The sequence below is a fragment of the Paenibacillus sp. PCH8 genome (assembly GCF_002968835.1).
Classification (GTDB): domain Bacteria; phylum Bacillota; class Bacilli; order Paenibacillales; family Paenibacillaceae; genus Paenibacillus.
In genome coordinates this window covers 115,343-158,692 of sequence record NZ_PKQK01000008.1, presented here as the reverse complement: position 1 = coordinate 158,692, position 43,350 = coordinate 115,343, and the positions used below count along the sequence as shown (strand labels likewise).

At 39.2% G+C, this 43,350-nt stretch carries 38 protein-coding genes (1 of these 38 running past the window's edge); 12 read left to right on the top strand and 26 right to left on the bottom strand.

The features are described from left to right. From C0Q44_RS30550 to C0Q44_RS28560, 21 genes are all read right to left on the bottom strand, one after another. A partial coding sequence (locus tag C0Q44_RS30550; RefSeq protein ID WP_219845205.1) for a hypothetical protein occupies positions 1–239 on the bottom strand: 239 nt, incomplete at its 3' end. Next, on the bottom strand, positions 209–856 hold the full coding sequence (locus C0Q44_RS28655; protein WP_105410545.1) for a hypothetical protein: 648 nt from the start codon (positions 854–856) through the stop codon (positions 209–211). The genes C0Q44_RS28655 and C0Q44_RS30550, both read right to left, overlap by 31 nt. Positions 857–866: 10 nt before the next feature. Continuing rightward, entirely contained in the window at positions 867–1,439 is a 573-nt protein-coding gene (locus C0Q44_RS28650; protein WP_105410400.1) for a hypothetical protein, read from the bottom strand. Between the two features lie 98 nt (positions 1,440–1,537). Continuing rightward, positions 1,538–2,542 carry a WxL protein peptidoglycan domain-containing protein gene (locus C0Q44_RS28645; RefSeq protein WP_181151201.1) on the bottom strand — a complete coding sequence of 335 codons (1,005 nt, stop codon included), beginning with the start codon at positions 2,540–2,542 and terminating at the stop codon, positions 1,538–1,540. 168 nt (positions 2,543–2,710) lie between these two features. Continuing rightward, complete coding sequence (locus C0Q44_RS28640; RefSeq protein WP_219845204.1) at positions 2,711–6,037, bottom strand: DUF5704 domain-containing protein; 3,327 nt, start codon at positions 6,035–6,037, stop codon at positions 2,711–2,713. Positions 6,038–6,053: 16 nt separating this feature from the next. Further along, positions 6,054–7,001: a stalk domain-containing protein gene (locus tag C0Q44_RS28635; protein ID WP_105410544.1), complete on the bottom strand. Its 948-nt coding sequence runs from the start codon at positions 6,999–7,001 to the stop codon at positions 6,054–6,056. Positions 7,002–7,312: 311 nt separating this feature from the next. Next, a complete protein-coding gene (locus tag C0Q44_RS28630) occupies positions 7,313–8,299 on the bottom strand; it encodes a hypothetical protein (protein ID WP_105410543.1) in 987 nt (328 codons plus the stop codon). Then, the gene (locus C0Q44_RS28625) at positions 8,286–8,837 is read right to left on the bottom strand and encodes a hypothetical protein (RefSeq protein WP_105410542.1); all 552 of its coding nucleotides are present in this window, start codon (positions 8,835–8,837) and stop codon (positions 8,286–8,288) included. The genes C0Q44_RS28630 and C0Q44_RS28625 overlap by 14 nt, the downstream gene beginning before the upstream one ends. 14 nt (positions 8,838–8,851) lie before the next feature. Further along, on the bottom strand, positions 8,852–9,184 hold the full coding sequence (locus C0Q44_RS28620; protein ID WP_181151215.1) for a hypothetical protein: 333 nt from the start codon (positions 9,182–9,184) through the stop codon (positions 8,852–8,854). Positions 9,185–9,297: 113 nt separating this feature from the next. Then, entirely contained in the window at positions 9,298–9,753 is a 456-nt protein-coding gene (locus C0Q44_RS28615; protein WP_105410540.1) for an ABC transporter permease, read from the bottom strand. A 141-nt stretch (positions 9,754–9,894) separates the two neighbouring features. Beyond that, the gene (locus C0Q44_RS28610; protein WP_105410539.1) at positions 9,895–11,940 is read right to left on the bottom strand and encodes a hypothetical protein; all 2,046 of its coding nucleotides are present in this window, start codon (positions 11,938–11,940) and stop codon (positions 9,895–9,897) included. Then, entirely contained in the window at positions 11,931–13,799 is a 1,869-nt protein-coding gene (locus tag C0Q44_RS28605; protein ID WP_105410538.1) for a P-loop NTPase family protein, read from the bottom strand. The genes C0Q44_RS28610 and C0Q44_RS28605 overlap by 10 nt, the downstream gene beginning before the upstream one ends. A gap of 4 nt (positions 13,800–13,803) precedes the next feature. Continuing rightward, positions 13,804–14,643 (bottom strand): CpaE/TadZ family protein, encoded by an 840-nt coding sequence (locus C0Q44_RS28600; protein WP_105410537.1) that lies wholly within the window; start codon positions 14,641–14,643, stop codon positions 13,804–13,806. A gap of 4 nt (positions 14,644–14,647) precedes the next feature. Beyond that, on the bottom strand, positions 14,648–15,325 hold the full coding sequence (locus C0Q44_RS28595; RefSeq protein WP_105410536.1) for a hypothetical protein: 678 nt from the start codon (positions 15,323–15,325) through the stop codon (positions 14,648–14,650). Next, the gene (locus C0Q44_RS28590) at positions 15,322–16,302 is read right to left on the bottom strand and encodes an SAF domain-containing protein (protein WP_105410535.1); all 981 of its coding nucleotides are present in this window, start codon (positions 16,300–16,302) and stop codon (positions 15,322–15,324) included. Before C0Q44_RS28590 ends, C0Q44_RS28595 begins: the two co-directional genes overlap by 4 nt. 50 nt (positions 16,303–16,352) lie before the next feature. Next, on the bottom strand, positions 16,353–17,126 hold the full coding sequence (locus tag C0Q44_RS28585) for a GGDEF domain-containing protein (RefSeq protein ID WP_181151214.1): 774 nt from the start codon (positions 17,124–17,126) through the stop codon (positions 16,353–16,355). A gap of 295 nt (positions 17,127–17,421) precedes the next feature. Beyond that, positions 17,422–18,804, bottom strand: coding sequence for a hypothetical protein (locus C0Q44_RS28580; RefSeq protein WP_105410533.1), 1,383 nt, complete (start codon positions 18,802–18,804; stop codon positions 17,422–17,424). Next, positions 18,804–19,706 (bottom strand): replication-relaxation family protein, encoded by a 903-nt coding sequence (locus C0Q44_RS28575; RefSeq protein ID WP_105410532.1) that lies wholly within the window; start codon positions 19,704–19,706, stop codon positions 18,804–18,806. Before C0Q44_RS28575 ends, C0Q44_RS28580 begins: the two co-directional genes overlap by 1 nt. Before the next feature lie 13 nt (positions 19,707–19,719). Then, positions 19,720–20,577, bottom strand: a complete 858-nt coding sequence (locus C0Q44_RS28570; RefSeq protein ID WP_105410531.1) for a hypothetical protein — start codon at positions 20,575–20,577, stop codon at positions 19,720–19,722. Beyond that, the gene (locus C0Q44_RS28565; RefSeq protein WP_181151213.1) at positions 20,570–20,896 is read right to left on the bottom strand and encodes a hypothetical protein; all 327 of its coding nucleotides are present in this window, start codon (positions 20,894–20,896) and stop codon (positions 20,570–20,572) included. Before C0Q44_RS28565 ends, C0Q44_RS28570 begins: the two co-directional genes overlap by 8 nt. Before the next feature lie 248 nt (positions 20,897–21,144). Then, positions 21,145–21,771, bottom strand: a complete 627-nt coding sequence (locus tag C0Q44_RS28560; protein ID WP_105410529.1) for a hypothetical protein — start codon at positions 21,769–21,771, stop codon at positions 21,145–21,147. Positions 21,772–22,028: 257 nt separating this feature from the next. Between C0Q44_RS28560 and C0Q44_RS28555 the strand changes: the two genes are divergently transcribed. Together C0Q44_RS28555 and C0Q44_RS28545 are read left to right on the top strand one after the other, a co-directional pair. Beyond that, positions 22,029–22,661: a LytTR family transcriptional regulator DNA-binding domain-containing protein gene (locus C0Q44_RS28555; protein WP_105410528.1), complete on the top strand. Its 633-nt coding sequence runs from the start codon at positions 22,029–22,031 to the stop codon at positions 22,659–22,661. 813 nt (positions 22,662–23,474) lie between these two features. Next, positions 23,475–23,798 (top strand): hypothetical protein, encoded by a 324-nt coding sequence (locus C0Q44_RS28545; RefSeq protein WP_105410526.1) that lies wholly within the window; start codon positions 23,475–23,477, stop codon positions 23,796–23,798. 12 nt (positions 23,799–23,810) lie between these two features. On the opposite strand, the gene C0Q44_RS28540 is transcribed toward C0Q44_RS28545, so the two are convergent. The 5 genes from C0Q44_RS28540 to C0Q44_RS28520 all read right to left on the bottom strand — a co-directional run bounded on the left by C0Q44_RS28540 (position 23,811) and on the right by C0Q44_RS28520 (position 31,123). Further along, positions 23,811–24,299: a hypothetical protein gene (locus tag C0Q44_RS28540; RefSeq protein ID WP_105410525.1), complete on the bottom strand. Its 489-nt coding sequence runs from the start codon at positions 24,297–24,299 to the stop codon at positions 23,811–23,813. A gap of 14 nt (positions 24,300–24,313) precedes the next feature. Beyond that, the gene (locus C0Q44_RS28535) at positions 24,314–26,248 is read right to left on the bottom strand and encodes a type IV secretory system conjugative DNA transfer family protein (protein ID WP_105410524.1); all 1,935 of its coding nucleotides are present in this window, start codon (positions 26,246–26,248) and stop codon (positions 24,314–24,316) included. 152 nt (positions 26,249–26,400) lie between these two features. Beyond that, a complete protein-coding gene (locus C0Q44_RS28530) occupies positions 26,401–27,405 on the bottom strand; it encodes a hypothetical protein (RefSeq protein ID WP_258166604.1) in 1,005 nt (334 codons plus the stop codon). 1,958 nt (positions 27,406–29,363) lie between these two features. After that, positions 29,364–29,732 (bottom strand): hypothetical protein, encoded by a 369-nt coding sequence (locus C0Q44_RS28525; RefSeq protein WP_105410523.1) that lies wholly within the window; start codon positions 29,730–29,732, stop codon positions 29,364–29,366. A 41-nt stretch (positions 29,733–29,773) separates the two neighbouring features. Then, the gene (locus C0Q44_RS28520) at positions 29,774–31,123 is read right to left on the bottom strand and encodes an acetate and sugar kinases/Hsc70/actin family protein (RefSeq protein WP_181151212.1); all 1,350 of its coding nucleotides are present in this window, start codon (positions 31,121–31,123) and stop codon (positions 29,774–29,776) included. 696 nt (positions 31,124–31,819) lie between these two features. Between C0Q44_RS28520 and C0Q44_RS28515 the strand changes: the two genes are divergently transcribed. From C0Q44_RS28515 to C0Q44_RS28470, 10 genes are all read left to right on the top strand, one after another. Continuing rightward, positions 31,820–32,650, top strand: a complete 831-nt coding sequence (locus C0Q44_RS28515) for a replication-relaxation family protein (protein ID WP_258166603.1) — start codon at positions 31,820–31,822, stop codon at positions 32,648–32,650. A gap of 342 nt (positions 32,651–32,992) precedes the next feature. Further along, positions 32,993–33,382: a hypothetical protein gene (locus C0Q44_RS28510; protein ID WP_105410521.1), complete on the top strand. Its 390-nt coding sequence runs from the start codon at positions 32,993–32,995 to the stop codon at positions 33,380–33,382. Positions 33,383–33,404: 22 nt separating this feature from the next. Continuing rightward, the gene (locus C0Q44_RS28505) at positions 33,405–34,499 is read left to right on the top strand and encodes a conjugal transfer protein (protein ID WP_105410520.1); all 1,095 of its coding nucleotides are present in this window, start codon (positions 33,405–33,407) and stop codon (positions 34,497–34,499) included. An 18-nt stretch (positions 34,500–34,517) separates the two neighbouring features. Beyond that, positions 34,518–34,814: a hypothetical protein gene (locus C0Q44_RS28500; protein ID WP_105410519.1), complete on the top strand. Its 297-nt coding sequence runs from the start codon at positions 34,518–34,520 to the stop codon at positions 34,812–34,814. A 23-nt stretch (positions 34,815–34,837) separates the two neighbouring features. After that, positions 34,838–35,230: a TcpE family conjugal transfer membrane protein gene (locus C0Q44_RS28495; RefSeq protein WP_105410518.1), complete on the top strand. Its 393-nt coding sequence runs from the start codon at positions 34,838–34,840 to the stop codon at positions 35,228–35,230. 33 nt (positions 35,231–35,263) lie between these two features. Next, positions 35,264–37,933 (top strand): ATP-binding protein, encoded by a 2,670-nt coding sequence (locus C0Q44_RS28490; RefSeq protein WP_105410517.1) that lies wholly within the window; start codon positions 35,264–35,266, stop codon positions 37,931–37,933. Then, positions 37,866–40,607 (top strand): CD3337/EF1877 family mobilome membrane protein, encoded by a 2,742-nt coding sequence (locus C0Q44_RS28485; RefSeq protein ID WP_374955165.1) that lies wholly within the window; start codon positions 37,866–37,868, stop codon positions 40,605–40,607. Before C0Q44_RS28490 ends, C0Q44_RS28485 begins: the two co-directional genes overlap by 68 nt. A gap of 180 nt (positions 40,608–40,787) precedes the next feature. Continuing rightward, positions 40,788–42,422, top strand: coding sequence for a glucosaminidase domain-containing protein (locus tag C0Q44_RS28480; RefSeq protein ID WP_258166601.1), 1,635 nt, complete (start codon positions 40,788–40,790; stop codon positions 42,420–42,422). Further along, a complete protein-coding gene (locus C0Q44_RS28475) occupies positions 42,422–42,844 on the top strand; it encodes a hypothetical protein (protein ID WP_105410515.1) in 423 nt (140 codons plus the stop codon). Before C0Q44_RS28480 ends, C0Q44_RS28475 begins: the two co-directional genes overlap by 1 nt. Positions 42,845–43,234: 390 nt before the next feature. Beyond that, positions 43,235–43,350: the 5' end (the start) of a hypothetical protein gene (locus C0Q44_RS28470; RefSeq protein WP_105410514.1), read on the top strand. The gene runs 1,042 nt beyond the window's last position; only the first 116 of its 1,158 coding nucleotides appear in the window; its start codon is at positions 43,235–43,237; its stop codon lies beyond the right edge, outside the window.

Sequence of the window (43,350 nt, the reverse complement as noted above, 5' to 3'; positions counted from 1 at the left end):
AAAGAATACTTCTTACCATTGATAGAAAAAACTCTACGCTCAAAGAAAGTATTTGCACCATCGTAACCTGTAGTTCTACGATATTCTTGAGAAAATACTCGATCTTCTAAATATTCCATATTAAAAGCATCACTCGTAGTAAAAGACGGAAACATATTTACTTTTACTGGTTTAGCATCAGTATAACTATTAAGTCCAAAAGCCTGACCTACAAGATACACTTGATTTTTTGATACCAAAAGCACACCTTCATAATTTGAATTGTTTGAACTGGGATTAGCCCACCTAGAAAGAAAATCTTTTCTATCCCAGTAATTGGTTCTCCAGTGTCTGGGTCGACAACTTCTGTTGGGATAGATTTAGATTGTTTGTATCCTATACCTAACTCCCCTGAACTCCCGTTTCCAAGAGCAGTAACAGAACCATCTTTTTTCAGAATAAAAATAGTTCTGTATCCTCTTACGTAATCCTTTACACCTGTCTCAACTAAAACCGTATCCACATAGAAATCGTCAGATTCATTAATGTACGAAACAAGGGTTTTTGCTCCTGGTGGAGTGTAACCATTCTGCATTTGGACATTTCTTGCACCCACAGGTGACTCTGCGACATTCTGATAACGCTGTACTCCATAAGTTTTCCCACTATCCATTGTTAGCATAAACGCTGAAGCATTATCCCAAGAGTTCCAGTATAAACTGTGACTCGTGATCTTATTGATTTTATCGAATGTGGCCGCCTGGGCTTTGGATTCCATGTTACTAAGTGGCACACCAAGAATTAATGCTAAAGCTAGAGTAAAGATCAAACTTCTTTTCCATCCGATCTTAATTTTTCGTTTATTGTTTGATTCCATAGTGCCCTCCTTAAATTCCTGATGTAGCAGTCGTTGTGAATTTCGATTTATACGTTCCAGAAATGACACCACTCTCTTTGCCATCTGCAGTTTTAATTACTCTCGGCAGAGAAAGTGTGTAATTCAGCTCAAAATCATATGCTCCCTGTCCTGTACTCACATCTGCCGAATAGAGTACAGTTGGCTGATGCGATAGTACCTGCTCTTTTGCTAGACTTCCGCCCTGGCTGAAATCAAGCGGGATCCCTGAAATGGTATTCTTGAGAGTTGCGGTTACCTGGACTGCATCGATGGGAATATAAAATTCTTTCCCGTCGATTGTTGTCACAAAGTCTGTAGCTGCCTGACTCACTGTCCATCCACCACCATTACCTCTATCATCAATAGCGCGAGATGTAACCACTGCCTGAGATTTTTGTTGTAGCCGAACAGATAGCGTAATATCCGTAAAATTCATTTTTGACTGACTTACCATGAAATTACCACCGGTCACCTGTACTTCTTTTTCCATGTCCTCTGCTGCAGCCACGCTCGGCATAGCAAGGGCTAAAGCTAAAATTGCGGCAAACCAGAATCGTTTCATTCATTCACATCCCTTTTTTTTATTTTTGAACATACCTTCGAACAATGTAACGATCACATGTAAACCACCTCCCTTCTTGAAAGAAAATACGCTACACGCTAAGCCTGTGGTGTTTGGAGGGTTTGCCGCCTAACTTGTTGCCGATCCTGCTCGTCCTCTTTCTTTTTTCTTCTTAAAATTAGGAATAACAACAAGAAGAACGTTCCAAAAATTAGAATAAGCACGAAGGCTCCAGCAACAATGGCCCATGGATGATTTTGCAGCCAATCTATAATTCCACCACGTCCTTGCAGGAGACCTGCATTACTCAGACTATCCTGTGCAAGTTTTGCATCTGCTTCAGTAATCGTGAAATTAAAGGTTCTGGATACCTTCTTCCCGTTGAAGTTGGTTTCGAAGTACGCACTATACTCCCCTGGCCATAGGATCTGATCTTTAACGTGATAGACCATGTCTGCTGTCTTACCTGCGTAGATAGATTTTTCTTCAGCGGCTGCATCGTAGGACTGGCTAAAGATCCCTTTGCCGTTTGCATCACGGATCATGATAAGTCCACTTGGCCTTTGCAAGATGTTCCCTGTATTGGCCAACTTGATGGTGAGCTGCGAATAACCATTGCTTATGTAACTGTGCTTGAAGTCATCAATGCTCATGTCTTGCACAGCAGCCTGTTTGTCCTTCTCCAGTACGATCTGGACCCCGATGCGTGGGATACGCTCGATCAGCAATACCGCTTTGTCCTGGACCTGGGATGGACTCGCTTCTTCAGCAGGAATTTGTTCAGCTACAATGCCTCCCACATATTCCCCCGGATCCAGATCCTTGGGCACTTTTACGGTATAAACGTATTTCAGCTTTTCAAGTGGTTTTAACCGGACTTTCTGTGCTTTGGATGGGGCTATCCATGCGCCCACGGAAGTATTCTTCTCCCCCTTCAGCATGTAGCTCTTTCCACCGTTGACCATAGGAGCTGCATCTGCCGGGTAGATCCATAGATCGATCGGCTTCTTAACAAGATTCTTCAGGTAAAATGTGTATTGTTTCGTTTCCCCACCGGTCACCTCGTCACGGTAATACCCGCTTGATTGTTCAATTTCTTTCACCGGCGAGAGTAAAAAATCAACGTCCGATGCAGCATTTACCTGTGTTTGAAGTGTGAATATCCAAAAAAAAGCGAAAAAAAATAAAGGTAAGCTTATTTTCAAAAAAAATCTCATTTTTAATCTCCCTCCTTAAAAAAAGAACGGGGCAGTGATACAGCCCCGTGAATATTAGTGTGGTGCTTGTGCGCTAAAGTCATCTCGGCTGGATTTATCAGCGTTGTAGAACATGACATCTCCATCCTTAACGTTGTATCTCTTCATAAATGAGTCCAGAATTGAATTCTGGTACCCTTCCAATTTCCACTGGTTCATCAATGGTGCATGAATGTATTGCAAATGCGGATCATTGACTTTCCCGTTCTGGATGGACTCGATATCAAAATTCACGACGATATATCCGTCTTTCAAGAAGATAGGTGATTTATCAGTGAGTCCGCCATTTGTACGGCCGTATTCAGCCAGATTTGTTCCAGCCGGGACGACATATGGAGCTGCTGGTATGCTGTACTCACCGTACCACTGCTGTATCGATGCATTTGCACGTTCCGGCGTAACAGAAGCATTACTTGGTATGTCCTTTGATCCGATCAGCGTCTTGAGCTGTTCCGGAAGAATGAGCTTATCGTACCCACCGACAGGCGTTTTTAGCTTAGTGTATTTCAGTACGTAGTTCCTCATAAACTCTTCTCGATCGACCCCAACTTTCTCGATTGTCGTCAAGTGCTGATCGTATTTCCAGTACCCTGAATTCTTCATGTCTCCCAGCGGAACATTCCGTAGTCGCTCATTTAAAACGACATAACGCTGGACTGTATCCTCTTCAGATCCAATTTTCACAAATGGTTTCTCATTAGTTTTGTAATACAAGTCAACTGGTATTGGTGTACCACCGCCCTTACTTACATATGTAAATGTCGGAGTTATACGAATTCCATCTTGTTTACTGAACATATTCCCCTTCGTTTTGAAGTCAAACTTGAAGTGGTATCCAGTTTTTACTGAGACATTGCTCATACCCGTTAATGGGTTACTACCCGGACGTATCGGCAATGTGTACTGCGCCAGGTTACCGCGGGGATCTCCATCAATACCATTCTGTCCTACCCAGTAGGAAGCCCCGCTCGGATCTTTACTGCCGGCGAATGTCCGGAACACTCTTTCCCAGTTGTAGTCCGCGATATCCGTGACATGAAAATCATATAACCGTCCAATGACTTCCACAGAAACCTCGTCTACTGCTGCGTGATTGGCCAGATCCAAGTTTGCGTCTGACTGCCAGTTATATCCCTCCGGAGCATTTTCAGCGATATTCCGGAAGTACACTTGGTAGTCACCTTCATCTACCCATACAGGCAGATAGAACTCAGTATCCAGTTGATTCACCGGTATGTCGATCCAAGTGTTAGCCGGGATAAATTGATTTCGACTGCCAGTATAGACATCGAACATGAATCGCACTTGTTTAGTCCGGAAATATTTGGCATAATCCCGATTTCCGTATCCAGGATACTGACTAACATCCAGGTGTTGTCCAGACGTTGGGATCCGGACGGTAAACGGTCTCTCCAGAATCAATGCTGATCGGCTCATATTAGGCTTCGTTTTCTGGTTGTGCGGCTGATCATCCGACACGGCAGAGTAGTTCACAACAGGCGTATGGACGGTTACGGTGTTAATGCCGTGGATATCGTATTCAAGTTCCTCCTCTTCGGCATCGATGCTACCTTCGGCCAGGATGTAATTGATTTTTCCTTTGCTGGTTGTATCCTTCTTGTTGACTTTTTCAGTAGGTATATAGTTGTACGGGCTGTACAGCACGTCTTTTCCGATATGCACTGGAGCTGGTATTTGACCAGGCTGCGGACCCTCCTTCGCTGTGCGCTGCTTATTCATAATAGTTTGGCCCTTGAATATCAGGGAATCGTTCTCGACTTGCACATCCGGAACAGCAGCTTCGGCTACTGCCTGTAGATTTTCTTCATCCATAGACGGTCTGCTTGTTCCCCCCGGCTTCGTTCGAGATGGTCCAGGAACGATACCCGGATCTGGAGCAGGGTAAATATCACCGATGGTGTCGGCCGTAAAGTCTGGTGGCGTATAGCCTTCAGGCGTGATCACGATTTGTTCACCGCTAAGAGCGTAGTTCTCAAGCGTAGCTTCCATGATGTTATATACACCCAGTTCAGCAATTGTCCAGTACGAGTATGGACGAATGACAGTGTACTCCGGTCTCCGCTCATCTGGTTCAGATCTCGGAATATCATAGACCGTAGATGTTTGACCATTAGGCGAAGTAACCGTTCTGGGATCCATCCATGTTAAGGTCCATTTTTGCAAGACGGTAACCTTGTATTCGCATGTGCCGGTCATCTGCACAAATTTGTTCTGGAACAAATAATCTCGACTGAAGACATTTCCGTACAAGCTTTCCGATGTCGGAATACCCTTCAGCACATCGAACATCTCACTTCCGCGCTGATCGGCTTTAATCATGGCTGTGACGACCGGATCCATGTACTTGCCATCTATGGTGCGCCCTGGAGCCGGTTGGGTACAAGTTGGTCCTCCAGGTGGTGGTGGATCTCCTTTAAGCTTGTAGTAGAAGTACACGTAATAGTTCGGATACTGGCCATTGTATACAAACTGTCCTGGATCTCCCGACTTTCGAGATAAGCTCGAAGGATCTCCTTGTGTACTTTTCTTGTGACCCTCATACGTGTACTTCTCACTAGGAGCGGTATGGGTGAAGTTGTATGACTTATCCTTCTCCAGCTTCACTTCCTTGTTGGCAAATCCGTCTACACCATCAAGGCTTTGGCCAGTTGTGGTCCAGTATTTTACCACAGCTTTGCCTTCTTCCGGTTCCAGCTCAATAGTGAACAGGGTTGGGAAGAAATAGCGATAGCCTTCGACATTTGGGTGAAAGACTTTTTTGTTCTCTATTTCTTCCTCAAGTCTTCTATCGACTGCTTGTGCCCTGGCTAATAATACTCCATCTTTAACGATAACTTCTTTCCGTGCAGAGTTCGTACCTTTTCCTAATACCGGTGTATTATCATAGTTATCATAGTTTCTGCTTGATGTTGCATCATTATAATATTGCTGGGGCTTTTCAGCTAATTCTCCACCACGCGAAGTTTTGAAAATTTTGTCTGCTGTAGGGCCCCCGTCAAAATTAAAAGGTTTAACTGTGATATTTTTGACTCTTCGACCAGAGGCAAATGTAAACTGGTAGGTTCCACCATCTACAACGCTAACTTTATCTCCCGGTTTATGTCCTTTATCAGTCCATTTACCTCCACTGTCTTTCCAAACTTCGTAATACACCATTCCAACAAAATAGTAAAGGTTTGGATTGTTTTCGTCTTGCGTATATCGACTTGCACCCACAGGGTAAATTGCTGCTTCAGCTTCACCAGATTGAAAAGTAAAAAGTACAAGCACAGAGGACAAAATGATTATTAAACTGAGTATGGAACTGATGGTCCTTTTCATTCAGATCATAGCTCCTTTACTTAAACGGATTAATGATGGCCACAGCGTATTCGTCCAGCTCACCATCTCTTAAAAGAATATAGTCTGCCTGTGTCATTTTGAAATTTTTCCATCCTTCGTAGCTATCAAGATATTCACCGTTTCTAAATTTATCCAACCGACTTAGTACGGGATAAAAATTCATGCCTGTCTTATCGTCATTATTGATAAATGCAGCATCTACTACTCCACGACCACGACCATAACTGTTCTTCACTAAAAATGTAATTGAGTTCCCTCTCTGGCTGCTACGGATTTGAACTCCATCGCCTAGTATTGAATCTTTTGTCTTGTTAATCTCATATACAATTTGTCCGTCACCTAACTTGATAGGAAGATCACTTTCCTTAATAATCTTAATATTCTTGTATTTCTCAAGCTTAATATTTTTGAAGAATTCTTCACTTTGTGTATATGCTTTAAAATCACTTAACTTGGTTAACTTAAACACTTTATCATCTGTACTCCGGAACTCTTTGTTACCGATCCAGACCCAACGACCAATCTTATCCCACTCTACCTTCTGGCCAAGTCCTTCACTCACCAAACGCAACGGAACGAATGTCCGGTTCTGCTTCAAGATAATCTGGGTACCGTAGTCTTTCTTCTGACCGTTAACCAGGGCTGTAGTCTGCCCGATCGTCATATCCACCTTATGGTCTTTGCTTACGACCCCCACCTTGGACACTTTTCCTTCCTTGGAGTACGTCACCTTGGCACCCAACGCTTCAGATACAAAGCGAATCGGAACCATGACACTACCTTGGCCATCTTGGAATGGCATAGCATCAGGAAACTTCATTTTCACGGTATTCAACAGTACCTCTACTTGCTTTGGAGTGCTTGCCGCATGAATTGTTGAACCCCCTGCTGTTGCAGTAATTGCCATTGCACCTATCAAAGTAGCAAGTAAGATTTTTTTCATTTTAAAATTTCTCCCTTCAATTTGGACTCTTTACAATTTATCGGCATATTAATAAATCTCTCTTAGCCGACATTAAATACTAAGAGCACTCGATGTTAATCAATATATTAACTAATATATTACTATTATATCATGGTGTTAAAATTTCTCCTAAATACTTTTCGGCTAAATTGAACATATTTAATTCTTAGGGGCTCGACTCTGTGCCGGTTCTGAATCATACTCTTTAATGCGGCCACTTAGGAGAATGATTATCCTTTCTCCATCCTTCCCTTAAGGATGAACCGACACAAGATCCAACACCCATATCTTTATCTCTTATTCAGCGAGTCAGTAGGCATGTATCCTGCAGCTGCTGCATCCTTCTCAGATGTAAAGGTTTCTAGAACACGTAGGTTTAATGGATAGTTACTACGATAGTAGAATTTCAGACCTGTACTTTCGTCTACTGCCCCATAGACTACGTTCTTCTTCAAAATACGACCGCTCCCAAATGCATAGTTATTATAGAATTGGTGTCCCACCGGTAGTCCCTGAATAAATGCCATGATTCCAACGTCATTAATGCTGTTTACCCATTCCTCATTAGGGATCAGTGGGAGTTTAAATTGATAATAACTACCCAGTCGAGTTGCAAAAGTATTATGCTTGTTTATGAAGTAAGCCACATCTTTCTGCACCGACTTTACGATTGTATTACGACGTACTTCATCAAACAGTTTTGCGTTATTCAGTAACGGAACATCAGTGAGTCCTTCCAACTCTTCACGGTATCCTTCGACCCAGGTCTGAGTGGAAGCTTGATATACTTTTACATAACTGTCTAATGTGAAATTGATACTGTTCCCAGCTTGATCCGAATATGCATAAGGTTTTTCAGGCTTCCAAGCGTGCTTATAGACTTTTTGACCTGAAGTATCCGTATATTCAGTGAATGCATAGAGATGAAACCCGTTATAATCGGTAACTGCTATAACCGGTACATAAGATTCGAGGACACCCTGGGAGACCTGGTCAGTTCCTGACCCAAAATTGAGGTACATTGTTTTCCAAAAAGTTTCTATAGCTGCATCTTTATTGGCATTAAAGAACTTAGTAGACTGATAAGAAGCCTCTTTATCTTGATTTTCATTTTGATTTAGTGCGTATGCAGCATCTTGGACAGCTGTATGTAGTGCTGCTGAATATTGTTTTTCTAAACGATTTACAGTTTTCTGATCCGATACCCTCATGTCCATGATTAGATAAAACGGCACAACGATGAGAATAAATATAATTGCCAGATTAGTTGTCTTCATTGATTACCATCCCGCCGTATGGAACAAAAATCTTGGTATTACCTGTATTATTAGCAAGGAACATATCTTGCATATGTGTTGCTGGTGTTCGGTTTTTGTTTTTAATGGATACCGTGAAAAAGTCGCCAACTTCCAAGTGATATCGTCTATTGTTGCTCTGCAACGATTCAGTTGAGTTTGGAAACAAGACCTGCATAATATCATTGGTGTAAAAATTGCTGAAATCCGTAACATATTTCCCTTCAAAAGTATTGGGGTTTGCTGGATCTCGATATACTGGAATGTAAAGTTTGTGTTCGTGCACCATTTCTACTTCAAAGAGGTTTCCAGTAGTAGCAAGTTCCTCATTAAATTCTTTATACATGGTTGGCGTGATATATCCCTTGGTACGTACTGCATCCACGAATCGGGTGACAGTCTTGTGTGAAACAATTTGGGCCAAGTCATCTTGACGTTCCATACTTTGATACAAAGGATATATGAACAAAAGTATGATCCCTATAACCGAGGCAAATATTTTAGATAATTGAGACCCCAATCATGCCCTCCTCCTTATGTAAAAATAATGGTTGTAATCAATCCTGCAGTATTACGTACATATTTTGTTCTATAAGACTTTTTAAGGTTGATCATGGAGACATCTGTGTTATCAATGTCAATGGACTGAGTAAAGGTGATACCTTCCACCTGTATGTTCGCTCCAATCTTTTGAATACGTTGTATGCTTTGCAACACTTCTGCACCACTGTAGGTCTCATCTTCAATCGATCCTGAAGTAGTGAACAATCTATAGTCCATGTTGGATACTTCTTGAATGGATGCTTGGTATCTTTGTTGATGATCCAGTTCAAATGAAGCAGATCCTAAAGCTATAATGAAAATCATGATCCAAGTAGCATAATAAATGAAGTCATTTGTACTCTCATTCAACTCTATCGTTCCTTTCTTGAAAATCTCCCTTCCCTCTTATGAGAGAAGGGAAAATCTTGAGAAATTCTTTAGGGCATCTGCGTGAATTCGATTCCTACAACAACAGAGTTAGCATCTCGAATAACTTTAGGTTCGAAGCTTCCTGATAGATTAATGTATGCACTTGAAGTTGGATTTTCTGCTTTAGCAAAATCATTCGATTTTTGTGCCGTAACTGTTCCGTCACTTGTAAACGGATTTCCGTAGAAGGAAGTATCGCCTTTACCCGTAATTACTTTGATTCCAAATTGAGGTTTTTTCGCATACTGACGGATAGCATTAACGACCTGGCTACCTGTTTTTGGACCACTGGTGTACTGAGTGTATTTTGCATCACTCATGGCATTAAAAATACCATTCATTTCATCAGCCGCTTCTTTACTTTTTTCTTGTGCTGTAGTGGTCAGATAGTACACAAAGGTGATAAGGAGTACTGTTAAAAAAATTCCTGCGGCTACCTTTAGCCAATCTGGTACGTTATTCATCTTGCATTATCTCCCTTTAAATAAATTTAGTTTTGTGTCTGGTTCAATAAGAAAACAACAGATGCGATGATTTCAACGGTTACAATGAATGCCCACCTGTGCAAACCAAGCTAAGGTATTTGACATCGATTAACCTCTCATCTAAAAGCCTATTGATGACAAGCTCTTATAAGACATATAGATCATTGGGAAAACCAGATACATAAAAATCATAAGGCTGGTGGGTATAAACCCGATCATCTTACCAGTCACTGCTTTTTGTTGAATCATACGATTCAGTTTGTCCTCTTTGTCCTTAGCGTGATAGTCTTGCTGCATATGAAGATCATTGAATGATTCACCGACTGAGACTTTTTCACTTGCGCGAATCAACCTTCTCACAACTCGATCAAAAGATTCAAAAGGAGCTTCTTCACGCAACTCCTGCAATGCTTGTTCCGCACCACTTTCATAGTTCAGTACAGCTCGTCGTAATGGCGTCTTGAAAATGACGCTAAATCGTTCCAACCATTCTAGAACCGTATCCACTGACATTCGATCAAACTGCATAAGGATCGAGATTAATGTGTGGAATTGGTCCACCTCATTTTGTATTTCCATGGCACGCATTCGTCTCTTAAACTGGAGAATCCACATCGGTATGTAATAGACGATAAATGCTACCCCGATGGCTATAAACAATTCCCACCATTTGAAATATTCATTTTGAATAATGTTCATTTTGGTTAAAATTCGATCCACCGTTTGATCTAGCATTGCCGGATCCATGTTGATGCTTGTTTGAGCTTTAATGGTTTGAACCAAACTATCTCTTGATTGATCTTTCACCTCCATAAAATCTTTCATTACTGCGTTGTCAAACGATGTTAATTGATTTGCTTGCTGAAGCTCATCGCCTGTTAACGAACCTAAAATATTTGATTGTATTGCAGTCGGTGTCGTTATAATTTGATGGGCTGCATTGTAGTGCAGAAATACACATAGGATGACAACGGTAATAAAACTGGCCAAACTCACCGTCAATCGCTGTATATAAAACCACTCTTTAGTTAGTGGCGAGTTTGATTCTTTTAAAAGCCTGGACAGTTTATAATGCGCTCTTGTATGCCGCTGTGGAACTAATCGATCTACAATCCATTTAGCCCAGGGCCAAGAGTAAACTTTCTTTTCCCACTGTTTCTTTGATGAAGACCCACCATTCCTATCCTCATCAAGTTCACCAACCTTCCGGACGAACACATAACTGATCACAGAAGTTGCAAAAATGAGAATTAAAGTGATGTATCCCAGTCTACTGCTGTAAAACTGTTGGGTTACAGGAAAGTACGTCTCCGACCACTTGCGTACCGGAAAGGACAGAAGAATTGGTGATAAGGCAATCATTGTTAGACCTTGTAGTTGGTAATTCAAAAGTCTTTTACGTAGCAGATCATCTCTAATCTGTTTGACAAACTTAGTGATTGTGGCCAAGTACATAGATCCATCAGACGTTTTTTTATCCCCGTATTCCATAACCATATGGGATACGCCAGCAAATATTTTGAGATAACGATTGGGTGCAACCGCATAATATTCACTTAGCTTTCCTTCTGGATCTTCTGAAGAAATAACTTCATGTATCTTTTCAGTCTGCAATTTAATGGTGTGTGGAGATATTTGGGCTGCGTTATACAGGGCATCATCCACTCGCTGTGTTTCTTGATATTCATGGCGCGTTTCTTCCAAAAAATCTGCAAATTGATTCAACAATCGATTCTCCACTCGACTCACAAAAATAGTAATGAGCAGTCCGTTTGCCACTATGGCTATCGCTATCGCAATCATGATAGCGATAAAGCTCCAACTTACAAAGGCAACTAACGTTATTCCAATAAAGATAAAGCCAAGAATCCAAAAGGTAATCCGCATGGTTTCTTTACGTATGGTGAATTCATCATAAGTGTTGATTAATGACAACCTTCTGCGGATACTACTAAGTTGATTCCGTAGAATAGGTATCCCTGAGAATCTGTCATATGACCTTTGATAAAACACCATCATTTTTGCGTTTGTACGTTTTTGAACACGACTAGCAGTAAAGATATCTACCTTTTTTTTCTGATCTTTCTTCGACTTAAAAAAGTAGTAAATCAACGGGGTACTCGTGAGTACCAATATTGAGAGAAGAATGATTAATCCTATATCCATTGGTCCTGTCCTCCCCAATGTTCATTTAGGAAAATGTCAAATGCGATACAATCTTCCTCAAGCATTGCTTCCTTCATCTGCTTAATCCGTTCCGGAGAAATTGTTTTGACAGCTACATATCCTCCATCTCTATATTCGATAACATTAGATTCTTTCCAAATTGGTCCATACTGTCTCCGTAAACTTTCTTTCTTCATTTCCTCGTAATCTTCTGTTCGATCGAAAAATGATTCGTCATACTGAACCAGATTAATCTCCGTGAAACGCTCAAGATAACGTTTCCCAGTATGATCCCGAGTAGCATGTACGTCCCACTTGATTGCTTCCGCTACTTGTTGCTCCGCTAATCGTTCATCTTGAAGTATGTCCATGGATAGGAGCGCATCTCGGAACCATTTGATAAGCTGCTTAGTCGATACTGCGTGATGGGAGAATATCGTAAACAAACTGCCTGACTGCGTCATTTGAATCATCCAGGATGCAACGGACTGACTTGCTACTTCTCCCAAAATACTTACATCCGTATCCAATTTCTTCTTTAGATCCAAGGCTTTCTGTCCTGGAACGGTTGGTATTTCTTTGAGTGCCATGGAATTTCTACCTGGGTAGAGTTGTCGCAAGTTAAGTTCGAAAATAAGTTCCAACGTTCGCAAATTCAGAAAGGCATAAATAAATCCGATACTCGTCATCATCAATGAGGTTTTACCTGCACCTGGATTCCCTGTAAATCCGGTTGTTTGTCCACCTTTCATTAAAAACTTGAGCATATTTCTTGGCAGCTCGGCATTTTTATGAGAGTCTGGAATCAAAAATTCCATTGATAGATTCGGGATATCAAATTTCCGTACCCAAAATGCCCAATTCTCAGCAAATGGTGGTCGAACAACGACAACACGCGATCCATCTGCCATGTCGTTCACTACATAACCTGTTGTTTCTGTTAAGGGACCAGGACTATTATGCTTGTAAATGTTTTGTGCAACGCGCTTAGTTTCCAATTCTGATTCGAATTCCAAAAATGATAGGTGAATCGTTTTACCTTTGTGGAAAATTGAGACAGAGTTATTACCGCGTTTGGTATGTCTCATCCTGCCCAATAACTCAATTTCATGCTCTACCGTCTTCATTTTGTCTGGTGCTCCGGAGACACCTCCAGATACTCCATCAATAGTCATATCCCTGATTTCATCGATTACGCCAAACCCTTTGTACAACTGATAAACTCGCTGAACAACGATACTAAGCTTATCCTTGAAATCAAGGCTGCGGATCTCTTTTCGGTAAACTTTTTGGATTTCATCATCTGTAATGATGTAAGATGGGGTTTTCCCATCTTCAATGACATATTTGAGTTGCGCTAAATTATACTTTTCAATCATGTATGTCAGTGCTTTATAGCCGTGCTCTTTCTTGAAGTGATGCATCAAGATGTCGAAACGATCCTGTGAGGTTAATTTATCGGGTTGTGTAAACGGCAGAACGAGATCGATATTGGACTCATTAATCCCATACTCACGTTCAAGAATATTATCGATCTGCTGCTTCACATAAATTTTGTCGCTAATTTCTCCCGAAACCGTGTTACGCAATGATTTCCGAAATTCATTGATGATGGCTTGTCGACGTTCAAACTCTTCACCTGACAAACCCATATCCATTAAGTTTGTGTTTATGAAATCATTAATCATGACTTTCGTGAATTCGACCAACTCAGGAATGGAATACTGTTCGGCTCTCGCTTGGGCTAAGTCATCATTTTTTCGAATTGGTTTTTTCCAAAGTAGGTATAAGAAAAGTGTGATAAAACCAAGGACAGTAGTGGCAATAATCAAAAAATTAATAATGCCTGATGATGCCATCTACTTATGCTCCTTTTCCAGAAATTTGTTTGATGCTTGTATTAACTCCCGCGGCATTCAAAATGTGGATCGCAAGCTTCCGTGCCTCTTCGATAAAGAATCGATTTGGATGAAACTTAGGCAGCTGCTGATTTCTCCGAAAGAACCCCTGAAGGTCTCCATCATTAGAGTGGTCTTTGAAACTAGTATTGTACGGAAGCGAGAACACTGGTCCTTTATAACGGAACTTATTACAGATATTTCTGATTTTAAATTTTGAGTCCTCGTCATACTGACTAATGAGCAGGATAAACGGCTTCTCCTTTATTGCTTCAGGCATGCTCTCGCGTTGTAAGAAGAATCGTTCTAATACATTAATGTTTTGAGATAAACAAACCACATTCAAGTCAGATTGATTTAATGCATCGCGGATCACCGGGCTGTTACCACCGCTGTGCAGATCAAGAAGCACCAGATCATAATATTCAGTGGCTTTTTTGTAGATTAGGTTTATCTCTTCGCTCGCATTGTCAAATTGAATGCGATCACTTTTGTCTGTACCTTTAAGAATATCAAGCCGGTCAGGCATTAAAATAAGGGAGTTATTCTTTACTGCATCACGCTCGATTTTTCCAGATCGGACAGCACGTTCAAGGGCATCCAAACCTCCACTCGTTTGGAACCCTTGGGGATTCTGAGATTGTACAGTTTTCTGGAATATGCGCTGAAGTGTGTTATCAGCCCATTGCGGCTGAGAGAGTAAGGTACGTACTTGGTATTCCATTCCAATTAGTGCAGCAACAGCAGCTGTACTGCTGGTTACACCTAAACCATGTTGAATCCCCCAAAAAGATATAATTGTCATTATTTTATTTTCCCCTCTCTGCTTGCTTCCAAAGAACCTTCATTTCTTTGGTCGTTTGTTCTAGGAGTTGTCCCAAAACACCCTGAAGAGCTGATTTAAGTTCTCCTGACAACTTTTTGATATGCAACATGGATAAATGCTGATTCATGTGTTTGCTTTCCAGATCACTTTCGTCTGGATAAAACACAAATGTTTCTTTCCAATCGATCGGGTGCATCTCAAACAACTCATTAATCACTTGTTCTGTGTATTTTGTTGACTCCTGTATCAGCTTGAACATTGGGACCAAGTCTGACTGGCTTTTCCCTTGGAAGAAATAATCCATTAGTTCCACGTTCCGCTGTATTACAGCATTATCATGTGACGTAACCAGGAAGTACTGATCTGCATTTGGCCAACGTTGAAGTTCTTCCTTATAACTAATGTCTATAAGGGCGAAGTCATAGGAATCTTCAATCATCAACTGTTCATATTTTTCAAGTGTCATGTTTTCGATCACATCGAATCGATCGTGTTGCTGCGTCCCTGTTTGTTCAGGAATTTTAGGATAAGCGTAGCGATAATCAGCATTGGATGTTACATCCACAACCGCGACTCGGTGATGTATAGAGAGTAACTTTGCGATATAGAAAAGAATGTCTGATTTTTCAAAAGCGCCGATAAATACGACTTGCTTCATCATGGTGTCTCAGCTCCTACACTATTTTGATCATTGAAGATCATTTCGGTATCTACTTGGGGAGTTGTTATCAAATCGTTTGTTGATTGTTGCTGTGTTGTTGGCTGTGCGCTTTTGGCTTGGTTTTCCGCTATCTGTTGAGTGTTCAACTTATTTTTATACTCTTGTTTCTGCTCCGGAGTCATTGCATTCATTGCCTCTTCCAATTTGATTCTATTTCTCCGCTCCAGCTCTGTTGTAGCTTTTTGGACGATGTTCGGGTCCGAATTGATAAGATCCAGTACTGCTTTATTGGCCGGATAAGTGGTTATGGCTTTCTCTTGAATGCCAGGTTCTACATATGACAACGCGTAAATAGTTGCATCCTGAATGTACGCATCAACAATTGCACCAGAGATATTAAGAATCTCTTTTTCATTCATGTGATACCAAACGGTCCCGTCAATCAAATCTTCTACGCGCTTCTTACTTAGGATGATGTAATCCTGCCCCGACGGGAACTTTATACGAACATCGACGTAATCACTTTTCTGAAGTTTTGAGGGAAGTTCCATCAACCTAAACTCTTGACTACGAAGGTCTCTCGAAGTGATTTCATCTTCGTAGATTACAGTGGAGGTAACGGGTGTGTTAGTGGGCAACTCCACTTTTGCAACCTTACCTCGAATTAATTCTTTAGAAAGCACCATTTCCTCTGATACAGCATTGCGTGGCATCAGACGTGTTTCCAAATCACTCTCTTGTATGGGTTCACCAGATGAAATGTTCCTAGTGACGACTTCTACCTTAATCATGTCTTCTTTAAGTACTTGCTGGGTTTGTGCAAGTTCTTGTTCTACTGATAAGCGCTTTTCAGTGTACTTATTAGTCAAGTGGTTGACATACAGAAAACCAAAGATGCTGCAAAGCAGTAGTACTGAAAGTGCACCAATCCCTCCTGCTAAAAGTAATTGTTTTTGCCGAAACCGGATTTTAGACATTGTAAATCTCCTTTGACGTTAATATATAATAATATCAATATACTAATATACTAATATTTTTCCACCCATATTTCGTTGTAATGAACGACTCTGTTCTTTCCGAGTGATTTAGCTTTATACATTGCCTCATTTGCATTCTTGAGACATTCTTCAGCAGACCATTCTTCTGTCCAGTCACAAACACCTATGCTCGCAGTTACTGCATGTACATTTTGATCTGACTGGTACGTAACTTCATTTTCAACTCTTTTCCGGGTATCCTCAGCTTTTTTCAGTAACGAGCCAGAGTATGAATCTGTTAGAATAGCGACTACTTCCTCTCCACCATACCTACCTACAAACCCAATCCCATCAAATTCTTCCTTTACTATTTTTGCAACTGATTTTAAGACTTCATCACCAGCAGCGTGTCCAACGGCTTTATTTATTGATTTAAAGTCATCCAGGTCCAAGAACATTATACTGAAATCCACTTGTGCATCAATCGTTGACCGTATAACTTGTTTTATTTTTTTGTTGTTCAGAAGGCCTGTTAAAGAATCAGTAATGGCTTTGACGTATGTCCCTTCTATGATTCGTGATTGATAATCTATCGTTACCAATAAAAGAAGCATACAAAGTGCAATTCTGACTACTGTCACTACATTACTTAGAGCATCCGGGTTACCGCCGAGCCCCTGGTACAGATAGATCAAACCAACTATATTTATTAAGATCAACAATATAAAGTATTTTATCTCGTTTCGTATTTCTTTATATGTTTTGACGGCGATAAAAACAGAAAACAATAACGAAGCAGCATAAACATAGGGGGTTACACCCATTACAATTGATGCTCCTATTACTAAAAAGGTCGTTCTTGTTAATTTGCTTTCTCCACAAAATCGCCTAATCATGAAATAGAATGTATACGCGTATATCAGTTGAGAAAATACTCTGATGAAGAATAAATCCCATACATACAAAATTATCAGTACAATAATCTGAGTACTAAGAAGTATTCTCTCAAATTTCTTGTATTGATTGTTCTTCACTGGTATTCGATATAACACATACATTAAAATACACGTAAGTATCAACTCAAAAAATAAAGTATTAAGCTCTATAATCTCCTCCTCCTTATTCCATGATGTTCAGCATTTTTTTACGCAGTAAAGATAACTTATGTTGCTGATTGACTTTCAAGATATTTTCCATAACTCCATCTATTTCTGAAGTTAAATCAAATGCATCAGGAAAATAAGGTATACGATAGATTTTACGCCGATCCATTTTTTTGCTTATATCTTTAATTGAATCTTTCTCAGCTAGAGGTAGACATAATCTCCACTTACTTTGGTCTAAGTGAATCTGGCTTTGAAAGAAAGTATAAATTTTGTTTTGCTTCCACTCACTACTTCCCCCTACTACTATCTGTAAGTTTGCTCTCAAGAATTCATTAAATGAGGAAGTTGTATCGTAGCAACCCAGATCCAGGATGATGTATGAATAGTTCCCAGAGAGCAGAGAGATCATATCAATACAACTTTCGTTCTTATAATAATGGACTCCATTAATAAAGAAACTCACTGTATTCAACAGATCTGCATCTACACCTTCATAGGCAGCTTCTATCTCCTTGTACTCATTAGATTCATTCGCTTCCACTAATGCTACTGAAAACTTCTGCTTGGCTAAATAGTTAGCTATCATAAGTGCTGTGTGTGTGCACCCTACACCCTTCTCCACACCGGTTACTGCAATTACTGCTGTACCAATGTAACGATCTCTAACTTTAACCTTATTCCTAGACTGGTTAAATACAGCATCAAAGTTTAATCCTTCTATATCTAATGTGCTAGATTGTTTATTTCTCTTATTCAGAAACGTTTTAAACTCATTACCTTTATTGGCTAATACCTTAAGTAACTTGTCTGATGCTTTTCTCGTATTCCCCACTTCAACAATTGAGACATTACCCGGTTCGTCCATAGGTTGCCGAGATCCAGACGATTCTTCAGATTCTTCGGTTGTGGAGTCTCTTAAAGTCTCATCCACCTCGCTGCGTTTAAACATTACCGAGTCAGTAGTCACCTTTTCGGCAACTTCAGTTTCGGTATGAGTATTCACTTCAGGAACCTGTCCAAGCTCTCCTTTGATTCTCATTTCTATCACACCGACATCTAAAGCATTGTAAGATATACAGATTAATCCGATATCAGTTAATCTCCTCACAAAATCATCCGCATCTCTGAAATAGAGAAATACCATTTTTACATACGGATAATTTGTTTTAACATTGTGCAGAAGCTTTTCGAATGATTCAGTATTCTTAACAACGTTCTCTGTAAGTATGAGTATCTCCGATTCTACTGATTCCCATTGAGATATAAAGAAATCCAAAGAATCTATTGCTTTTACAACCCTACCGAAATCTTCTAACTCTTCCTTAATCCATTCACATTCATCTGGATCAGACGATACAATAAAAATTCTTTTCATGCTATCACCTATTTTCAGCATTATTGCAGATCATAGTAAACCTTTTCTCCATTACTGAAGAAAAAGAAACTTTTTGTTAGAACCATATCTTTGTCAAACAAACCTTCATCCGTTACAAACCAAACAGTAGATAATCCTTCTTGTTCAAATATTTTACTAACCAAGTTGGCTTTGTCAGTTGTAGATACATGAACGATCATAATACTGCTGTCTTCACTATTTCTTAAATACTGTTTATAGAACATGGCTTGATAACGAATTGTTTTGAGCCATTTTTCTTCCTCACGATGACATAATAGAATGAAGGACATTTCTTTGCCTACAGGATTAGTCAAAGTAAATTTCGCGGTAGGAACTTGTTGTTCTTCTTGTAGCTTAAGGATTGGATGAAATTCAAAATGTACTAATTTAAAGTGCTCTCTCAACTGAAGATACAACTCATTGGTGGCTATGTACTTCATTCGAAAAAGCATGGTCGTGGGTTTCGGATTTCTTGGATCACGATGTCCCAAAAAGGCACCGAATCTAAATTTCAATATATCCGCCCCACTTGCACCAATTTCGTAGAAACTTGGTCTTCCTACAGATCCTTTCGAATAACTTGACCATTCGATCTTTCTCAATAGACCATATTTCATCATTTTTCGTACACGATTACGTACTGTCTCCTCACGTTCAACATCAGGGAAGAAGGTTCTTAAAATTTGAGATAGCGTAACCCATCGATGTACGGATATAAAGTTCACAATTTCTATATCCCGGTCTGTAATCCAGCCATGCTCAATTTTCTTCAAAATGTAGTGATAGTTATGTTTTGTTAATTCACCTAATTGAGTAATATGAGCATACGGATCATCGAGTAGAGGATAAATATGAACCACTTGTTGTGGAGAATTAGTTAAAGGAGATACCAGATGTTCCAATCAAGTTCCCCCCTTAAAGTATTTCGTGTGGAAAGTGGACAATTTTTGTACGCATTCGTCTGTCTTCGGCTTTGATGTTTTTAATCATGACTGAAACGGTTTTGCCGACTAATTGCCCATGAGATGGAACGCGATTAGGGAACCAAGCGATTGATTCAACACCAGGAGCAAGTTTAACAAATATACCCACATTCTCTACTACACTTGTGATTGTCGCCCGATGAAAATCTCCAACTTTAAAGTTTTCTCTAACTCTCTCCCATGGGTCCTCCAACAATTCTTTTCTTGTTACCCTTACTTGTTTTTTTTCTCTGTCAATATGCTTAATTTTTACAGTTAATTGACTACCTAACGGGATTAGATTTTTTCCCGATACTGTCCAGTCGTATTCATAGTCTTGTATCGGTAAGACGCAACTCACCCCTTTTATCATTACATATAGACGTTCGTCTTCAAAACCAGTAACTGTAGCGGGACAAATATGATCTACATCTGCAGTCTCCCAAAATTCTTCTTGGAGTTCTTCAAGAGCTTGAACACGAGATAATAAAACAATTCCTGTTTCTTTATTGAAGACTTCTAAATTCGGATCAAGTCCTTGTTTTACAACATCCAGAACCATGTAATCAATTTTGTGATCTATAAAACCGACTAATGATCTATATTTCACTGTGTCAAATTGATCTTCATGAATCAAGCCTTTCAGGCCGTTATTCAGCTTAACGATTGCACACTGCATATTATTTCCGAAAGGAGCATGATTTTCAATAGCATGAACCACACCTTGATGAATTTGTTTTCTTCTTAGAGATACTTCATATTCTCTCATTGGATCTGGATTTATCGAATTTCCCTCAAGTAAATTATTCATATTTGCTCTCTCCTTTTAACTTTAAGTACAAACCATATTTATTTTCTCCGGTTTTAACCAACCCAACTAAAAGTAGTTCACCATAGGTTTTGCAAGTGACCATAATTTTTTTTGTTTTAAAGCACAAATCAATTTGCTCATATTCCATACTAGAATTCCATTCAATAAAGTAATAACCGTTACTGTTAGGTTCTTTTGCACGCAGATCAGTCTCTACAGTTATCACAGATTTGGTTTTGGTATCCGATGGAAGGTTGAAATCTAATTCGTTGGTGACTTTATGTATTAGATCATTCTCCTTGGACCACTGTGTGAGCAAATCGGGCCTTTTGAACTGTATATGATTCACGATAACAATTAAAGGCACAGTCTCGTAAGAGAATAAACAATTATTGTAGAATGATTCCAAGTTCCTCGTACCACACATTGGATGGGTCAATATGAAGTCCAATTCCTCAATGAGTGTGTCATGTCCCAAACTAGTTCTCCCTTCTTAATTATTTAATTAGTTAATATGTTAGTTAATATACTGATATATTACTATATTGAATCAAAAAAAAGAAGAACTTATTTTATTCTTCTCAGTCCTTCTTTCATTTTTATTCTATTTTTCTGTCTATACTGCTGCTTTAATTCAACAAATTCTATCTTGGAGATCTCCAAAAAGGAGTTTCCGAATCGGTCACTACGTGTGGTCAACTCGTAAAAATTTCCCTCGATTTCAATTGAAGTTGAATCGTCAATGACTGCTCCAGAATTTAATTCGTTAACGACATAGGCCAATATTTCTATTCCTTCATTTTCTGTACCACTAATCTCAACCTCAGGTAGCCCAAATAATTCAGATAGTCCTTTGGTTTTATGTTTAACGATCTCTTGTGAGAATGGGTCTCTATATGTAGTTATCTTCACTTCACTCTGTTTACTCATAGTTATAATTGCATTGTTTTGTTTATCTAAGGTGAATTTCACTTCATTGTTGTTAAACATAAAGATTTTTTGAGTGTCAAACTCAAGTGAAAAAATGCTATCTAATATCATATAAAAAAGTGTTTCATAGTCTCTAAAAACTTCATACATTATCAAATTCGGGTAGCCATAATGCTCCAGTCCAAACGTTCTCACAGCAATGATTTTATCAGAAAGATCTGTAACAACAATTGGTTTTATGGAAGGATCAAAAAAATGGTGCATAACCTTTCCCCCTTTTATTCCTTTCTTTTAGTATAATATGGTTTCCCTAAATTTCCAAGATAATTCTAATCAGATTATAATTTAATCACTATTTAATTATAATCTGATTAGAATTTAAATAAATCACTTGCTGTATATGTGAATCATTAATTGAGTAGTTACCATATATATCTTTATTCGTGTGAGAATTCTATTATAATGAACTTAATGTGGGAAAATAATACATAACACGAAAATCAATAAAGGAGCTTTTTTAAATGGATCTTCCTATCGGAAAATATCTCGAGTATTTAAGATTGTCCTGTGGTTATTCTCTTCGAGAAGCTGCAAAGAGAACAAGTTTGAGTCATGGCTATATTCGTGATGTAGAATTAGGAGACAACAATACAATCGGAAATGCAATAATCCCTAGGCCTCAAACACTTCAAAAATTTGCAAGTGCTTATACCGCCTCATTCAATGAACTAATGCAAATTGCTGGTCATGTATCATCCATAGATAAACTAGCTACATTTGAATTTATTGAACTTAATTTTGAGAATGTTTTATATCTAGAGGTAGGAACTGACAATAGAATTATTTATCACCAAGAAAAGTCACGTGTACTCACTGAAAGACTTAGTCTTCATGATTTCATAAAATTCGAGGAACAATTAGAAAATAATGAGTTTCTGAGGGTTCAGAGTGGATTATATGCAAACCTAAAAAAAATAAAAGTTTTCGATAAAAAATCATTAAAACTATATTTTAATGAGCAGAAAGACGGACATTTTGTATCAATTAGTTGGATACGTGCTTCAAAACTCAATAAAACAATTTTAAATGCAATAAATAAAAATAATGAGAATGTAAAAAAAATGAAGAGTGAGCCCCCCCCTTCATCCGAATAATACGAAATATTTTAACTGAGTAACTGCCTTTACCTGGAGAATTCTAAACGAACTGAAATAACTAAAACCATTACTATACATGTAAAAGCAACGACAAGAGTACCCAGGATTGAATTATTGATGAAATTTGTTCTCAACATAATATCAAAAACGAATAATGTTAAAGAAGAGTATGTTAACATTTCTATATTCTTGTGATATATATATTCACTCCTTAAATAGGTGAACGTTATGCGATATCTTATAATTACAATAGTCAAAGCGAAAATAATTATTGAGGTTATACTGCCAGTTGCTCCTATATTCATGTCTGGTAAAGTCATTTGTATTACTGCGGAAAACATAAAACGTATTTGTTTTAAAAAAATGGCTACAATTAAAGCATAGACTAGTTTTATCTTAAAAATAATCACATAGACAGTGGTTATCGAAATTACAAGAAACAATTCTGCATATCCTTTCTTAAAACCTAATTCATTAATAAGAACTAAAATAATAGTCAAAGCTATAGATCCAATAATATATTTGAATAATTTCACTTTACCTATGTCAAAAAATCTGATGCCAAATAGTAATAAAGTCGCGCATTCAAAAGCATAATTAATATAAGTGAGTAGAAATTGTATGTGCATAGTCTCCTCCTTGTTTATCTCACTAAAACATTAAAAAGTATATTTTATCCTTTTCTTCACAACTTAGTACTTTTCAATTTTAGTGATATATATGTATCCGATTAGTTATATATATATTGTTTAATTAGAATATGTGTTAATATATGAGTTATAATATTTATGAATAGAAAGGGTTGTTATTATGGCCGGCTCAGAAAACAATTATGATTTAAATTCTCCACTTCATGTTTATCTTAAAGATATGATTTCGAAACTCCCTAATGCTACTAAGCTTATAATTCAAACCCTATCAAAACAAGACTATAATAAAGAAGATCTTTCATTAAATGCTCGCGTTCGTAGAGGTGAATTGAACGCAGCCCTGGTCTGGGTTGAGTCACTAGGCTTAGTTTCTTATAGCTCAAGTGGACGTCAGAAACTTTATAGTTTAACTCCATTAGGTAAAGTTTGCTTTAGTGAGTATAACGAATTATTCTTAACCCTTAACGAAGAAAAATGGGAGTAGCGAATTGGAGTTTTACTCCGATTCACTACTCCCTTTGTTCGAACGTTTATCCTCAGCAGTTTGTCTAATTCTTTCAGCTAATCTTAAAGTTGTCTCATCTATTGAAGCTGGAGCAAATCTCACCTTAGTTTGCGGGAGTATTTGTTCTAGCTCTTTTTGCTTTTCTTTTATTTGAACTGGTTCTTCTGCAGGACTGTCCCAAAATGTATTCCTTACCACTAATGGTTTCTCATTCTCCTCTAAGAAATGTTCCTCCCTAGTTATCTCAATATTTTCAGTCTGCTGCATAATCCCTTTTTGTGCTGCTGCCTTTTCTTTAATTTTGGCCAACTTATCATTTTTTGTATCTTGATCAGTTTCTTGCGTTACATCCACTACTTCGTCGAAATCAGGTTCACTGAAATCTTTGTCCTCATCATCTTCAACTATATCTTCAGAAGCTGAAAGTTTACTAAATAAAACTCTTGGTAACGGTAATAGTATCCCAATAACCGGATCCATACGTTCATTATTGTTTACCCCCTAAACAACACTTCACCAGCTGCTCCCGTTTTTTTGTTATAGCCTTTTAATGATTTAATCGTTGTTGGTTCAACAATGTACCTCTTCTCTTCTTTGATTTGTGTTTTGAATCCGCTGGTAGACATTTCATCTGTTCCACTACTTTGTCCAATAACATATTTTTCTCCGATCATTTCAGCAACATAATCAGCATCTTCATTTTCTAGACCGGCTAAAATCAGTTTTTGCACTGCATTTTGTTTCACCATTGACTCCAATCGTTTACTTACATCTGACAATTGTTCATTACCTTGATGAATTACTCTGACAAAGACCTCGAATTCACGTGCCATCTCCATAAAGGTACTGAACTCTTCATCAGCAAACATCTCTATTTCATCAACTGTAAGCTGGTGGGCCCGCAATTTTTCTTTCAAATTTCTTCTAAATGTACTTGCTCTCAATAAATTCAAATACAGACGGCCGACTGTATATGTGAGCGTCTGTAGTTTACCATAAGCTCCATTTACAAGCACTATTTCTCCCTTTTCCAGTGCATCATCAAGGTTAAACGTAGAAGGTCCACAAAAAATTCGTTGAATGTATTTGTTGCTAGTAAGTTCTGTTAAATAATCATATAAGTTAGAGTACGTTTGTTGTGCGTGTTCCTGCATTTTCTGACTCCCAGCCATATTACGAGTGTACTCTCTCAACAATGGCACCTGACTTTCCAGCCCCAGACTACTTATTTCTGAAAGAACTTCAACTCTAAAATCGTCATTCATCGGCTGTACCAGACGATCTAACTCGTTATATGTACAATCGTTCCCATAAACGAATTTCAAAGCTTTAATACAAACACGTAGTAACTGTGTTGTTCTACTCTTAAAGTATTGGAGTGCATCAGGGCCTAAGTATCCATGAAAAGCAGAGACGTTTGCTTCAATCATAGGTTCAATATCATCTCCCGTCGGTACATAGAGAGGGTTAAGACACGCGGTAAATTCATATTCAGGATCTAATCTATGGTATGGTCTTCCCACCCTATCCATAAAATTGGACAAGCTCTCAACGAGTGAACCTTTTGGTTCAATAATGGTACTTCCCATGTAGTCGTTAAGAAGATCTTGAGTTATTAGTGTTGTTGCCAACAATGTTTTACCGGCTCCTGTACCACCTAACACTTGCTCATGTTGAGCTCTGTCGTCACGGCTTAAGGTAATTAATTGACTTTGCTTTTCCTTAGTGGGCTGCGTGAAAAACAACTCTAATATACATTCCTCAGAATAATATCGAAGATGAGACAAACAGCCCGGCTTGTTCAGATCAACTTCGTCAACTTCATATAACTCCTCTTTGGTTAATTTATCTTTCCTCAATATCATGTTTAGTATTGAACCATCCTGCTTGGTGGAATTTTTGCGGACTTCCACTTCTTCCACAACTGCAGTAATTTTGTTGAAAATGGTCCCATTTATTTTGATCTTCAGCAAGTAGTACAACGTTGATACTGTTACTGCAATTACCGTGACAGATGCTACCAACATACCTATGCCACTAGGTAGATATCTTATTAATATATGACCCAATGCAAGAGCGCTAAGGGTGTTAAGAAATGTTTGAATAATTGGCTTGGCATAAGCATTTCTGAACATCAAAGGACTTGAATATATAATGTGCCCAAGGAAACACGATAATAACAAAGGGATCGCCCTAAAAAATACCGGTGATGAACCATACCAGAGATCCTGGTACTTACCAACAAGCCAAAAGAAACATAATAGTAAAACAGCTAAGAATATAACCGCTTGTGCATTCCATAATGAGTTTTTATTGGCGGGATCCATAGAAAATCTGCGGACTGATATGTATATATTTTTAAAAACAAAACCAATCATGTGACCGATTGCTGATAAGATACCTCCAAAAACCAAACCAATGTATTTCAATCTAATCCCTCCACTTACCTTTATATATTAATTAGTATATTACTATATAAGGATGGAGGTGTCATAAATATTTTGTTGAATGCATTATTTAATTTTAATAACAGCTTACAATACAAAAAAGCAGTCTCCCTTATGAGAGAACTGCTTTTTCATTAGTTTGAAGAAAATAAGCGTTTAAAAAAACCTTTCTTTTGTTGACCAGCCGTAGATAACCACATTCTAATTTCGAAACTAAGTTCCGGATGATCACTGGCCACATTACGAATTTTAGCTCTGACTGTCTCCCTTTCAGATTCATTTCTAGCAGTGTCGTATTCTTCAAATAGATTATTAACCTTTTGCTTGAGATCAAGGATCTTTAATTCTTTTTCATCTTGTTTAAATCTTATAATTTTTTCCTCTGCAGCTGTTTTATATAGTCTGATTGTATAAGCATGATTAGGATACTTACTTTCTAAAGCATTATATTCAATCCAAATAAGTTCTTTATCAGCTATTGAAGTATTAGGTGATACTATTCTTTCGTATATATCTACAGCAGCTTCTTTCGCTTCCTGGTCTTTGTTAGCGTCAGCCAACAAGTATTTTTCAGAAGATGACCTCACCTTTTTCTCAATGTCCTCAAAAAATTCGTTTGATTTAATCATCTCCTCGAACTGTTCAAATCTTTCTAGTTTTTTGTAGATTTGAAGTAAAAGTTCGTTATTATTGTTTTCACCTTGTTGAGTTGATGATGTTCTAGCAACAGTACCAGTAATGATCTCTTTCAGCTGTGGAAGAGTGTACTCGGACCCTTCTCCCGTAAGTCCATGGATCATTTTCATTTTAAATACAGAAATATAGTTATGTTTGTATGTTTTACTGTTTCCTTCCCCCATTTGAGTTGGATTCACATACTCTAGCAACTCTCGTCTTTTATTTTTTATTACGTAGTTGTGTGTCTCACACAAATCTGCAACTTGGTTCGAGGTGTATAAGGCTTCTCTATCCATAGAAAGAATCTTATCCGTGAACAAACGATCTAACCAACCTCTTTTTTTATAAATCTCATACAATAACGACTTGTCATCAAAGGCTTCTATAAGTAATTCTCTCATTTCGTCTCTTTTTGCTTCTTCAATCTCTTCTTTTGTAAGTACCTCGTCGATATCCTTCACTATTACCACCCGCTTCAATCAAATTGAAACCCTATTACACTCATTATAACTGAATAAGCAATGTTTATACAACTTTACACACTTAATTTTAATTCGGATTAATCCTGATTCATACGTGTAAATTCGAATTAACCTGTGTTAATCCAGTTCAAACAAAGAGAGTATAAGTCTGAATATAACCAATTATTTGCGATAAAATCATAGAAATACGTGTTTAACCGTATTAAAACGAATTAATCTGAATATATCCGTTTTAATACGTATATCAAACGCAATGAATAAAGCTGAATAACCATCATTTATTCAGGAATTCACATGATGGAATACCAATGAAGGTAGTATCCAATTATAATTACGTTGTGACTTTGTTGTAATTGAATATTGATCGATGTATTACTTATTCACAAATGTACCATGTAACATTCACTTTAAGATTAGCAGAATGAAATTACGACCGGGAAATTAGTGAGAAGAGGACCGGCGAATTAAGAAATCATATTGTCACCCAATGAAAGAACAAAAAACACCTTGCTTAGGCTCATAAAGCAATGAGTACCCAAGCTAGCAAATAACTAGAATCAGCATGAAAGAAAATATCTAATTGACTGTTGTACGGTGCAAGTCTACATAAAATGAAAATCTCATTTGATCCTATGTTCTGATAATTGTGTAATTAGTTAACGCATACCTCAACAGACGATTCTGCGTTGTCGTACACTGATCTTATGTAAGATTACATATTGGTTAGATGAGGAGCTTTTGGCAACTTCAATTAGCATCACCAGAATTTTTCACTCTCAATGAGGTGAGAGAGGAGACGGCTGAACATTACTAAGTCACCTTCAATGTCTCAAAAAAAGAATTAATAATGTTGCCCTTATCTGACCAGTCAGAGACCTGAAGATGAAATAAAGCAGATCCTCATATGGACGAGAATCTGATCACAAAATTGCGATGTCTTGTGTAGCACGTGACTTATGCAGTTCCACCATGATGTTCACAACCTACTTAATCAATTTTCGTGATTAAAGCACCTTACCTAAGGGCTTATCCTCTTGAGTTATTTGACATTTCATGAGTACAGATCAAGTCAATTCCCTACTCACCATCAGGTAAATCGATCCTATAAAGAAAGAGTGCGATGAACAAATCTCTGGCCAAATAAAATTGAGTCAGACAAGGAGTTTTTGTACATCATGGTGTTTAGCAGATGTAACTGGAATCCTCTCGGTAGTTTCATCAGGGATAGGGATGGGGGACACTATCGTGAAAATTTTCTAGGTCGTCCTAAAATGCCTGGTATAAACGTAGTTCGTTGTAGCGGATACAGTATCAATCATGGACGAGCTAATATTACGAATAAAGGTGAATTGTAATGTGATTATCAGAATTCAAAAGATGAGGAAGATGTTGGTGCTGGACAAGTTTCGTCAAATCTGAGGATTCCAACAGGTAGAAGAGATTACCCGAGTAGGGGCTTGCTACAGTCAGTCATTATCGCATATCTGTTGACCAATAGTTGAGTTAATATAATTATCCTCCCAGTAGCCCTAGATCGAGAGGACAATAGACAGAGTAGATTTATCAAGATGAACGGTATGAATACTCCATTTCCTCACAATAAAACTGAAGGACTAGCTGCTTGACTATTCACTTATCAGTCAGGCACTAAAATGTAATCAATAAAAAAACAGGCGACCTGGGGCTCCAGCATAATAATCTGGAGTAGATCGCCTTGAGACAGTTGTATTCATTAAATAATGCTGCCATTTATGTTTATTGATATGAGCTGATAGTACTCGCATCAAATGTTTTTTTAGCTCTTCTTCCCGGGGAAGGATTCGCCGGCTTACTTGTTGATTGAGTATCAGTAACAGATTTTGATTCTACAATGCTAACGTTAGATTCTGAAACACGACTACTGTTAAGATCAGATTTATTCTCAGGCTCTCCATCGATTACACCTGGATGGAGAGGAGCAGAAAGAGGGGGATCTGTTCACTAGTAGTACTATTTGTCTCCTTCTTCACAATTACTTCAGCTGGTTTCTCTTGGTGTGATATTACAGCTGAAGTCGGTGCACTCATGGTTGTTGGTCTAACGTTATCTGAAGGAAGCAACGTCTTTATAGTTTCAATGTCTCGTATCCTGGGAATATAAAGTTGTAGATTCCTTATGCCATTTTCAGCGATTTCCTTTTGGATTAGATACCTCATTGAATCAGCATAGACGGACTGTGTATTTATCCAATCTAGCACAAGTTGCTCTTCGTCTTCTTTTAACTTTAGCACCGCCGCTTTCCCTCTCTGTGCATCAGTTTTTCTCACAAGTAAATACCTCCTTCCAAATCAGAATATTTTAAATTTAGTTATTCCTTTGTGCTAGCAGCTTGTTTTACAGTTGATTTCTTATTTTCTTCTACTTTCTTCATTGAAACATACTCAGGAGAAGATAAAAATTTCATTTTTAGAGCCTCATAAATTGGGCTTTTCACAAAATAATCAAGCCCTTCACCATTTAAAGTAACAGCATATTCCGCAGGAACATAGAAAAGCTGTATTCTAGTGTTGTCGCAAATAGCCTTCAACTTATTATAGATCGTCGGTTCCATTAGAATGCTCCCACCACCATACGCTACTACAATATCAATGTCGTTTGCTCCAATCTTTAGAATTTGATCGTTTGAGTGGTGTAAAATCTGATTAGCTTGATTATCACAGTGAGGATTAAACGCCTGTAAAGCTTCATTTAAAAACTTATGTTTTTTATTTGAACGTTGGCTCTTAAGAATTTCACTATATTGTTGACGTGTGATTGAATTGAAAGCATGAGGTGCCAAAGTAAGAAGATCCGGAATCGCAGCAGTAATTGCATGTCCAACCCCGCTATTAATGCCATCTCCAAAATCGTTGTCAACGGCATCGCCTCGTGTTAAAGGAGTATCTGCAGTACCGTCTCCCATATCGATGTGCATTATGTTTTTCCCTTCGAAGTAACTTCCATCAATCTCTCCGAGTTTATATAGTTCTGCAAACTTATCAAACATACCAGGAAGATTGGTATCTTCAGTTTCCACTTCGTCTGCATTATACGAAGTTGTTCTCCAGTCGCCATTTGAATTCATTTGAAGAGCAAAAACAACAGCGGTTCCCTCTTGTAAAACATGTACATAATGAAATTGAATCTTAACAGTAACGCTCTTTGTAAGACCTAAATGTACAGTTACGAGATGAGAACCCAACATAAATTTTTGACGTAATTTCATGGTATTCGTAGGCGAACATTGTTTAACTGGTAATGCAGCTGCCATATCAGCTTCTACTTCAATCGCCTCGTTAAGGTTGTCATTTTCACTGTACGCTTTTTGCACGGCTCTTGCCGCAATTAGTGCCAAGGTATTTATGTATGGTACAAGTTGATCGGCTTTCGAACCGTTTCCTTTAACGTATAGACTGGTTACATTTTCCCCATTCGTTTTTAGGGCATGATTTCCAATGGTGTACATTCCTGTAGGAACAGCTGGAGAGATAATAGATACAACCAAATTATCAAATATGTTTTTTAGATTTTTCTGTACATCGATATCATCGTCTTTCCAAGGGAGTTGTCCAATTGAGGAAAAGACATTTGGTTGTCTTACCAACTTACCATCAATATAAACATCTGCTTCACTATTGCCTATATCATTCCCTACTGACATTGTGTATTTCTTCGTCATATAAAATTCCTCCTTAATAACCTCTTGTAGTTATCACATCACTTCATCAGTTTATATTCTTTTATAATCGGAGTCAACCTTATATACAATTGAATATCAATTGTATTACTACTTTATATATATACGATTATAATTAAATTATAATCAGTGAACTGAATACACGGATAAATCCGTAGATATCCGGATTTATCCGCTGACCTGGAAACTGTATTAATTCGAATATATTCAGTTATACCTGAACCTGTCCATCCATATCAGGAGAAGAGCATACTAATTCATTATATGTCTGATTTATGTCACGATTATAGTAAGGAATTTTGTAATGCTTTATGTCGTACTTAATAAATGCCGTACGTAATGCTATTTAAGTGTTTCTATGTCAATAAATTAGCTGAAGTAATAACTTAAGCAGCATAACCCTCAAAGTATTGCTGTATCAGGAATTGATAACTTGAACAAATCGCGACTAACACCGTATAATACAATCCAATCAACCCAAACCACTCATGGCTCAGATTCAAGGTTTAGAAAGGAGAGGTAATGAACACTAGCACTAGCAAGAGTAAACTAAAACCAGATAGTTCAGCCGAAAGAAAAAGGAAAAAAGACTCATCCGAATATACACTTGGAGAGACTATCGATCTTCTCACCGACAGAGATTGGGAGATGCTCACTGATTTGTACATGTGTCGATGTATGCCACAGCAAACCCTGTTAAGTAACTATTTTTTAGATACACCTGAATATCATTATCCCGAATACGTCAGCTCAACAGGGCAAGAAAGAAAGGAACTGGAACAAAAAAATGAAAATAGAGCTATAACTAGGCTTAGAAGGACAGTAAAACGATTCAAAGATCGTGGATTACTGGAGTACTCTACTTACGACCCTAATTCATCTGATAAACCTTCACACAGGAGAACTTCGAAGATCTTAGGAGAAACATGGTATTATCTAAGCAGTCGTGGTCTTAAGATAGTCGAAATCAAAAAAGGGATCTTAGAGGAGAATCGTCTTTCTAAAAATGAACTTGATATGGAACGTGCAAAAAAGGACCACTTCTGGGAGTTAGGTAAGGTATATTTGGATTTACGTTACAAGTGGATGAATCAAGACCCAGACTTAAAGCAATATCATGACTGGGATTGGTATCCGTCTTTATCCGTGTATAGCGACAATGATACAATATCAATTCGACCCGATGCTGTATTGAGAATTGGACAGCAAGTGTTTTTCGTTGAACTGGATCGTTCCACCGAGCCAATTCAACGATCACCATTTCATACGGATCAGGTTTCTATTGAGAAAAAGTTAGAACGTTATCGAGACGTGATGAAACTTACATCTAACAAAATCATCCGTGACGGCATCATCGCATTTATTGTTCCCAATGCAATCTACAACAAGCGTCTTACTAATATTGAAAATGCAGCTCAAACCGTATTCGGTATAAACAGCAGAGTTTTAACAGGAAGAAGCATCGGGGATGTCATATCTGCATATTCAACTTTTTCAACATCTCAATAGCCTTAGTTAATTCAACTGCATTTGTCATGAAAATTGGAATATATCTGTCTGGCCTTTCCCTAATAGGGGAGAGGCCTTTTATTTTTACTTTTCACAAATCCCCTCAAAATCAATACCCTTGCGTACACATGTAAAAAGCAAAGTCCATTTGGATTTTACTTCATCACCTTAATCATCCCACCCAAATAACCTGAAGCACCAACACAATGCAGAAGCTTTTTGTATTTCTCACAATGAAATTAAGCATGAAACCCTAAGCCATTTTAGTATATTAATCAATTAGTTATTATGTTAGTATATTGATTGATTAACTAATTATAATGGAATGGGGGTGATATTCTATTGAGCAAAAACAAGAGAATCGTATTGATCAGTATCAGCCTACTCGTCATTTTGACAGCTGCAGTGCTATTAATACGCACACCGAGCACTCACAATACACCTGTGCCAGAAGCAGTCCCGCCACCTGCGAAGGTTGAAGAATCTGCACCAACCCCACCGAAAGAATCCAATCGAGATGAATCACATGAAAAAGTGGAGAAGGTTATTGATCAAGCTACTGAGGTGGTCGTGGGTACCGTTCCAGGGATAATGGATAAACTCAAGAGCACTGGGAAGTGGTTCATGGAATTTGATACGAAACATGCACTCATACTCTTGGGGGTCGGTGTTTTTCTAGTCGGTGTCCTATCAACAGGGAACAGAAACAACAAGAGCAACAAAAATCGTTAATAGTTAGGAAGGTGCTACTCCATTGGGTTTTCTTAAAAAAAAGAAGTCACATGAATCTGATGATGACGATTTAAAAGATGATTCCCCTAAGGTGAAGAAGGCTAAAGATAAGTCGATTAAATCTAGTTCACCTAAACGTACTTCGGGTAAAGCCTTCATTCGATTCGTGTTTTGGATGTTTGTTCTATTTATCATCTTTAAAGGTGTCGTTTCATTCACACAAGGTACAAGGGTAATCGAAAAGGTTACAAACATGGGTTCCAGTGAGCCCGCGATTACAGATGGAATAAAAGGATTTGCAAGTGATTTTGCTACTGAATATTTCACATGGTCAATTAACGATGTAAATGACCGTACAGAAAGGCTCAAAAAATTCATAAGTGGGATCGATGCAGATGCTGGATTAAAACCTTATGAGGTTAAGGGTACATCCCATGTACAATCCGTTGAGGTTTATGATACAAGCCAAATTAACGATGCTTCATTTGAGATTACATTAAATGTTCGTCGTGAGGTTGACCTCGATTCCGCTTCTGACTCAGTCGCAACAAAGGATAAAAAAGGAAAGGTAATCAAACAGACTTATATGGTGGTTCCTGTATCTGATACCCCCAAAGGTTTTGTTATTGAAAACTACCCGCGCTTTGTAGCAAATCAGCAAAAAGGAGAATCTGTACCATCTGAGCAAGGTGAGTTTATCTCAGATACGGAACAGATTGAACGTGCCTCTGAATTGGCTAACAGTTTTCTGAGCTCGTACTTTGAAGGAAATGTGAGTCAAATCAAATACTTCTACGACGATATCAAAAATGCACCTTCACACCTAACTGCATCTGAATTTGAGATGAACAAGGTGGAGAATGTATCTGTGTACCAAATGAAAGGTACAGGGACTTTGCCATCCTATATACGAATCGAAGCATCAGTGCTCGTGAAGAGCGATATCGGAGAAATTTTCACAAACCTATGGATTCTAAATGTAATAGAAAAAGATAATCGTATGTATGTCATTTCAATTGGCGATCAGAACGATCAACAAGATATAGCAAGCGAAACCCTTGAAGAGGATACCACAATTGGAACCTCCCCTTCAGATCCAACTACTTCAACTGAATAGTCGAGAGGAGCACATTTCATGCGCTTAAATAAAAAACTATTATCACGTGTTTCATTAATCATTTTTTCAAGCCTGATGTTTGCTTTGCCCGTGTTTGCGAGTGATCCAGGCGTTAAAGCCAATACTTGGTTGCAGACCAACCTCGGTGCTTTGATTCCAGGTCTAATTCTAGTAAGTGCCTTGTTCTTTCTTGTCACTCGGGATTGGATGAAGCTACTTAGCTTCGTAGGTATCATTCTAGTGATAGCTATGATTCTGAACTGGACTGAAATGAAGAATCTGGCAAATACACTCTGGAAAGCTATTTTCGGGTAAGCCACGATGAGTGATAAAAAAGAATCCCCCGAATTACCGTCTCGAATTACACGAAGATATGGAATTTAGATTGGGTCATTTACGCAATTGAAGGGAAAAAACTTCCCATACCAGCAAACTTAAGGCTAGTAGGAATTTTTGTTGCATGCTTTATCTTTTGGTCGCTGTTAGGCAAGATCTTATTCTTTATACCAGGTGTGTATACGTATGCTTTTCTACCCGGAATCTCTGCCTGGTTGATTGCTAAACAAAAACTCGACGGCAAGGCCCCACATAAATGGCTGCTGGGTATGATCTTCTATTGGTTACGCCCAAAGCATTTACATAGGTACCGTAAAGTTGAGCACAACAAGCGCTACGTGTATACCAGTAAAATCGCATACAGAGCATACAGAAAAAGAAGAGAGAGTGCCTAGGCACACTCTTTTCTTTACAAGGAGTGAAAAATCTTGGCAACACTTGGGGAAGTACAGAAAAAACCGAGCAAAGTTAAAATTGAATTTCCTATTGCTTACTTCGAGCAGAATCTAATATTCAATCACAATAAAGAAGTATGGGCTATCTATGAGCTCAACCCATATATATACGACCATCTTAGCGATCAGCAAAAGATTGACCGTCTTATCACACAAACTGCTTCACTCGGTATGTTAACCGATAAGTTTCATATCTTATGGCTTCCTAAAACCCATGACATACATCAGCACCATGAAAGACTTCGCCAGAAAAGAGTATCTGGCCCCCTTAAGAAGAATTCCATCGGCATTATTTATCAGATGGAAGAGTACCTCAGTTCTAACTACAACTCTGTTGAAGGGGTGAACAATGCCGATTACAAAGCATTTCTGGTTGTTTATCTCCCCAAAAGTGACTCAAAAGATCTGGTAGACCAGCTTGGCTCCATGGTAACGGAGATGAAAAAATTAGTACTTCACCCGAAAAGAGCCATCGAAAACCTTTCTGGACTGAATGAACCTGAGATCTTCGAACACGAATTTCAAAGTTATCAGGTAAAAGAGAGACAGATCTTTGATCGCCTATCTCGTAGGATGAAAGTCAAAAGAGGAACAGAACAAACAACGGAGTGGCTAATTAAGAGGAACTTCTGGTGGGGTATTGCTGATCCACCTCTACGTTCTACGGAAAATGAAAACTGGTCTCCTAAAAAGACCAAAGGCAAAAAAGCCGGTAAACCTTCATTCTTCTACGATTCTAGACAAGTACTAACTCTAACGGAAGCTGATATTGATACATCTCATCCACGACGAGTGGGGATTACACAATTACATGAAGGTACAGATAAGCAAATTTATCATGCATACTTAGCTCTCTCTGAGTTACCAGATAATCTGGACATGCCGGGAAGTGAATGGCTATATAGTGCAGCTACACTTCCATTCCCTGTCTCGATGAGCATAAAGGTCGACGTTCTGGAAGCCCGCGACGCACTCAAAAAACTGGCACGTAAACGAATGGATATAGATAACCAGGTCAAAAACATTCAAGAAGCCAACGCTAGCGTGCCCATGGACCTGCAGGAGAAACAAGAAAATGCCATGTATTTAGAGGATGAATATAAGAAACGGAAGAATCCAACATTTATCACTCATGTAACCTATGGGCTCTATCACACAAACCTGGATCTACTCAAAAGTAATGTATCTATCCTCCAAGATCACTATAGAGACTTTGGAAACATTCATGTTGAGCTTCCCAGTGGAGATCAGTGGCTCTTATTTAATGATTTTATACCAGGATCTCCTCGGTACGTGTCGGATTACATTCAGCGGATCCCCCCAGAAATGTTAGCATCCGGTATGGTGGGTGCTACGCAAGAACTGGGAGATGGGAAAGGGCTTTACATCGGTACGACAGGTCCACTTGATCGTCCTGTCTATCTTGATCCAGCGAACGCCAGCCAAGAGAACCGCAGTCCAAGTATGTCTCTTACCGGAACACTTGGCGGTGGTAAATCGATGGCGGCAAACCTTCTGGGCTATCAAAATGCGGCTGTCCTTGGTGGGAAAACACTCATTTTTGATCCCAAAGGCGAGCGTTCTAATTGGCCAGACGATCTTCCTGAACTGGCTGGACAAATTCAAGTAGCTACATTGTCCTCTGCCAAAGAAGATATGGGTAAATTAGACCCGTTTGTCATGTTAGATGATATTGAAACCGCAAAAGAAGCAGCGGTTGAGATTCTCGCTTACTTGTCATCTACCAAAACCAATAGTGTGGAGTACAGTTATATCTCCCAAGCAGTAAATAAAGTAGCCAATGGTGCGGAGCCATATTTAGCCAAGGCCATCCCCGTACTCTATGAAATGGGGTTGACGCGACCTCCCGCAAAAGTCCTAGCTGAAATTCTTGAGAGTTTTGAAACGTTATCTTTCGCCAAGTTGTTATTCGGTACTGGTGGAGAAGCAACTATCAAATTGGATTATGCAATTAATATATTGCAAATTCAGAACCTGAAGATGCCGTCCCCCGAGAAGTCTCCGGATAACTACTCATTGGACGAAAAAATGAGCGTTGCACTCATGTTTGCGATTGCCCGGTTCGCCCATAAGTTTATCTATCACAACATATCCATCTTTAAATTTGTCTTGATGGATGAAGCCTGGGCCTTGCTAGGCACACAAGCAGGTAAAGCACTCGCAGATATGATTGTTCGTACAGGTCGTTCATTGAATGGTGGTGCCGTGTTCATCACCCAAAATTCGACGGATATGGCAGGAGACTTGGCAGGTAACATCGGAATTAAATTTGCGTTCCGTGATCAGGACAATACCAAGATCAAAAATACACTTTCGTATTTTGGCTTAGAGCATACCCAACAGAATATCGATATGATCAAGAACTTGGAAAACGGTCAATGTCTGATGCAAGATTTGTATGGTCGAATCGGCCTTGTATATATCGATGTGGTATTCCAACATCTGTTTGATTGCTTCGATACACGGCCACCTGCAGAGTCGGATGCTGCGAATGAGGAGAACGAGGAGAACGAGGAAAACGAGTTCTCGGTTCTTCAAAATTTCCAAAACTATTATGAAGAACAATATAGCAAGGAGGGGGACTCCTTGGATGTTGATACAACGGATAAAGAACCAGCTTAATCAGCCCAATCAGGGTCGAAGATGGATGACGCTATGTTTAGTTATATTTATGCTTTTGGGGAGCATCCTTACCAGTCACGTAGCATATGCAGACTCTCTCGATGAGATGATTCCCAAAGATGATACGGCCAATACCAACTATAACAAGTACGGTGTTTCGCATTATTCTTTTCAAACCGTCGCTAAAGACCGCCACTTCTGGCAAGTAGGAGACAAGGCTCAGGACGGTATTGTTCGCGCTTTTGATCATGGCTTGTCCATGTTATTTCTAGCAAATGTGCAAATCGCTAGATTCTTCAACTTCATTGCCAGAGAAGCTTTTACTTTCAGTCTAATGGACCAGCTCATTGATGCTGTAGCAGACATTATTAAAAGTGTAACCGGCATTAGTGGAGGCAGCATCAATAAAGGGAGTTTTTGGGATAGCCTGGGAGGCATGCTTGCCACAATCACCGGGTGCTATATTGCAATATTGATGGTGAGAGGTCGTTTCTTGGATGGTTTCTCTCAGGCATTTACGTTTGTTATGGCATTAGTCATCTCCCTCGCATTTTTTGCTAACGCCGGCCCATTCCTGAAGTTTGCTAATAGTCTTGTAGGGGACATAGGAAATACGATTTATATCTCTCTCGCCAAGACGACTGGGCTTAAAACGGATTCGAAAGAAGGCGTTACGGTCATCTCGGAGCAAGTGTGGCAGGAGCTGGTTATTCGTCCGTATACCATGTTGCAATTCGATGATAGCCAAATTGCAGAGAAGGACCCCCAAGTTCTGGACAAGGTGCTCACCACTGAATCCTTCTCGGATGAACGGGAAGACGCTCTGAAAGAAGCCGCTACAAAGTATCCAAAAGTGGAACAAGAGCGATCTGCTTCTCAAATGATTATTGTCTTAGTAAATCTCGCATTTTCATTGTTTATTCTGGGTTTCTTCTGTTTTTGGGCCATAGCAACGATTTTCATGAGATTTAAAACATTGATTCACTCTTCATTCATGTCTATCACCTTGCTTGGTGCACTCTTCCCAGGGCGTGAAGCTGGCTTTTCTGTAATACGGAGTCAGTTCATCAAGCTCATTGGTTTACTCATGATGACAACGATGACCATGATATTCTTCAATTTCTCGCTTGTATTCGGTCATTTGGTCTATGAGGCTGTGGCAGTGAAGGGAGGTAGAGGCTGGTTCACAGGAATGATATTTGAAGCTATAGCGGTATTCCTCGTATTTAAATATCGTGATGAAATTACGAGTGTATTCAGCAAAGCAACAGGTGTTATTCCCGCAATGCCAAAACCTAAATCAACGATCGTGGATAGTGTGCAACGGAATATCACACGTTCCCTTTACAATGGCGCTACCAACAAAGTAAGTGGTTTGTTTAACCGGAGAGAACACGAGGGGGTTCCACGTAGCTTTAACCCTAGCTCGATTACGAAAGCAGACAACAACCTAAACGATGCAACATCAGCAAGTATGATGCTCCGTTATCAACGGGAAAAGCAGGCTTCTGAAGAGATTGCTACTGAATACGGCGAGCCTGCACAGTACACCCCGTTTGTTCAGAAGGTCAACGACAACTTACGCAATGGCACCACAAGTCCCTTCCGCGGTATGGACAAAGAATGGAAAGAAGAGAAGGGACGTCTTAAAGACATCAAGGATGATGGTGGAAATGTCAAACAGGCTATCTTAACCCAAGGTGTGCATGAAGGCATGAATGACCAGGAAGTGGCTGCTACGATTTATGGGAACGAAAGTGCCATTCGTCAGGCATCTACATTCATGGTCCAACGTCCTAAACGTGCTGTAGATCAGATGGAAAGAGCGAAGACATTGAATCGTAATCGGAAGCTGCAGACAGCAGTCGATGACTTTACAATGATCCAACTCTTTGATCGATACAAAGTGGATTATAAACAAGCAGTAGATACAGCAAATATGACGGATCAGCCTGTTCAACATACGGACTTCGTAAAAGAAATGGATTCGCGATTTAAATCATCTGGCTTGAAAACGAATCAGATGATTAATGACACCATGCTCGTGCGCTCCGGACGCATTTCCATTGCATCCAAATTCGAAGGTATGGATGAATTTAAAAATTACAAAATGCAACTGCTTAAAGCTAACGAAGCGTTCAGTAAAATCAATGCACCTAAAGACGGCATTGTAGCTCCCGGACCGCAGGTACGTACAGCCGCCCCAGTTAACACAAAAGCTGTTTTATCTAAGATGCCTGCTATGCCGGATAGTCGTATAGCGAGCCATAAGCAAACGCTGGATCAGAAGGCAGCCGTGTTACTGAATGTTAAACCGACCGTGGATACGAAAATGAGTCCTAAGTCAGTCAACTTTAATAACAAAGCATTGAAAGATCAGATGGATGACTCCAAACAAAAACTGAAGACCGTCATGAACGCTGATGATCTACGGTTAGAAATCAATACGGAAACCAACCAACAGGTAGCAATCAAAATGAAAGAGAAAATATCAACCGAAGTCAGCAGTGGATTGCAAGATGAACTTAAGCATCTCAAAACGATGCAGCGTTCTCGCCAGGTCGCTACAGTCAGCAATGCAGCTGAGAATCTATCGAAGAAAGTACAAAACAAGGCACGTACTGCTAGAAAGCAGACGATTAGCCAGCAGAACAACTCCGGTTCTACAAGTTAATCTAGTTATTTTGAGGACGTGATCACACTGTTACCTAGTACTGGTAATTCAAGTAATACTGCGGACATGCTCAAAGAGCACCTGAAGCGAAAGGTTAAGCAGAAAGTCCAGAAAAAAGCAAAGGATTTGGTAACTAAGGGGATACTCAAGTCCCCCATCTTTTGGATTGTCAGCGTTTGTTTGATCGGTGTATTCGGCATGTTCTACCTGATCGCCGCAGCCGTATCATCTGCAGAAGAAGTAGCGGGGGAGACTCAGATCTTTGAAGGGATCCTCCCACCAACCATTTATGTCCGTAATTTCGAGCAATCCATCACCAGTGACTATGGAACGCGGAAACACCCCGTTACAGGTGAGGCTCAATCCTTTCACAAAGGTATAGATATCGGGATTCCGGAAGGAACCCCTGTCACGAATTCATTTGAAGGGGTAGTCACCAAAGTAAGTTATCCCCGGAGCACTGATCCGGCCAGCACGCAGAATGCAGGGATCTACGTTACCGTTCAAAGTACGAATCCTCAGATTGGTATGAGCAGCCGGTATTTGCATTTGAGTGAAGCACTTGTTACACCAGGACAATATGTGAGTGTGGGAGACGTTATTGGTCTATCAGGAAACACGGGTCGATCCACTGGCCCCCATCTCCATTTTGAGATGATACCTGAAGGCAAAGAAGCTATTGATCCTAAACCTTTTGTCATGTTGATGTCTAAATTGACGGAAACAGCAAGTATAGAAGCATTCGATGTGGCCAAGAAAATTAAATGGACGGGCGTGGATGCTGAATCTGGTGCCTCATTTGAATCCAATAAGATCTTATACATTAATAATGTGTTTATGGAATCTGCCGCTCCAACATTTACAGATCAAGGGACAATCTATATACGGGAACTGGTGAATGGGGGAATCAACACGGTTCAAGCCATTCTACCGGATGGCAGTGAAGTATCTGAACCTCCCCCAGAAGCCCCTCCCGTGCAGATCCCTTCAGAGATTGGCAATCTGACTAATCCGTTCTTTATTGCTTATGCTTCAGCAGCACAAGAGGAAGAACGTAGAAGTGGTGTACCTGCCAGTATTTCTCTTGCTCAGGCAGCGTTAGAGTCTGGGTACGGAAAACGGTCCATCTGTAATAATATGTTCGGGATTAAGGCAAATAAGAGTTGGAAGGGACCAACCTGTACAGCCACCACACATGAAGAGATTGGCGGAATTAGCGTACAAATTCAAGCAAAGTTCCGCAGCTATAGTAGCCCATTAGCTTCCTTTGCGGACCACTCTGCATTCTTGCTGAAGAACAGCAGATATAAAAAAGCATTGAAGATGGAGAATCCATTTGCTTTTGCTAATGAGTTGCAGCGTGCCGGCTATGCCACGGACAGCCAGTATGCGAATAAACTCAAGTCCATTATGCGTTCTCAGAACCTGGTCGCTCTCGATATGAACCGGGGAATTGATCCAACAACAGGGATACCCTTTGAGAATATTGGTTTTGGCGGCTTTGGTGGGGACAATGGGGGCGTATACGATGGCTTGATTGACTCTATAACTATCACGTTTGGTTTAAGGCAATATTATGGAACCCCCGCAACTGTAGGGAACTCCAGTAGCCCGTTTAGAGATCCGGATACCGGCAAATCGATTGTCAATTTGGAAAACTATAATCGTGTGGTAAACTTAGGATATGGGGGAGATCTTAACCCTCCGAGAATTTTTATGAAGGATATTCCAAATGCCGTAACGGTTACGATTGACTCTACTGGGAAGGATGCACTCCTGGTATCCAATATAGATTATGTAAAGGGGAAATATTGATGAATGCTCAAATTGCGGAACGCTCTGATTCTTTCTTCATGATGAATTTCGAGATCACCTTTAAAGGGGTACAGGCCTGGTTAGACATAGCCGGACACCCTATGGATGATTCTAAACTATTCCGGTTGCTCTTTTCATCCAATTATCTGCAAGAACAAGCAGAAATACTCCGGATGATTGTCTACCGGTACGAAGATGTTTTCTTCCAGGCTAATCGTACAGCATTGCATGAACAAAATTCTGACATACAAGCGGATGTACATGAACCAATACATCAACTGTTGTTAAAAATGATGAATCAGAAAATCATTGCTGGAGAGGATAATGCACTCTTAGATCTTTACCTCATCCTGCAGAAAGATATGCAGAGTGAATCTCCCAGATACACCACCTTGCATCATTTCTTTGATGAAATGTTGTAAGGTCTGCACATATTTTGCACTTCTTCTGTTCTAAATCTCAGCCTTTTCGCTTCTCACATAGAAGTCGGAAGGGCTTTTTGTGTTACAGATGTTGGATTAATCCACTCTAGGCTTATAATCACATTATAATTGAACCCCCCGTGATGTCCTTGCCTCACTTGACACACTTATAGTCTTTCAGTGGTAAACAGACCAGAAATACTTACGAGCCGAAGTCTTAACTACCGGCATGCGCTCGTTCTCTTCGATCTGGACTAAATTCACGTAATTTAAAAAACACTGTGTTGGCCACCTTTTATAGAACGTGAAATCCACCTTAAGTCCGTCTGATGGATAAGGAACCGCGATATTTCGAACAATAAAAATCAAACTGCAATGGAGGAGTGCGATATGCAAAAATTGAAAATTGGTGGTTCGTTAGGTGAATGGTCAGATAAAGTAGTAGATGCCGTCCAACAGGCTGGTGATGCGGTACAGGGGATGTATGATAATACAATCAACGATAT

Bases quoted from the DNA above. Each gene is read 5' to 3' on its own strand.
- C0Q44_RS28570 (WP_105410531.1), bottom strand. From the start codon at position 20,577: ATGAATAATTTACTTGAGGGAAATTCGATAAATCCAGATCCAATGAGA.
- C0Q44_RS28620 (WP_181151215.1), bottom strand. From the start codon at position 9,184: ATGATTTTCATTATAGCTTTAGGATCTGCTTCATTTGAACTGGATCAT.
- C0Q44_RS28560 (WP_105410529.1), bottom strand. From the start codon at position 21,771: ATGCACCATTTTTTTGATCCTTCCATAAAACCAATTGTTGTTACAGAT.
- C0Q44_RS28605 (WP_105410538.1), bottom strand. From the start codon at position 13,799: ATGGCATCATCAGGCATTATTAATTTTTTGATTATTGCCACTACTGTC.
- C0Q44_RS28585 (WP_181151214.1), bottom strand. From the start codon at position 17,126: ATGGGTGTAACCCCCTATGTTTATGCTGCTTCGTTATTGTTTTCTGTT.
- C0Q44_RS28580 (WP_105410533.1), bottom strand. From the start codon at position 18,804: ATGCTGAAAATAGGTGATAGCATGAAAAGAATTTTTATTGTATCGTCT.
- C0Q44_RS28515 (WP_258166603.1), top strand. From the start codon at position 31,820: ATGCCACAGCAAACCCTGTTAAGTAACTATTTTTTAGATACACCTGAA.
- C0Q44_RS28600 (WP_105410537.1), bottom strand. From the start codon at position 14,643: ATGACAATTATATCTTTTTGGGGGATTCAACATGGTTTAGGTGTAACC.
- C0Q44_RS28520 (WP_181151212.1), bottom strand. From the start codon at position 31,123: ATGACGAAGAAATACACAATGTCAGTAGGGAATGATATAGGCAATAGT.
- C0Q44_RS28540 (WP_105410525.1), bottom strand. From the start codon at position 24,299: ATGGATCCGGTTATTGGGATACTATTACCGTTACCAAGAGTTTTATTT.
- C0Q44_RS28545 (WP_105410526.1), top strand. From the start codon at position 23,475: ATGGCCGGCTCAGAAAACAATTATGATTTAAATTCTCCACTTCATGTT.
- C0Q44_RS28590 (WP_105410535.1), bottom strand. From the start codon at position 16,302: ATGTCTAAAATCCGGTTTCGGCAAAAACAATTACTTTTAGCAGGAGGG.
- C0Q44_RS28635 (WP_105410544.1), bottom strand. From the start codon at position 7,001: ATGAAAAAAATCTTACTTGCTACTTTGATAGGTGCAATGGCAATTACT.
- C0Q44_RS28650 (WP_105410400.1), bottom strand. From the start codon at position 1,439: ATGAAACGATTCTGGTTTGCCGCAATTTTAGCTTTAGCCCTTGCTATG.
- C0Q44_RS28475 (WP_105410515.1), top strand. From the start codon at position 42,422: ATGAATGCTCAAATTGCGGAACGCTCTGATTCTTTCTTCATGATGAAT.
- C0Q44_RS28640 (WP_219845204.1), bottom strand. From the start codon at position 6,037: ATGAAAAGGACCATCAGTTCCATACTCAGTTTAATAATCATTTTGTCC.
- C0Q44_RS28485 (WP_374955165.1), top strand. From the start codon at position 37,866: ATGAAGAACAATATAGCAAGGAGGGGGACTCCTTGGATGTTGATACAA.
- C0Q44_RS28615 (WP_105410540.1), bottom strand. From the start codon at position 9,753: ATGAATAACGTACCAGATTGGCTAAAGGTAGCCGCAGGAATTTTTTTA.
- C0Q44_RS28500 (WP_105410519.1), top strand. From the start codon at position 34,518: ATGCGCTTAAATAAAAAACTATTATCACGTGTTTCATTAATCATTTTT.
- C0Q44_RS28555 (WP_105410528.1), top strand. From the start codon at position 22,029: ATGGATCTTCCTATCGGAAAATATCTCGAGTATTTAAGATTGTCCTGT.
- C0Q44_RS28595 (WP_105410536.1), bottom strand. From the start codon at position 15,325: ATGATGAAGCAAGTCGTATTTATCGGCGCTTTTGAAAAATCAGACATT.
- C0Q44_RS28655 (WP_105410545.1), bottom strand. From the start codon at position 856: ATGGAATCAAACAATAAACGAAAAATTAAGATCGGATGGAAAAGAAGT.
- C0Q44_RS28630 (WP_105410543.1), bottom strand. From the start codon at position 8,299: ATGAAGACAACTAATCTGGCAATTATATTTATTCTCATCGTTGTGCCG.
- C0Q44_RS28610 (WP_105410539.1), bottom strand. From the start codon at position 11,940: ATGGATATAGGATTAATCATTCTTCTCTCAATATTGGTACTCACGAGT.